At 47.0% G+C, this 57,671-nt stretch carries 51 protein-coding genes, 2 tRNA genes, 1 other RNA gene and 2 pseudogenes (2 of these 56 running past the window's edge); 18 read left to right on the forward strand and 38 right to left on the reverse strand.

The features are described from left to right. The 14 genes and pseudogenes from pnp to rlmE all read right to left on the reverse strand — a co-directional run. Positions 1-1,076, reverse strand: partial view of a polyribonucleotide nucleotidyltransferase gene (gene pnp / locus CBP12_RS05015; RefSeq protein ID WP_086963464.1) — the 5' end (the start) only. The gene continues 1,099 nt to the left of window position 1, outside the view; the window shows 1,076 of its 2,175 coding nt (coding positions 1-1,076); its start codon is at positions 1,074-1,076; its stop codon lies off the left edge, out of view. A 225-nt stretch (positions 1,077-1,301) separates the two neighbouring features. Further along, the gene (gene rpsO, locus CBP12_RS05020) at positions 1,302-1,571 is read right to left on the reverse strand and encodes a 30S ribosomal protein S15 (protein ID WP_086963465.1); all 270 of its coding nucleotides are present in this window, start codon (positions 1,569-1,571) and stop codon (positions 1,302-1,304) included. Positions 1,572-1,771: 200 nt separating this feature from the next. Next, entirely contained in the window at positions 1,772-2,707 is a 936-nt protein-coding gene (gene truB / locus CBP12_RS05025; protein WP_086963466.1) for a tRNA pseudouridine(55) synthase TruB, read from the reverse strand. Between the two features lie 2 nt (positions 2,708-2,709). Then, entirely contained in the window at positions 2,710-3,138 is a 429-nt protein-coding gene (rbfA, locus tag CBP12_RS05030) for a 30S ribosome-binding factor RbfA (protein ID WP_086965385.1), read from the reverse strand. Positions 3,139-3,264: 126 nt separating this feature from the next. Next, positions 3,265-5,954, reverse strand: a pseudogene (gene infB, locus CBP12_RS05035) (translation initiation factor IF-2). A 19-nt stretch (positions 5,955-5,973) separates the two neighbouring features. Beyond that, on the reverse strand, positions 5,974-7,476 hold the full coding sequence (nusA, locus tag CBP12_RS05040) for a transcription termination factor NusA (protein ID WP_086963467.1): 1,503 nt from the start codon (positions 7,474-7,476) through the stop codon (positions 5,974-5,976). Between the two features lie 14 nt (positions 7,477-7,490). After that, complete coding sequence (gene rimP / locus CBP12_RS05045; protein WP_086963468.1) at positions 7,491-7,949, reverse strand: ribosome maturation factor RimP; 459 nt, start codon at positions 7,947-7,949, stop codon at positions 7,491-7,493. 184 nt (positions 7,950-8,133) lie between these two features. Next, positions 8,134-8,210: transfer RNA gene (locus CBP12_RS05050), tRNA-Met, on the reverse strand. Positions 8,211-8,265: 55 nt separating this feature from the next. After that, positions 8,266-8,352, reverse strand: a tRNA-Leu gene (locus tag CBP12_RS05055). A gap of 10 nt (positions 8,353-8,362) precedes the next feature. Further along, entirely contained in the window at positions 8,363-8,722 is a 360-nt protein-coding gene (secG, locus tag CBP12_RS05060) for a preprotein translocase subunit SecG (protein ID WP_086963469.1), read from the reverse strand. 155 nt (positions 8,723-8,877) lie between these two features. After that, positions 8,878-10,203, reverse strand: a complete 1,326-nt coding sequence (glmM, locus tag CBP12_RS05065) for a phosphoglucosamine mutase (RefSeq protein WP_086963470.1) — start codon at positions 10,201-10,203, stop codon at positions 8,878-8,880. A gap of 3 nt (positions 10,204-10,206) precedes the next feature. Next, complete coding sequence (gene folP, locus CBP12_RS05070; protein WP_086963471.1) at positions 10,207-11,040, reverse strand: dihydropteroate synthase; 834 nt, start codon at positions 11,038-11,040, stop codon at positions 10,207-10,209. A 113-nt stretch (positions 11,041-11,153) separates the two neighbouring features. Further along, positions 11,154-13,106, reverse strand: coding sequence for an ATP-dependent zinc metalloprotease FtsH (ftsH, locus tag CBP12_RS05075; RefSeq protein WP_086963472.1), 1,953 nt, complete (start codon positions 13,104-13,106; stop codon positions 11,154-11,156). A gap of 41 nt (positions 13,107-13,147) precedes the next feature. Continuing rightward, positions 13,148-13,777: a 23S rRNA (uridine(2552)-2'-O)-methyltransferase RlmE gene (gene rlmE, locus CBP12_RS05080; RefSeq protein WP_086963473.1), complete on the reverse strand. Its 630-nt coding sequence runs from the start codon at positions 13,775-13,777 to the stop codon at positions 13,148-13,150. A gap of 84 nt (positions 13,778-13,861) precedes the next feature. On the opposite strand from rlmE, the gene yhbY reads away from it, so the two are divergent. Together yhbY and CBP12_RS05090 are read left to right on the forward strand one after the other, a co-directional pair. Further along, a complete protein-coding gene (gene yhbY, locus CBP12_RS05085) occupies positions 13,862-14,161 on the forward strand; it encodes a ribosome assembly RNA-binding protein YhbY (RefSeq protein WP_086963474.1) in 300 nt (99 codons plus the stop codon). Between the two features lie 139 nt (positions 14,162-14,300). Further along, complete coding sequence (locus CBP12_RS05090) at positions 14,301-14,927, forward strand: PilZ domain-containing protein (RefSeq protein ID WP_086963475.1); 627 nt, start codon at positions 14,301-14,303, stop codon at positions 14,925-14,927. A gap of 28 nt (positions 14,928-14,955) precedes the next feature. Here CBP12_RS05090 and greA read toward each other — a convergent pair whose 3' ends face one another. The 4 genes and pseudogenes from greA to grpE form a co-directional block, all read right to left on the reverse strand. Further along, positions 14,956-15,432, reverse strand: coding sequence for a transcription elongation factor GreA (greA, locus tag CBP12_RS05095; RefSeq protein WP_086963476.1), 477 nt, complete (start codon positions 15,430-15,432; stop codon positions 14,956-14,958). Between the two features lie 128 nt (positions 15,433-15,560). Then, positions 15,561-16,690: pseudogene (gene dnaJ, locus CBP12_RS05100) on the reverse strand (molecular chaperone DnaJ). A 90-nt stretch (positions 16,691-16,780) separates the two neighbouring features. Next, positions 16,781-18,703 carry a molecular chaperone DnaK gene (gene dnaK, locus CBP12_RS05105; RefSeq protein WP_086963477.1) on the reverse strand — a complete coding sequence of 641 codons (1,923 nt, stop codon included), beginning with the start codon at positions 18,701-18,703 and terminating at the stop codon, positions 16,781-16,783. A 118-nt stretch (positions 18,704-18,821) separates the two neighbouring features. Next, positions 18,822-19,430 (reverse strand): nucleotide exchange factor GrpE, encoded by a 609-nt coding sequence (grpE, locus tag CBP12_RS05110; RefSeq protein WP_086963478.1) that lies wholly within the window; start codon positions 19,428-19,430, stop codon positions 18,822-18,824. 191 nt (positions 19,431-19,621) lie between these two features. Here grpE and nadK point away from each other — a divergent pair, with 191 nt between their 5' ends. Both nadK and recN read left to right on the forward strand, forming a co-directional pair. After that, complete coding sequence (nadK, locus tag CBP12_RS05115; protein ID WP_086963479.1) at positions 19,622-20,506, forward strand: NAD(+) kinase; 885 nt, start codon at positions 19,622-19,624, stop codon at positions 20,504-20,506. A gap of 210 nt (positions 20,507-20,716) precedes the next feature. Further along, positions 20,717-22,381, forward strand: coding sequence for a DNA repair protein RecN (gene recN, locus CBP12_RS05120; RefSeq protein WP_086963480.1), 1,665 nt, complete (start codon positions 20,717-20,719; stop codon positions 22,379-22,381). 57 nt (positions 22,382-22,438) lie between these two features. Here the strand turns inward: recN and udp are convergent, their stop codons facing one another. Further along, positions 22,439-23,197 carry a uridine phosphorylase gene (udp, locus tag CBP12_RS05125; protein WP_086963481.1) on the reverse strand — a complete coding sequence of 253 codons (759 nt, stop codon included), beginning with the start codon at positions 23,195-23,197 and terminating at the stop codon, positions 22,439-22,441. Positions 23,198-23,502: 305 nt separating this feature from the next. On the opposite strand from udp, the gene CBP12_RS05130 reads away from it, so the two are divergent. Beyond that, entirely contained in the window at positions 23,503-23,841 is a 339-nt protein-coding gene (locus CBP12_RS05130) for an outer membrane protein assembly factor BamE (RefSeq protein WP_086963482.1), read from the forward strand. Positions 23,842-23,912: 71 nt separating this feature from the next. On the opposite strand, the gene CBP12_RS05135 is transcribed toward CBP12_RS05130, so the two are convergent. Together CBP12_RS05135 and CBP12_RS05140 are read right to left on the reverse strand one after the other, a co-directional pair. Continuing rightward, positions 23,913-24,269: an RnfH family protein gene (locus tag CBP12_RS05135; RefSeq protein WP_086963483.1), complete on the reverse strand. Its 357-nt coding sequence runs from the start codon at positions 24,267-24,269 to the stop codon at positions 23,913-23,915. After that, on the reverse strand, positions 24,250-24,699 hold the full coding sequence (locus tag CBP12_RS05140; protein ID WP_086963484.1) for an SRPBCC family protein: 450 nt from the start codon (positions 24,697-24,699) through the stop codon (positions 24,250-24,252). Before CBP12_RS05140 ends, CBP12_RS05135 begins: the two co-directional genes overlap by 20 nt. A 178-nt stretch (positions 24,700-24,877) precedes the next feature. Between CBP12_RS05140 and smpB the strand changes: the two genes are divergently transcribed. Both smpB and ssrA read left to right on the forward strand, forming a co-directional pair. Then, positions 24,878-25,363, forward strand: a complete 486-nt coding sequence (gene smpB / locus CBP12_RS05145; RefSeq protein WP_086963485.1) for an SsrA-binding protein SmpB — start codon at positions 24,878-24,880, stop codon at positions 25,361-25,363. Positions 25,364-25,405: 42 nt separating this feature from the next. After that, positions 25,406-25,765: a transfer-messenger RNA gene (gene ssrA / locus CBP12_RS05150) on the forward strand. A 110-nt stretch (positions 25,766-25,875) separates the two neighbouring features. On the opposite strand, the gene CBP12_RS05155 is transcribed toward ssrA, so the two are convergent. From CBP12_RS05155 to lrp, 9 genes are all read right to left on the reverse strand, one after another. Continuing rightward, positions 25,876-28,506, reverse strand: coding sequence for a putative bifunctional diguanylate cyclase/phosphodiesterase (locus CBP12_RS05155; protein ID WP_086963486.1), 2,631 nt, complete (start codon positions 28,504-28,506; stop codon positions 25,876-25,878). A gap of 400 nt (positions 28,507-28,906) precedes the next feature. Beyond that, positions 28,907-30,427, reverse strand: coding sequence for an amidophosphoribosyltransferase (gene purF, locus CBP12_RS05160; RefSeq protein ID WP_086963487.1), 1,521 nt, complete (start codon positions 30,425-30,427; stop codon positions 28,907-28,909). 20 nt (positions 30,428-30,447) lie between these two features. After that, positions 30,448-30,936 carry a CvpA family protein gene (locus CBP12_RS05165; RefSeq protein ID WP_086965387.1) on the reverse strand — a complete coding sequence of 163 codons (489 nt, stop codon included), beginning with the start codon at positions 30,934-30,936 and terminating at the stop codon, positions 30,448-30,450. A 239-nt stretch (positions 30,937-31,175) separates the two neighbouring features. Next, positions 31,176-32,474: a serine--tRNA ligase gene (serS, locus tag CBP12_RS05170; protein ID WP_086963488.1), complete on the reverse strand. Its 1,299-nt coding sequence runs from the start codon at positions 32,472-32,474 to the stop codon at positions 31,176-31,178. 135 nt (positions 32,475-32,609) lie between these two features. After that, entirely contained in the window at positions 32,610-33,938 is a 1,329-nt protein-coding gene (locus tag CBP12_RS05175) for a replication-associated recombination protein A (RefSeq protein WP_086963489.1), read from the reverse strand. 175 nt (positions 33,939-34,113) lie between these two features. Continuing rightward, positions 34,114-34,722 (reverse strand): outer membrane lipoprotein chaperone LolA, encoded by a 609-nt coding sequence (lolA, locus tag CBP12_RS05180; protein WP_086963490.1) that lies wholly within the window; start codon positions 34,720-34,722, stop codon positions 34,114-34,116. After that, positions 34,723-36,846 carry a DNA translocase FtsK gene (locus CBP12_RS13695; protein ID WP_269765822.1) on the reverse strand — a complete coding sequence of 708 codons (2,124 nt, stop codon included), beginning with the start codon at positions 36,844-36,846 and terminating at the stop codon, positions 34,723-34,725. It lies immediately after the preceding gene. Further along, entirely contained in the window at positions 36,807-37,373 is a 567-nt protein-coding gene (locus CBP12_RS13700; RefSeq protein ID WP_232455154.1) for a DNA translocase FtsK 4TM domain-containing protein, read from the reverse strand. The genes CBP12_RS13695 and CBP12_RS13700 overlap by 40 nt, the downstream gene beginning before the upstream one ends. A 171-nt stretch (positions 37,374-37,544) precedes the next feature. Continuing rightward, entirely contained in the window at positions 37,545-38,060 is a 516-nt protein-coding gene (gene lrp / locus CBP12_RS05190; RefSeq protein WP_456093783.1) for a leucine-responsive transcriptional regulator Lrp, read from the reverse strand. A 617-nt stretch (positions 38,061-38,677) separates the two neighbouring features. Here lrp and trxB point away from each other — a divergent pair. Beyond that, the gene (gene trxB / locus CBP12_RS05195; RefSeq protein WP_086963491.1) at positions 38,678-39,631 is read left to right on the forward strand and encodes a thioredoxin-disulfide reductase; all 954 of its coding nucleotides are present in this window, start codon (positions 38,678-38,680) and stop codon (positions 39,629-39,631) included. A 56-nt stretch (positions 39,632-39,687) separates the two neighbouring features. Here the strand turns inward: trxB and dauA are convergent, their stop codons facing one another. After that, positions 39,688-41,424: a C4-dicarboxylic acid transporter DauA gene (gene dauA / locus CBP12_RS05200; protein WP_086963492.1), complete on the reverse strand. Its 1,737-nt coding sequence runs from the start codon at positions 41,422-41,424 to the stop codon at positions 39,688-39,690. A 135-nt stretch (positions 41,425-41,559) separates the two neighbouring features. Between dauA and CBP12_RS05205 the strand changes: the two genes are divergently transcribed. The 4 genes from CBP12_RS05205 (at position 41,560) to infA (ending at position 43,436) form a co-directional block, all read left to right on the forward strand. Next, positions 41,560-41,733, forward strand: coding sequence for a ribbon-helix-helix domain-containing protein (locus CBP12_RS05205; RefSeq protein ID WP_086963493.1), 174 nt, complete (start codon positions 41,560-41,562; stop codon positions 41,731-41,733). Positions 41,734-41,741: 8 nt separating this feature from the next. Next, positions 41,742-42,440, forward strand: a complete 699-nt coding sequence (aat, locus tag CBP12_RS05210; RefSeq protein WP_086963494.1) for a leucyl/phenylalanyl-tRNA--protein transferase — start codon at positions 41,742-41,744, stop codon at positions 42,438-42,440. Beyond that, entirely contained in the window at positions 42,437-43,141 is a 705-nt protein-coding gene (locus tag CBP12_RS05215; protein ID WP_086963495.1) for an arginyltransferase, read from the forward strand. Before aat ends, CBP12_RS05215 begins: the two co-directional genes overlap by 4 nt. 76 nt (positions 43,142-43,217) lie before the next feature. Beyond that, positions 43,218-43,436, forward strand: coding sequence for a translation initiation factor IF-1 (gene infA, locus CBP12_RS05220; RefSeq protein ID WP_007419779.1), 219 nt, complete (start codon positions 43,218-43,220; stop codon positions 43,434-43,436). A gap of 169 nt (positions 43,437-43,605) precedes the next feature. Here infA and clpA read toward each other — a convergent pair whose 3' ends face one another. Both clpA and clpS read right to left on the reverse strand, forming a co-directional pair. Continuing rightward, complete coding sequence (gene clpA / locus CBP12_RS05225) at positions 43,606-45,861, reverse strand: ATP-dependent Clp protease ATP-binding subunit ClpA (RefSeq protein ID WP_086963496.1); 2,256 nt, start codon at positions 45,859-45,861, stop codon at positions 43,606-43,608. 48 nt (positions 45,862-45,909) lie between these two features. Next, the gene (gene clpS, locus CBP12_RS05230) at positions 45,910-46,233 is read right to left on the reverse strand and encodes an ATP-dependent Clp protease adapter ClpS (protein WP_086963497.1); all 324 of its coding nucleotides are present in this window, start codon (positions 46,231-46,233) and stop codon (positions 45,910-45,912) included. 374 nt (positions 46,234-46,607) lie between these two features. Here clpS and cspD point away from each other — a divergent pair, with 374 nt between their 5' ends. The 3 genes from cspD to dbpA all read left to right on the forward strand — a co-directional run bounded on the left by cspD (position 46,608) and on the right by dbpA (position 51,084). Then, positions 46,608-46,817 carry a cold shock domain-containing protein CspD gene (gene cspD / locus CBP12_RS05235; protein ID WP_086963498.1) on the forward strand — a complete coding sequence of 70 codons (210 nt, stop codon included), beginning with the start codon at positions 46,608-46,610 and terminating at the stop codon, positions 46,815-46,817. 114 nt (positions 46,818-46,931) lie between these two features. After that, on the forward strand, positions 46,932-49,565 hold the full coding sequence (gene glnD / locus CBP12_RS05240) for a bifunctional uridylyltransferase/uridylyl-removing protein GlnD (protein WP_086963499.1): 2,634 nt from the start codon (positions 46,932-46,934) through the stop codon (positions 49,563-49,565). A 142-nt stretch (positions 49,566-49,707) separates the two neighbouring features. Further along, positions 49,708-51,084 carry an ATP-dependent RNA helicase DbpA gene (gene dbpA / locus CBP12_RS05245; RefSeq protein WP_086963500.1) on the forward strand — a complete coding sequence of 459 codons (1,377 nt, stop codon included), beginning with the start codon at positions 49,708-49,710 and terminating at the stop codon, positions 51,082-51,084. Between the two features lie 101 nt (positions 51,085-51,185). On the opposite strand, the gene CBP12_RS05250 is transcribed toward dbpA, so the two are convergent. Beyond that, complete coding sequence (locus CBP12_RS05250) at positions 51,186-51,476, reverse strand: DUF3081 domain-containing protein (RefSeq protein ID WP_086963501.1); 291 nt, start codon at positions 51,474-51,476, stop codon at positions 51,186-51,188. Between the two features lie 24 nt (positions 51,477-51,500). Further along, positions 51,501-53,426 (reverse strand): SLC13 family permease, encoded by a 1,926-nt coding sequence (locus CBP12_RS05255; protein ID WP_086963502.1) that lies wholly within the window; start codon positions 53,424-53,426, stop codon positions 51,501-51,503. A 250-nt stretch (positions 53,427-53,676) separates the two neighbouring features. Here CBP12_RS05255 and CBP12_RS05260 point away from each other — a divergent pair, with 250 nt between their 5' ends. Next, entirely contained in the window at positions 53,677-54,510 is an 834-nt protein-coding gene (locus tag CBP12_RS05260; RefSeq protein ID WP_086963503.1) for a CvfB family protein, read from the forward strand. A 203-nt stretch (positions 54,511-54,713) separates the two neighbouring features. Further along, positions 54,714-55,703, forward strand: coding sequence for a diaminopimelate dehydrogenase (locus CBP12_RS05265; protein WP_086963504.1), 990 nt, complete (start codon positions 54,714-54,716; stop codon positions 55,701-55,703). Positions 55,704-55,775: 72 nt separating this feature from the next. Here the strand turns inward: CBP12_RS05265 and CBP12_RS05270 are convergent, their stop codons facing one another. The 3 genes from CBP12_RS05270 to CBP12_RS05280 all read right to left on the reverse strand — a co-directional run bounded on the left by CBP12_RS05270 (position 55,776) and on the right by CBP12_RS05280 (position 57,438). Beyond that, positions 55,776-56,216, reverse strand: a complete 441-nt coding sequence (locus CBP12_RS05270) for a flavodoxin (RefSeq protein WP_086963505.1) — start codon at positions 56,214-56,216, stop codon at positions 55,776-55,778. A gap of 128 nt (positions 56,217-56,344) precedes the next feature. Continuing rightward, positions 56,345-57,109 carry a tRNA pseudouridine(65) synthase TruC gene (gene truC / locus CBP12_RS05275; RefSeq protein ID WP_086963506.1) on the reverse strand — a complete coding sequence of 255 codons (765 nt, stop codon included), beginning with the start codon at positions 57,107-57,109 and terminating at the stop codon, positions 56,345-56,347. Further along, complete coding sequence (locus CBP12_RS05280; protein WP_086963507.1) at positions 57,103-57,438, reverse strand: YqcC family protein; 336 nt, start codon at positions 57,436-57,438, stop codon at positions 57,103-57,105. The genes truC and CBP12_RS05280 overlap by 7 nt, the downstream gene beginning before the upstream one ends. A 117-nt stretch (positions 57,439-57,555) precedes the next feature. Between CBP12_RS05280 and CBP12_RS05285 the strand changes: the two genes are divergently transcribed. Beyond that, positions 57,556-57,671, forward strand: the beginning of a protein-coding gene (locus tag CBP12_RS05285) for a DUF3549 family protein (RefSeq protein WP_086963508.1). Its footprint extends 919 nt past the window's final position; the window shows 116 of its 1,035 coding nt (coding positions 1-116); its start codon is at positions 57,556-57,558; its stop codon lies off the right edge, out of view.

Genomic DNA, 57,671 nt, shown 5'->3' on the forward strand with positions numbered 1-57,671 from the left:
CGCTGAGTACCGAGAGTGGCCACCACTAGGGCTTGAGTTTCACCACGGGTAAACAATGCCGAGCCGTGAGTGCGCGGTAATAAACCAGTCGCCACATCCAGTGCCCGTATCATATCGGGTTCACGACCATCGATACGGGGTTCGCCACGGACTACTCGCCCGCGTACAATGTGCTTCTCAAGTGCAGAGAATTGCTCTACCACTTCTTTGCTATCTTGCTCAGGATGACTGGTGGCAATCGCATTAAGTACCTTAGTTTTAATAGCACTCAGTGCATCACGACGCGCCGTTTTATCAGTGATGCGATACGCTTGCCCTACTTCATCGCTTGCCAACTCTGCAACTTGAGCTTTTAAGCTCAGGTTTTCAGCTTTTGGCTGCCAATTCCAAGAAGGAGTAGCTACTTGGGCGGCAAATTCTTTAATAGCCGTAATGGCGCTATTTAATTGCTCATGACCATATACAACGGCACCCAGCATGACTTCTTCTGGCAAAATATTGGCTTCAGACTCCACCATCAGCACGGCATTAGCCGTACCAGCGACCACTAGGTCAAGATCACTGTTACTTAGCTCAGTGGCGGTGGGGTTTAATACATATTCACCATTAATATAACCCACGCGCGCGGCACCAATCGGACCGGCAAAAGGCATGCCCGAAATAGCCAGCGCCGCAGAAGTACCCAAAAGTGCAATAATATCAGGAGAAATTTCCGGATTTACCGAGACCACGGTGGCAATAACTTGTACTTCGTTTTTAAAACCATCAGGAAATAAAGGACGAATAGGACGGTCAATTAAACGTGAAGTTAGCGTTTCACCTTCTGATGGACGGCCTTCGCGCTTAAAAAAGCTGCCTGGGATACGACCGGCCGCATAAGTACGTTCTTGATAGTTAACCGTTAATGGGAAAAAGTCTTTGCTTTCATCGGCTTCTCGTTTGCCCACTACCGTTACTAATACGGCTGTGTCATCAATGCTGGCCATTACAGCGCCACTGGCTTGACGGGCAATAACGCCGGTTTCTAGCGTGACGGTATGTTGACCATACTGAAAGGTTTTTACGATAGGATTCACGTTTTAGATTCCTTAATATATGTTTTTGGTCTTTTAATTATCGCCACAGTATACGTGATTATCGGCTAAAACACAGCGAATGCGGCTAAGCAGCTGAGGATGTCTTGATTTCGTAAAGCCTGCGCCAGAGCGGGGAAGAGAACCCACAGGAGTGGCGATAAATTTTATAAAAATCAGCCAACAAAAAAGGGGCCTAAGCCCCTTTTTCTTAAACTGAGTGTGCGATTAACGACGCAGACCCAATTTAGCGATCAGTGCACTGTAGCGCGCTACGTCTTTACGCTTGAGGTAGTCCAGCAAGTTACGACGCTGAGAAACCATACGCAACAGACCACGACGGCTGTGGTGATCGTGAATGTGCTGTTTAAAGTGACCTTGCAGATGGTTAATCTGAGCACTTAATAATGCGATCTGAACTTCAGGAGAACCGGTGTCGCCTTCGGCGCGAGCGTGTTCGGCAACGATTTGTGCTTTAGTTTCTGCATTTAGTGACATCTTGTATACTCCAAAGAGATGAATGTTTTTCCAGCCGATCACTAATTCAGCTGGAAAGTGAGTGGCGCATTCTACCAGTTAGACGCGTGTTAGCAACCTTAATCTAGGAGGCTTAGCAAAAAATATCTAACACTATAAAACAGAACGAGGGCTAAGTTTACGCTTTACACTTATCCCCTCATTCCTAACAGGGTGAGCAATTATCTCACTAAGCGTTTAGGAGCTACTTTGCCGTCATCATCTATTTCGCCGACGCCAATAAAGGTGCGCGCTTCACCCACTGTCATCCGCACCTGCCCCGAGTGCGGCGCACCTGAAACTTGTACCGCTTGACCTTGATTCACGTAGCCGGCGACCAGCTCCGACATATTCACTTCAGCCAAGGCCGCCACCGCCGTTTCCATGGGTAATAATAAGGGGTCTAATTCTAAGCGCGGCACTATATCTTGCTCACGACACTGGTCAAGTATCGCGTGCAACTGCTCAAGAGTGACCATGCGCTCGGTAGGGTAATCGGCCACGGCTAAACGACGCAACACAGCAACATGAGCGCCACAACCTAAGATTTCGCCTAAGTCATCCACAATAGTGCGAATGTAGGTGCCCTTACTACAGTGAATCTCTAATTCCAGCTCGTCCCCTTCAAAGCGAAGTAATTTAAGCTCGAATACGGTAATAGGACGAGACTCACGAGGGACTTCTATGCCTTCACGCGCATAATGATATAACGGCTTACCTTGGTACTTTAGCGCCGAATACATAGAAGGTATCTGCTGAGTCGTGCCGCGAAAGCGCTCTAATGCAACCAGCAATTGCTCAGAGGTTACAGACACAGGACGGGTGGCTACCACCTCACCATCGGCATCACTGGTATCAGTGCGCAGGCCCAACTTTGCTACCACACGATAACGTTTATCTGCTTCTAACAAAAATTGAGAAAACTTGGTGGCTTCGCCTAAACAAATCGGCAACATACCCGTGGCGAGCGGATCTAGCGCGCCGGTATGCCCCGCTTTTGCGGCGGCATAAATACGTTTAACCTGTTGTAATGCATCATTAGAACTGATGCCTGCGGGCTTATCTAACAGCAAGATACCGTCTACTGCACGGCCACGAAATTGACGCTGACGCCCCATGATTAATCCTTTTGCTCTGCTGCCTGATCGTCGTCTTGCGCCGCTTGATCAGAGCCAAACTCTTGACTACGACGCTCATCTTCAGCAATGGTATTCGATACTAAGCTCGAAATACGCATGCCTTCTACTAGGCTATGATCATAAGCAAATCGCAGCTCGGGTGTAATTCGCAAGCGCATCGCTTTGCCCACTAGACTGCGGATAAAGCCACTGGCATCTTTTAGCACTTTCATACCTTGAGCGACGTTTTCTGGCTCATTATCTAAAAACGTAACAAACACTTTGGCAGAGCTAAGATCTTTAGATAGCTCGACCCCCGATACCGTCACTAAGCGTAACCGCTCGTCTTTAATTTCTCGTTGTAAAATCAGGGCTATTTCTTTTTGTAATTCCTGACCCACTCGACGTGAACGACTAAATTCTCTCGCCATAATAATTCCATCCATTAAAAAAGGAGCCATAAGGCCCCTTTAAATTAGCTAAGTTACCTAAGAGTGAGCTTCATCATTAGGCTTAAAACTCACTCTTGCAACCTACATTAAGTAAGTTGGCAACCTTTACAGGGTGCGCTGTACTTCTACGATTTGGAAGACCTCAATTTGGTCACCGGCACGCACGTCGTTATAGTTCTTCACCGCGATACCACATTCCATGCCATTACGCACTTCTTGCACATCATCTTTAAAGCGGCGCAGAGATTCTAACTCGCCTTCGTAAATAACGACGTTATCACGTAATACCCGAATTGGGTTGCTACGCTTAACGGTGCCCTCAGTCACCATACAACCCGCTACGGCACCAAACTTAGGTGAGCGGAACACATCACGCACTTCAGCCAAACCAATAATTTCTTGTTTGAACTCTGGCGCTAACATGCCGGTCATCGCTTGTTTAACTTCATCAATCAGCTCATAGATAACACTGTAGTAGCGCAGATCTATGTCTTCAGCTTCAATCATCTTACGGGCCGAGGCATCGGCACGAACGTTAAAGCCTAGGATAATAGCGTTAGAAGCCGCAGCTAAGCTGGCATCAGTTTCGGTAATACCACCTACACCTGAACCAATAATCTTCACTTTCACTTCATCGGTAGACAGCTGCTGCAGTGAGTCGGCAATGGCTTGGATAGAACCTTGTACGTCTGCTTTTAGTACGATGTTGACTTCTGCAACTTCACCGTCTTCCATGTTAGCAAACATGTTTTCAAGCTTAGCAGATTGCTGGCGTGCTAATTTCACTTCGCGGAACTTGCCTTGACGATAGAGCGCCACTTCACGGGCTTTCTTTTCATCACGCACCACAGTCGCTTCATCACCCGCTGCGGGCACACCGGACAAGCCTAAGATTTCTACCGGCATTGAAGGACCAGCGCTCTTAATATCGCGGGCTAATTCATCACGCATCGCGCGCACACGGCCATACTCAAGACCACATAACACGATGTCGCCCTGATTAAGCGTGCCTTCTTGTACCAAGATAGTGGCCACAGGACCACGACCTTTATCAAGGCGCGACTCAATAACCACACCAGAGGCCATGCCATCAACTACCGCATTAAGCTCGAGTACTTCAGATTGCAGCAAAATGGCTTCGAGTAGCTCATCAATACCCTCACCGGTTTTAGCCGAGATATAGGCAAAGATGTTTTCCCCACCCCAATCTTCAGACATAACACCATGTTGAGAAAGCTCATTTTTAACACGATCGATATCCGCTTCCGGCTTATCCATCTTGTTCACCGCCACAATCAAGGGCACATTAGCCGCTTTAGCATGCTGGATTGCTTCCACCGTTTGTGGCATTACGCCATCATCGGCAGCCACCACTAACACCACAATATCGGTAGCGCTGGCACCACGAGCACGCATTGAAGTAAAGGCGGCGTGACCTGGGGTATCTAAAAAGGTAATAGAGCCGTTTTCAGTTTCAACATGATAAGCACCAATGTGCTGGGTAATACCCCCGCTTCACCGGAGGCAACTTTAGCGCGGCGAATATAGTCAAGGGTAGAGGTTTTACCATGGTCAACGTGACCCATGATAGTAACCACAGGTGCACGAGTCTGCGACTCAGCATCGGTATCACGATCTGACAGCACCAACTCTTCTAATTCATTTTCGCGACGTAAAATGACTTTGTGGCCCATTTCTTCTGCCACTAGCTGCGCCGTTTCTTGGTCAATCACTTGGTTGATGGTTGCCATCGCACCCATCTTCATCATGACCTTAATAACCGCGACCCCTTTCACCGCCATTTTATTCGCTAACTCAGAAACGGTGATGGTTTCACCGATTTCCACATCGCGATTCACTACTTGGGCCGGCTTTTGGAAGTCGTGCTTCATCGAGTTTGGCATCATCACCTTGGCGCGCTTGCCTTTACGCATACGCTCATTGCGATTTTCGCGCTCGATGCGATCTTCTTTAGACTTACCGCCACTGCGCTTTTTGCCACCCGTGCTACGACGCGCTTTATTTTCTTCAGACTTGTCTGCTTCATCTTCGGCGGCTTTCGCGTGTGCGTTAGTCATCACATGATAATCCGCTTCTTCCGGCTTTTTAGCGGCGGCCGCTTCTTCAGCCCAGCGTTTTTCATTTAGCTCGGCGAGCTTGCGCACTTCTTCCGCTTTTTCTTTTGCGTCTTGCTCAGCTTTGCGCAAGATTTCTTGCTCGCGTTGGGCGGTTAGTTTTTCTGCTTCGCTCTTGGCCATCTTGTCCACCTTTTTCGGCTCTTTGCTTTGGGGTTTTGCTTTCCCCTGCTCTTTGGTGTTCTGAGCTTGCAGCTGAGCCTGGCGGGCTTTATCTTGCGCGTCACGCTTGGCTTTCTCATTCGCTTCGCGCTTAGCCTGTTCTTCGGCTTCTCGCTTAGCTTGCTCTTGGGCTTGCTGTTGAGCTTCTGCGGTTAAGCGCGCTTGCTCTTCTTCTTGCTGGCGCTGTAACTCTTCAGCTGTATCGCGTCGCACATAGGTGCGTTTTTTACGCACCTCAACTTGTACTTCTTTACTCTTGCCACCCACCACCGGCACGTTAAGAGTGCTCATTGTTTTACGTTGCAAGGTCATGCGCTTGGGCTCTTCAGGTGCAGCGCCATGTTGTTTCTTTAAAAAATTAAGCAAGTCTGCTTTTTCGGTTTCCGTAACGGAATCACCGACTGATTTTTCTATGCCGGCTTCACGAAACTGCTGTACAAGACGGTCAACCGATGTGTCTATGTCGCTGGCGAGCTGCGATAATGTAACTTCTGCCATTAATATACCTCCGCTGATCTTATTCTTCGGTTTGGTCACCAAACCAACAGATATTACGGGCCGCCATAATCAGCTCCCCAGCTAGGGTTTCATTAAGATCTTCAATTCCCTCAAGATCATCAATGCCCTGCTCTGCTAGTTGTTCCAAATCCGCAACACCACGGGCCGCAAGCGCGTACGCCAGCTCCCGGGTCATGGAGGGCAATGCGAGCAAATCTTCTGCTGGCTCTACCCCTTCGAATGATTCTTCTTGCGCAAGTGCCCGCGTCGTTAAGGCAGCCTTAGCACGATTACGCAGCTCCTCCACCGTATCTTCATCTAGGCCTTCAACGCTTAATAACTCGCTAACCGGCACGTAGGCAATTTCTTCCAATGAGGAAAAGCCTTCTTCCATCAATAATCCGGCAAAATCATCATCAATATCCAAGTGTTGGATAAATAAGTTAATGATTTTATCGCTTTCTACTTGATGCTTGCTTTGCAAATCTTCAACTGTCATGACGTTTAGCTCCCAGCCTGTCAGCTGAGCGGCTAAGCGTACGTTTTGACCATTGCGACCGATGGCTTGCGCCAAATTACCGGACTCTACGGCGATATCCATGGAATGGGCATCTTCATCGACGATAATGGAGGAGACATCCGCCGGTGCCATGGCATTAATGACAAACTGCGCGGGATTATCGTCCCACAACACAATATCCACGCGCTCACCATTGAGCTCACCGGATACCGCTTGCACGCGAGCACCCCGCATGCCCACACAAGCACCGATTGGGTCTATGCGGCGATCGTTAGTTTTGACGGCTATTTTAGCGCGACTACCTGGATCACGCGCAGCCCCCATTATATCGATCACTTCTTCACCAATCTCTGGCACTTCAATGCGAAATAATTCTTTTAAGAAGTCGGGATTACTGCGGCTAACAAATAGCTGAGCACCGCGAGCTTCTGGACGCACGGCGTATAATAAGCCGCGCACTCGGTCACCACTGCGAAAGGTTTCGCGCGGTAACATGTCTTCACGAAAAATCACCGCTTCCGCGTTATTGCCCAGATCCAAGATCACGTTTTCACGAGTGGCCTTTTTCACCACACCGCTAATAATTTCACCTTCTTGGTCTTTAAATTGCTCAACCACTTGCATGCGCTCGGCTTCACGTACTTTTTGTACGATAACTTGCTTTGCCGTTTGGGTGGTGATGCGGTCAAAGGTGACTGAGTCAATTTCATCTTCGATAAAATCGCCAACCTGTAACTCTGGATCATCTATTTGTGCAGCTTCTAGCGTAATTTCGCCATAAGGGTTAGTTAAAGATTCTTGATCTTCTACCACTTGCCAACGACGAAAGGTTTCAAAGTTACCGCTTTTACGATCAATTTCTACGCGTACTAGAATATCACCGTCATATTTCTTTTTTGTTGCCGTGGCTAACGCCGTTTCTAGGGCTTCAAAAATTTTTTCTCGAGGCAATGCTTTTTCATTAGAAACCGCATCTACCACTAATAGTATTTCTTTATTCATGTCCGACTGCCTCGTTAGTCAAAGTTCGGAACCAGATGTGCTTTTTGGATATTAGCGAAAGCAATCGGGAACTCAGTTCCGTCTACCTCCAGTCTGATCAAGGTATCTTCTACCGCTATAAGTTGTCCGCTCAATTTACGACGATTATTTACCGCCATACGCAACAACAACTCAATCTGCTCGCCAATCAGGGCCTGATAATGTGCAGGTTTGAATAAGGGGCGAGCCATACCCGGAGAAGACACTTCCAGATCATATTCGGTAGTAATAGGGTCTTCCACATCTAACACAGCACTCACTTGACGACTGACTTCTGCACAGTCTGCCACTTGAATGCCGTTTTCATGGTCAATATACAAACGCAAGGTCGAATGCCGCCCGGCGCGGACAAATTCGAGCCCTAGCAATTCAAAGCCCAAAGCCTCTACCGGCTCTGTCAGCATTTCGGTCAATCGTTGTTCCAATGTAGCCAAAGCTACCCCTCCGAAAACAAAAAAAGGGCTCGCAGCCCAGTGAATGTGCGCCTTTAATGGCGCTAAAGTGCAGATAACAAAAAGCCCCGATCTTCAAATCGGGGCTATTCACCTGGACCCTGACTGTTACCTTACGGTAACCATTTATCGCAAAGACTATCTATCTGCAATAAATGTGAGGAATTGGTTGCGGGAGCCGGATTTGAACCGACGACCTTCGGGTTATGAGCCCGACGAGCTACCAAGCTGCTCCATCCCGCGTCCGAAAACATAAAAATTATAGTTAATCTGAGTACTAAACTCAAGCTAACCTAATTGGTGCCGTGAGCGGGAATTGAACCCGCACGCCCATACAGGCACTACCCCCTCAAGATAGCGTGTCTACCAATTCCACCACCACGGCAAAACTTGTATTACTCAGGGACATCGCTGCTATTAACGTTTGCTTCTTCTACGTTAGTCACACCCGGCACGTCACCTGTAGGAGCACTTTCTTGAACTTGGATTTCAGAAAGGTCATCCCATTCACTCCCTTTTTGTGTGTTATTGCTGGATAAATTACCCAAAGCTAAACTCACAATAAAGAAGCCTGCTGCCAGCAATGTCGTCGCTTTAGTTAAAAAGTTACCTGAACCACTGGAGCCAAAAACTGTATTTGAAGCACCTGCGCCGAAAGAAGCACCCATATCGGCACCTTTCCCTTGCTGAATCAGCACTAAGCCAATCAGGGCTAATGCGATTACCAGATACACCACTAAAAGAATTTCGTACATCAGCTATTTACCTTTGCTTGACGTCTGAGCCCCGCATCAGACTGCTGTCGGGAGCGGGGCTAATACTAGCCATAGCTGTTGCGGGATACAAGTGCAATTTTACAAATTAAGTCCGACTGAGCGAAAAGTCAGCAAAAAGAGCAACCCCGCAACGTTTACACTACCGCTTCACCAATATATTGCGCTAAGCGACTTACTTGTTCTAAATCTGCGCCCTCGACCATGACCCGAATTAATGGCTCAGTACCAGATTTTCGTAATAACACCCGCCCTGCCCCCGCTAATTCTTGCTCTGCTTGGCTAACGCGAGCTTGTACCTCAGTATTATTTAGCGGATTAGTACCGGCACTAAAGCGTACATTATGTAAAACCTGCGGAAATAACGGTAATTTTTTCCCAAGCGTATGTAAGTCTTGCTCCGTTTCTACCATGGCACGCAGTATTTGCAAAGAAGCCACGATGCCATCACCGGTGCTGTTATGATCCAAACTGATAATGTGCCCTGAGTTTTCGCCGCCTAACTTCCAGCCACGCTGCTTTAGTTGTTCTAGCACATAGCGGTCACCCACATTCGCGCGCACAAATGGAATAGCTTGCTCAGCCAACGCCAACTCTAATGCCATATTGGTCATCAGCGTCCCCACTACGCCACCACCGAGACTGCCCTTACCATGGGCATAGAGCGCCATGATATAGAGTAACTGATCGCCATCAAGTAAAGCACCGGTGTGATCCACCATGGCTAAGCGATCTCCATCACCATCATAAGCGATACCTAAGTCAGCACCCTGCTCTTTAACTGCTGCCATTAAGGCGTGAGGGGCGGTAGAGCCCACTTGGTCATTAATATTAAGACCGTTAGGCTCACAGCCTATGCGAATTACTTTTGCGCCCAGCTCTTCAAACACTGCCGGCGCAATATGATAGGTAGCGCCATGGGCACAATCGAGCACTATGGTTAAGCCATCAAGATGCATTTCTGAGGGAAAAGTACTTTTACAAAATTCGATATAACGCCCCGCCGCATCGGTAATACGACTGGCTTTACCTAATAACTCAGACGTCACACAGTCCATGGGCTGATCGAGCATAGCTTCAATGGCAAGCTCAACGTCATCGGGCAACTTGGTACCATCATGGGAGAAAAATTTAATGCCATTATCAAAATACGGATTATGGGACGCACTAATCACAATCCCCGCTTCTGCCCTAAAAGTACGCGTTAAATAGGCAATAGCCGGCGTAGGCATAGGCCCTAATAGTGCGGCTTGGATACCCGCCGCTGATAAGCCAGCTTCAAGAGCAGATTCAAGCATATAACCTGAGATACGAGTATCTTTACCAATCAATACTTTGCGTGTCCCTGTTTGCGATAACACCTTACCGGCCGCCCACCCCAACTTCATTACAAATTCGGGAGTAATAGGATATTCCCCTACGTGGCCGCGAATACCATCGGTGCCAAAATATTTTCTGCTCATATTTTAATCCTGATAAGAGGCGGCCAACTGCCATACACGCAGTGCATCGGCCATTGCTTTTACATCGTGTACGCGAAATATGCGCGCACCTTGAGAAAGGGCAAATAAGTGAGCCGCTATTCCGCCTGCCAGACGCTGATCTACCTCACACTCTAGTAATTGACCAAGCATCGACTTTCGAGACATGCCCACTAATAATGGCAAGCCCAACTTATGTAACTCCGCAAGCTTACCCAATAATTCATAATTATGATGCAAGCCTTTACCAAAACCGTAACCGGGATCAAGACAAAGACGTTCAGTGTTGATCCCCGCCGCTACACATGCCTCAATTCGGCCTTGTAAAAAGGCGCTGACTTCTTTAACGACATGGTCATAATCTGGGGCCTGTTGCATAGTGCGCGGTAAGCCTTGCATATGCATTAAGCAAATAGCAGCGCCGCTGTCTGCGGCTACTTGTAAGGCATTGGGCTCTTGCAGTGCGCGAATATCATTAATTAAATCAGCACCTGCCTTTACTGCCTCCTGCATGACAACGGCTTTGCTGGTATCAATCGAGATCCAACAATCTAATTCTTTACGTATTAGCTCAATCACTGGAATAACCCGGTCTAGCTCTTGTTGCTCATCCACCGCTTGAGCACCAGGGCGAGTCGACTCTCCACCAATATCAATGAGGGTTGCGCCCTCGTTAAGCATTTGTTTAGCGTGCGCTAGGGCAACACTGGGTAGCGTAAAGCGCCCCCCATCGGAAAAAGAGTCGGGGGTGAGATTTAAAATCCCCATAATATGGGGGCGCGAAACATCTAGGCATCGAGAAGTGCTGGATAGCAGCATGCTAATTCTCTCTATTTCAATTCTAAGAAGTATCTATAAGGGATAATTACTGAGCAACGGCCAAAAAAAAGCCCCAAACAGTGATTGTTTGGGGCTTAATTTAACACATTTTATTACTGACTAGTGATGTCGTTTGGTTTATTTAAATCTGGCGCACTGGGCTTAGGCTCACTTGCAGGCGCTAGCGGTTTATCGTCAGCAGTTGCAGTGGGGCCTTGTGGCTTATCATCAGACTCTTCAACCCAGTCAGCGGGCGGGCGTACGTCACGGCGAGCCATTAAATCATCGATTTGTTTGGCATCTATCGTTTCATACTTCATTAAGCAATCTTTCATGGCATGCAATATATCAATATTATCAACCAAGATTTGCTTAGCGCGCTCATAGTTACGATTGATCACATCTTTTACTTCAGCGTCAATCGCTTGCGCCGTTTCATCAGACATGTGCTTAACCTTGGCAGAAGAGCGGCCCATAAAGATCTCACCTTCTTCTTCTGCATATAACAAGGGGCCCATTTTTTCTGATAAACCCCACTGGGTTACCATTTTTTGTGCCAATTCTGTCGCCCGCTCAATATCGTTAGAGGCGCCAGTGGTCACTTTTTCAAAGCCATAAATCAGCTCTTCGGCTAAACGACCACCATAGAGACTAGAAATCATCGACTCGAGATGTTGCTTGCTGTAACTGTATCTGTCTTGTTCTGGCAAATACATAGTCACACCCAAGGCACGACCACGAGGAATGATAGACACTTTATAGACAGGATCATGCTCTGGCACGATACGACCTACGATGGCGTGACCCGCTTCATGATAAGCGGTCATGGCTTTTTCCTCTTCGGTCATCACCATAGAGCGGCGCTCAGCACCCATCATAATTTTGTCTTTGGCTTTTTCAAATTCATCCATCGACACCACACGACGCGAAGAGCGAGCGGCAAACAGGGCAGCTTCGTTAACTAAGTTAGCTAAGTCAGCACCACTAAAGCCTGGTGTACCCCGCGCAATCACACTGGCTTGTACGTCATCCCCTAATGGCACTCGGCGCATGTGAACTTTAAGTATTTGTTCACGTCCTCGAACATCAGGTAATCCCACCACGACTTGACGGTCAAAACGACCCGGGCGCAATAAAGCGGGGTCTAATACGTCAGGGCGGTTAGTCGCGGCCACGACGATAACGCCTTCGTTACCTTCAAAACCGTCCATTTCAACCAGCATTTGGTTAAGGGTTTGTTCACGCTCATCGTGTCCCCCACCCATACCAGCACCTCGTTGGCGACCTACTGCGTCAATTTCATCAATAAAGATAATGCAAGGTGCTGATTTTTTAGCTTGTTCAAACATATCGCGTACGCGAGATGCACCCACGCCGACAAACATTTCCACAAAGTCTGAACCAGAAATGGTAAAGAAAGGCACTTTCGCTTCACCGGCAATGGCTTTTGCCAATAAGGTTTTACCGGTACCCGGTGGCCCTACTAATAAAATACCTGTAGGAATACGCCCACCCAATTTTTGGAAGTGACTCGGGTCGCGCAGATAATCCACCAGCTCTGCCACGTCTTCTTTTGCTTCATCACACCCGGCGACATCGGCAAAGGTGGTCTTGATTTGGTCTTCACCCATCAAGCGCGCTTTGCTCTTACCAAAGCTCATGGCGCCTTTACCGCCACCACCACCTTGCATTTGGCGCATAAAGAACACCCACACGCCAATTAACAACAGCATGGGGAACCAAGAGATGAAAATAGAGGCGAGCAAGCTTGGCTCTTCCGGCTTTTCACCTACTACCCGTACATTATTATTTAACAAATCGTTTAGCAGCTGGGGATCTTGCGCCGGCAGTATAGTTGTGAATCTATCACCACTACGCTTAACGCCATTGACGGTTCTGCCGTCCATGCGTACTTCACGGATTTGCCCTTGTGATACTTCTTGCACAAAAGTGGTGTAATCTAGTTGACGTCCCGTTGGCTCGCTTGGGCTAAAGCTCTGGAACACCGACATTAACACCACGGCTATGACCAACCACAGGATCAAATTTTTCGCCATGTCACTCAAATTACTAACCTCACCGGCTGACAGTTTATAACCTCAGAGTACTACAGTTTAAAACCTGTAGCCACAATGTATACCTCTCGCGAGCGGGGTCGCGATGAATCAGGCTTTCTCACTCTTACGGTACTAAAAGACCGTCTTACTTCTAATAAAAATTCATCAAACCCTGCCCCTTGGAATACTTTCACCACAAAACTCCCATTAGGAGCCAATACTTGGCGACACATATCCAAAGCCAGCTCGACTAAATACATGGACTTAGGCTGATCGACTTCCCGAGTACCACTCATATTAGGCGCCATATCGGAAAGCAACACATCCACCTTATCTTGCCCTACTCGCTCGAGCAAGGCATTGAGGACCGCTTCTTCTCTAAAGTCCCCTTGTAAAAAGCTGACCCCAGCAATCGCATCCATTGGCAATAAATCACACGCAATTACTTGTCCTTTCGCGCCCACTTGCTCGGCAGAAAACTGACTCCAGCCACCCGGAGCGGCGCCTAAGTCCACCACCGTCATGCCAGGTTTAAATAACCGATCACGTCCTTGTAGTTCCTCCAATTTAAAAACTGCTCGCGAGCGTAAGCCTCGTTTATGGGCTGCTTGCACGTACTTATCGTTGAAATGCTCTTGCAGCCAGCGCGTTGAGCTGCCCGAGCGTTTTTTGTTCGCCATTAAATTATCGCTCTGCTATTACCATTGAAGCTAAGATGGGGGTACAATAGCCCCCTTTCAACCTATTAACTGAAGCATTTTGCAATGACCCTGACTAATAAGCAAAAACAATACTTAAAAGGCTTGGCTCATAGCCTAAAGCCAGTGGTATTGCTCGGCCAGCATGGCCTAACTGAAGGTGTACTCGCTGAAATTGATCTGGCGCTTAACTTTCATGAGCTCATCAAAGTAAAAGTTGCTAGCGAAGACCGTGACACTAAAGCCCTCATCATTGAGGCCATCATACGTGAGACTAAGGCGGTGAAAGTACAAAGTGTCGGTCATGTATTGACGCTCTATCGCGCCAGCGAAGCCAAAAAAATCACGCTTCCCCGCACTAAATAAGCCACAGGATTACTCAGTTCGACTGGTAACCAAGGCCGTCAGGCTCAGTTTTAATTGAGAGGACGGCCCGGCCTGACTTTACATTTCTTAGCTGCGCACCGTATGCTCATACTAGTTATTTTTCTTGAGAGTAGAAGCAGTGCCCGGCCATCCTTATTTATCTGATGATGAACTCACTTTACTTAGCGAGCTTTTTCAAGAAGCTTCTGCTCAGTCTTATCTGACGCTACCCTTACAATTAGATAAAGAGGCCGCGCCTTTAATAAAGCAAGCCTCAGGCATTGAGCTACGACTAACACTTGGCGAGGCGGTGCTTACTTTTCCGGTACTACGCTCAGCCGTAAGTTGTGAACAAAGTCCGGCTCAACTTTCTACGCCGCATATTATTAGTCATGGTGGGCAACCCCGCTCTTGGCGATTACCAGCCCCTCAGCATATCCATGTTAAGCATGCTAATGGTAAACCGCTGGCTGCTGAGATCCGTGATCTCTCCATCAATGGCATGCGTTTATTATCGCGCCGCGCTTTATTTAGTAGCACTACTCACAGTAAGTCACCCCGTCAACACACTTTATTACTCACGGTAGGAGAAGAGACGCTGCGCTGTGTCGTGACGTTGGTACGTGAGCATAAAGGCCCAGCATTTTGGATGTCAGCTGTAAAATTTGAACTCAATGAAGAGGATCAGCAAACTTTGCTGGCCTTTGTATTTGAAGGATTTTTAGCGCAAATAAAAAAACAGGCGCCTGCGGCACCTGTAGTTTAAAGCAATCATTAGCGTATGAATGCTCGTTCTATAAGTATTGTACCTTAATAATCTCGTACTCTACTTCCCCGCCCGGCGTTTTAACTACTGCCACATCGTCCACTTCTTTGCCAATGAGGGCGCGAGCAATAGGGGAATTAACGGAGATGAGATTCGCTTTAATATCCGACTCATCATCCCCTACAATTCGATAGGTGATCTCTTTTTCGTCATCTACTTTAAATAGCTCAACAGTAGTGCCAAATATAATCTTACCGGTGTTAGGCAGTTTAGTAACATCGATAATTTGGGCGTTAGACAGCTTACCTTCAATTTCTTGGATCCGCCCTTCACAAAAACCTTGCTCTTCACGGGCAGCGTGATATTCGGCATTTTCTTTTAAATCGCCGTGCTCACGTGCATCCGCGATATCGGCAATAATCCGAGGGCGTAGCTCTGTTTTGAGGTAATCCAGCTCTTCACGCAGTTTTTGTGCTCCACGCACTGTCATTGGAGTTTGTCTCATAATGAAAAACCAGTCCCTTTCAGACAATAAAAACAAGAGCCCCCTGTCGATATAGCCAGGGGACTCAGGTTAAGATTAATAAATAGAGTTAAGACAATTAAAACTTAACTCAGACTAATACAGCCAGCTTAGCGGGTCAAATCATCAAAAAATCGTTTCACGCCTTTTATAAAGCCTTCTGCCTTAGGTTGATGCTTATTCGCAGACACAGCACCAAAAGAGGCTTCTAATTGACGTAATAAGCCTTTTTGTTCTTCCGTTAAGCTCACCGGTGTTTCTATATAAACCTTACAAACCAAATCACCTAATTGACCATTTCTGGCAGAGCGCACGCCTTTACCTTTTAATCTAAAGCTGCGCCCTGTTTGGGTTTCTGCTGGGATCTTAAGTTTCACTCTTCCATCTAGGGTAGGCACTTCTACTTCCCCCCTAGAGCAGCCGCACTAAAGCTTATGGGCACTTCGCAAAACAGGTTATTGCCATCGCGCATAAAGATTTCATGGTCACGTACATGCATTTGTACGTACAGATCCCCTGGTGGTGCGCCCGCTTCACCCGCTTCACCCTCACCTGATAAGCGAATGCGATCGCCGGTATCCACCCCTGCTGGGATTTTAACGGACAAGGTCTTGGTTTTTTGATAACGCCCCTCGCCATGACACTTTTGGCACGGATCGGTAATAATCTTGCCCTTACCACGACAATGTGGACAAGGTTGCTGCACCGTAAAAAAGCCTTGGCGCATTTGTACTTGGCCATGGCCATTACAAGTAGTACAAGTTTTAGCTTGAGATCCTGCTTTGGCACCGCTGCCATCACATACCTCACAGCCTACTAAGGTGGGGACTTTGATCTCTTTGGTCACACCCCGTACTGCTTCTTCTAACGTCAGCTCCATATTGTAGCGTAAATCTGAGCCACGGGCTGCCCGTTGTTGGCGACGTTGACCGCCACCGAAGATATCGCCGAAGACATCACCAAAGATATCGCTGAAGTCGCCGCCACCGCCATAGCCTTGTCCACCATGCTGGCCATTAACAGCATCATGACCAAATTGATCATACGCCGCCCGCTTTTGGGCATCAGTTAGTACTTCATAGGCCTCTGATGCTTCTTTAAATTTTTCACTGGCATCAGCATCGGTTTTATTGCGATCGGGATGATATTTCATCGCCATTCGCTTATAGGCTTTTTTTATCTCGCGCTCGTCTGCGTCTTTGCTGACGCCGAGCACTTCATAGTAATCTCGTTTTGACATAGGCTGAAACTTACCTGAGTCCTGTTAACACAAAGGCGGGCGTTGGTGAACCAACGCCCGCACTAAGCGCGTGAATACGCTGGGTTTAACTTACTTTTTATCGTCTTTTACTTCTTCAAACTCAGCATCCACCACATCGTCATCCGCATTAGCGGTATTGTCTTGTGGCTCTGCAGTTTGAGAAGCATCCGCTTGAGCTTTGGCTTGTGCCGCTTCCATCAGCTTTTGCGACGCTTCAATTAAAGCTTGTTGTTTGGCTTCAATCTCGGCTTTATCTTCACCGCGCAGCGCCGTTTCAAGCTCGCTTAACGCCGCTTCAATGGCAGCTTTGTCGTCCGCAGCTAAGTCATCACCGGCCTCTTCAAGCTGCTTGCGGGTAGCATGCACTAAACCATCGGCTTGGTTGCGCGTACTCACCAGCTCTTCAAACTTCTTATCTTCTTCGGCGTTAGCTTCAGCAGAGCGTACCATGGCATCGATCTCTTCCTCAGTTAAACCAGAAGAAGCTTGGATGGTGATCTTTTGCTCTTTATTAGTGTCTTTATCTTTCGCTGACACGTGCAAAATACCATCGGCATCAATATCAAATACCACTTCAATTTGTGGTAAGCCACGAGGGGCTGGGCGAATACCTTCAAGGTTAAACTGACCCAAAGATTTATTATCACTGGAGCGCTTACGCTCACCTTGCAACACGTGAATGGTCACGGCCGCTTGGTTATCATCCGCCGTTGAGAACACTTGCGACTTCTTAGTCGGAATAGTGGTGTTCTTTTCGATAACCGCAGTCATTACGCCGCCCATGGTCTCGATACCTAAAGACAGCGGCGTCACATCAAGTAGCAATACGTCTGTCTTATCACCCGACAATACCGCACCTTGAATAGCGGCACCTACTGCGACTGCCTCATCTGGGTTAACATCTTTACGTGGCTCTTTACCAAAGAAGTCAGTCACCGTTTTTTGCACTAATGGCATACGGGTTTGACCACCCACCAAAATCACATCATCAATATCAGAAACAGATAAGCCGGCATCTTGTAGCGCCGTTTTCACAGGCTCCAAAGACTTGCTAACCATGTCTTCAACCAACGACTCTAGCTTGGCGCGAGTCAGCTTGATGTTTAAGTGTTTTGGACCTGAGGCATCTGCCGTAATATAGGGCAAGTTAACGTCAGTTTGTTGGGCTGAAGATAATTCACACTTGGCTTTTTCTGCCGCTTCTTTTAAGCGCTGCAAGGCCAGCATGTCGTTAAGCAAGTCAAAGCCTTGCTCACGTTTAAACTCTTCAACCAAGTAATTAATTAAGCGGTTGTCAAAGTCTTCACCACCTAAGTGGGTGTCACCATTAGTGGCCAACACCTCAAAGGTTTTTTCGCCGTCCATTTCATCGATTTCGATGATGGAAATATCGAAAGTACCGCCACCTAAGTCATAAACGGCAACTTTGCGATCCCCTTTGGTTTTATTAACGCCATAGGCAAATGCCGCAGCCGTGGGCTCGTTAATAATACGCTTAACGTCTAAGCCCGCGATACGACCCGCATCTTTAGTTGCTTGGCGCTGAGCATCATTAAAATAAGCAGGAACGGTAATAACCGCTTCCGTTACGGCTTCGCCAAGATAGTCTTCAGCGGTTTTTTTCATCTTTTTCAAGACTTCTGCAGACACCTGAGGCGGTGCCATGCTTTTACCTTTTGCTTCTACCCACGCATCGCCATTATCGGCTTTCGTAATCGCAAACGGCATTAGCTTAATATCGCGCTGTACTTCTTCATCTTCAAAGCGACGGCCGATTAAACGCTTAATCGCAAACAAGGTGTTTTTCGGGTTAGTGACCGCTTGACGCTTTGCCGGCTGACCCACTAATGTCTCGCCATCTTCGGCATACGCGATGATAGAAGGAGTGGTACGTCCCCCTTCTGCGTTCTCAATGACGCGTGGATTGTCACCATCTAAAATAGCAACGCAAGAGTTAGTGGTACCCAAATCTATGCCTATGATTCTACCCATAAAATCCTCTCTAAATATCTTAAATTAAACGTAAGCGCTGTTTTGTCGCATTACAGTCTATATGTGGTTAGCCATTGTTACTTTCAAGGCATCACCCACATTTTTTTAATAAATTGGCTTAAGCTTTAGTGTCAATAGCAGGCCCTTTCGCTACCATCACCATGGCGGGGCGCAATACGCGGCCATTTAATTCGTAGCCTTTCATCATCACGCCCACCACTGAATTAGGCGCTACTTCAGCACTTTCTACCATGCTCATGGCTTCATGCTTATTAGGATCAAAAGGCGAGCCTTGGGGGTCGATGACTAACACCCCGTATTTTTCAACGGTGCTAAGTAGAGATTTTAAAGTAAGCTCTACCCCTTCATAAATAGCTTTAAAGTCAGGGTTTTCTTGGTCGGTATGCTCAAGTGCGCGCTCTAAGCTATCGATAACTGGTAATAAATCCCCAGCAAATTTCTCTAGGGCAAATTTTTGCGCTTTCTCTACTTCTTGAGCAGCACGGCGACGTAAGTTTTCCATTTCCGCTAAAGCGCGCAGCGCATTATCTTTTTCGCTTTGGGCGCGCTCATTGGCAGCGGCGATTTTTTCTTCTAATTCTGCTACATAGGTGTCACTGGCTTGCAAGTTCTCCACTTCTACCGTGGGCTCGTCATTAATATCTACCAATTCTGGCTCTAACGCTGCACCCTGTACGTCCTCAGGCTGATATTCTTTATCGCTCATGGTCTCTCCACTGATATTATTCTGGCTTGCTGTTGATATGGGGGAGGCTTAAGCATAATTCAAGAGAATTTTTTATGATTATTGCCGTTTGCTAGCACTCAAGCAGGGGGTTATTTAGAATAAGCGGCTCAAGACTGCTATTTTTAGTAAGTCCTGCGGTTCTTTCACTCTTTTATGCCAGGTTGATATCCATGGAAACTGAATTTAATACCATAGCGCTCATTGGCAAACCCGATCATGAAGGCGCTAACCAAACCTTAGTGGCACTGTATAAACACCTTGCCGACTTAGGCCTAAATGTAGTGATTGAACGTCGAGTGGGCGAGCAACTGGGATTAGATCAAGTCGAGCTTTTAGAAATGGTAGAGCTCGGTGAGCGCGCCGACTTGGCTATTGTGGTGGGCGGAGATGGCAACATGCTAGGTGCAGCACGCGTACTAGCGCGCTTTGATGTAGCCGTAGTAGGCGTAAACCGTGGCAACCTCGGCTTTTTAACCGACTTATCTCCCGATAGTTTTGAATATCCGCTAGAGCGATTATTAGCAGGAGATTATCAAGCGGAACAGCGCTTTTTATTAGAGACTCAAGTACATCGCCATGGCCAATTAAAAGCCAGTAATACTGCAATGAATGAAGCGGTATTACACCCTGGAAAAATTGCGCACATGATTGAGTTTGAGGTTTATATTAATGGCGTCTTTATGTATAGCCAGCGCGCCGATGGCATGATAGTCGCCACCCCCACCGGCTCTACGGCCTACTCTTTATCTGCCGGTGGCCCTATTGTAACGCCTAACCTTAACGCTATTACCTTAGCACCCATGTTTCCGCATACGCTAAGTTGCAGACCGATTGTGATTGATGCGGACTCACAAATAAAACTGGTGATCTCACCAAATAATAAAACCAGCCAAATGCTAGTGAGCTGCGATGGACATGTATCATTAGCAGTACAGCCTGGGGATGAAATTTACATTAGTAAAAGCCCTCATAAACTTAAGCTACTTCATCCTAGAGGCCATAACTACTTTGAAGTGCTGCGCAGTAAACTGGGCTGGGGTAGCAAGTTATTTTAAGGCAATACCAGCACTGTTGCTTTGCACCAAGAGCTCACGATAAAAAAGCTACTAACAAGTCAGCGTTTAGCTGAAATTACTCAGGCTTTGAGGGTGATTTTATCGCTTAAGTAGGAGGTTGCGCACTTACAGTTGTATTAATTGTTGCCACTGTACAAAATCACAGTATACTGTTTTTATAAACAGTATACTTTGTGCAGGGGACTTACCATGTTACTTCAGCTCACTATCAGTAATTTTGCCATCGTGTCCTTTCTTGAGCTGGACTTGCGCGCCGGCATGACCAGCATTACCGGCGAAACGGGCGCAGGTAAGTCCATTGCCATCGATGCCTTAGCCCTAGCATTAGGCGAACGAGGTGACTCGGATGCCGTGCGCCCCGGTGCAGAAAAGGCCGATATTAGTGCTCGTTTTAGAATTGATAAGCTCCCCCGCGTTAAAGCATGGTTGAATGAACAAGAGCTAGATGAACAAGACGAATGCATTTTGCGCCGCACCTTAACGCGTGAGGGGCGCTCGCGCGGTTATATCAACGGTTTACCCGTCCCTTTAAGCCAATTAAAAGCGCTAGGCGCTTTATTAATTAATATTCATGGTCAACATGCGCATCACGCTTTACAAAAATCAGACTATCAACGCGCTTTATTGGATGCTTATGCAGGCCATGCCCAATTAATAGAAAAATCCAGTCGGTTTTACCAACTTTGGCGCCAACTTAGTAATGAGCGCAAGCATCTTAAAAGCGAGCAAGCACAGTGGCAGGCTCAGCGCCAATTACTGGAGTACCAAGTAGCCGAGCTCGATGAATTGGCGCTAGCTAGCGATGAATTTCCTGAGCTAGAAGCAGAGCATGCGCGCCTGGCAAATGGCGCAGAGCTCCTTAGTGACTGTCAATTAGCGCTTAATGTATTAGCGGACGGGGAAGAGACTAATGCTCTTGAGCATTTGCGCCAAGGTCTAAAAGTCGTTACCGAGTTAAGTGCCATGGATGCCCTCCTTGCGCCCATTCAAGAGCTATTAGCCAGCAGCCTTATTCAATTAGAAGAAGGCTATAGCGAGCTTAGCCGTTATTTAGACCGCTTAGAGTTAGATCCCCAGCGTTTATCAGAAGTGGAAGCGCGCATGAGCAAAGTAATGGAGCTGGCGCGCAAGCACCAAGTAGGCGCAAATGAGTTAGCCAAGTTTCACCAACATCTTAAGCAGCAATTAGCAGCTATGGATAATAATAATGAGCGTTTAGAAGCACTGGATGAAGAAGTGACACACGCTAAAGAGCAGTTTTTACAAGCTGCAGAGCGACTAAGTCACAGTCGCCAGCGCTATGCTCAGTCTTTAAATAGCCAAATTACTAAAAGCTTACATCAGCTGAGTATGGAGCACGGGCGCTTTGAAATAACCGTCACTGCAGATACCACAGTCGGCTTTTCACCTTTGGGTATCGATAAAGTTGAGTTTTTAGTGAGTACCAACCCAGGTCAGCCTTTAAGCCCGTTAGCAAAAGCGGCCTCAGGGGGTGAGCTATCGCGCATTAGTTTAGCGATTCAAGTGATCACCGCGCAGAAAGTAGAAACCCCTACTTTGATCTTCGATGAGGTAGATGTCGGCGTCAGTGGCCCTACCGCCGCAGTGGTCGGTAAATTACTTCGCCAACTCGGCCAGTCCACTCAAGTGTTGGTGATCACTCATCTTCCTCAAGTGGCGGGAAATGGCCATCAACATTACTTTGTTAGTAAAAATAGTGATCAGCACGAAACTCAAACCCGTATGCAAGAGCTGGATACAGACACGCGTTTACAAGAGCTGGCGCGCTTATTAGGGGGCGATAAAATTACCGCTAACACCTTAGCGAATGCGAAAGAGCTATTGATTAGCTAAACCTAAACTAAATAATAAAAAGTCGAGCTTGTGCTCGACTTTTTATAATGCTCTTAACTACACCAGCCGCCGTGCAGCACCGATAACAATATTAATCGCCTGCTGCTCTGCGTACTGAACGTCATGCTGACGGGGGATCTCTTGTTGGGTACGATTAACAATTACTCCTGCCACACAGCCCGCTTTTAAGCCCTGACTGGCACAAAAAGTAAATAAAGTACCCGACTCCATTTCGTAATTAAGCACTCCCATGGCTTGCCATTCTTTTAAGCTGCCTTGCAAAGTGGGCGTAACGCGTCCGGAAAAAGTATCGTAGCGCTCTTGGCCAGGGTAAAAGGTATCTGATGATGCGGTAATGCCAACATAGGGCGTAATTGCTAACTCACGAGCCGCATCTACTAAAGCACAACTACACTCAAAGTCTGCCACTGCTGGAAAAGCTAATGGCGCAAAGTGTTGACTACTCCCTTCTAAGCGCACCGCCGCATTAGTAATAATAATATCGCCTACTGCAATATGAGGTTGAATGGCGCCAGTGGTACCAATGCGTAAAAAGGTATTAATCCCTAGTTGCGCTAACTCTTCTAAGGCAATAGAAGTAGAGGGGCCACCAATACCCGTAGAGCACACTAATAAAGGCTTGCCTGCCAACTCAGCACGCCAGATACAAAATTCTCGACAATGAGCTAAAAATTGTGGGTTGGTTAACTGGCTTGCAATACGAGCTACACGCTGCGGATCCCCAGGTAGAATAGCTAAGGTAGCGCCTTGTAAGTCAGTATCGGTAATACCTAGATGAAATACCTGCTTTGTCATAATGTGTCGCTTATTCATTAAATTAAAACATCTCAGTGAATGTCAGGGGCGTGCTAGAAATCATGGATAATCACGCCCACTCGCTGACACAGCATGGCCTGCGTCACTCAGCGTTGTGATAAACTGAACCTTCTTATTAGAATGCACTCCACTTGGGGTGTGGCGAGAGCCGTAACAAAAAGGGTAACTTAACCCACATCGCCTTAATCAGCTATATCATTAATTTGTTAAGTCATGCTTGGGCTTTTACATAGGCCATTACAGCCGCTATCATGGCCGCAAGTCACACAGGAAATAGTGCTCGTATGCAACTCAAAACCTTGATTTTACCCATAGTATTAAGCTTACCGCTGTTAGGATGCGGCTTAGTCTATAAAATAGATATTCCTCAAGGAAACTATTTAGAAGCAAAACAAGTCGATCAGCTACGCCGTGGCATGACCCAAGAGCAAGTGCGGTTTCTATTGGGCAATCCCATGAGCTTGGATAGCTTTAATCACGACCGCTGGGTTTATCTCTATTATTTCAAACCCGGACGTGGTGAAGTTGAACAAAAGCAATTAGTACTTGAATTTAATAATGATGCCTTGCTGTCTGTGAGCGGTGACTTTGCTGCTCCTGCAGAATTTAACCAAGGGCTGTAAAGCTAGCTCATCATTAAAATATTAGCCATTAAGCTCACTATTAACGCTTAAGCTCGATAGGCCTATCGAGCTTAAGCCTCGTTGGCATTTGATTTAGCCCGACCAGGATTTGGCCGCCCGCCCGTCACTTTATCGGCTCGCCCTTCTTCTTTTGCCTGCTCGGCGCGCTTGCGCCTAATGTCTTTAGGATCCGCTAATAAAGGACGATAAATCTCTACGCGATCGCCGTCTCGTAACTGGCTGTTAAGCTTAACTTGGCGTCCAAAAACGCCCACCATATTGTGCGATAAATCAATCTGTGGAAACTGCTGTAATATGCCCGATTGAATAATCACCTGCTCTACTTGGCTCTCTTTTGCCACTTTTAGCGGCACTACAACTTGCTTATGAGGCAGCGCATACACCACTTCAACTTGAATAAGACTCATCGCCATACACCTCTCTGGCTCGCTCGCTAAAAGAATGCACCATGGCATTGGCTAGCTCTTTAAAAATTCCCCCAAAGGCAAACTCGACTAAGCGCGAGGTAAATTCAAAATAAAGCTCGAGCTCAACTTTGCAGGCGTGTTCGTCTAAGGCAGTAAAAGTCCAGCCGCCATTGAGCGCCTTAAAAGGACCATCGACTAACTCCACCCGAATATGCTCATAAGGCGTTAACACATTTTTAGTGGTAAATGTCTTGCGGATCCCCGCCTTAGATACATCCAAGGCAGCAGTAATGGTATTATCTGATTGCGCAACCACCCGACTTGCCACACATCCTGGCAAAAATTGCGGATACGCATCAATATCATTGACCAATTCATACATTTGTTGTGCACTAAACATCACCAGTGCGCTGCGAGTAATACTCGGCATAATTTCTCCTAACAGCAATTGTGGGCGATTTTAGCACTTATTTTGCAAGGACTCACGGCCTGCAAAGCACCTGCGTTATGAACTTATGTCCAAAGCGCGGCAATAAATGTATGAAAAATACGCAGTTGCTATAACAGCAATTCCAAAGCCTTCATCGACCTCGTATAATGGCGCTACTATGACAAAAAACAAAGCGAAGAAAAAAGTCGGTTCCAGCACCATTGCCCTCAATAGAAAGGCAAGGCACGAATTTTATGTAGAAGAAAAAATCGAAGCTGGGCTTGAACTACAAGGATGGGAAGTAAAAGCGATGCGAGCTGGCAAAGCCAATATCGCAGACTCGTATGTTTTTATTCGCAATGGCGAAGCCTTCTTATTTGCCGCCACTATTACTCCTTTAAATGTGGCTTCTAGCCATGTCGTTTGTGATCCTATGCGCTCACGAAAATTACTGTTGAAACGGCGTGAGCTTGACCGTTTAGCGGGTCAATTAGATAGAGAGGGCTACACCTTAGTACCCTTAGCGCTCTATTGGTCAAAGTCTTGGGTAAAAATAGAAATTGGCTTAGTGAAGGGTAAAAAAGATCGCGATAAGCGCCAAGATCTAAAAGAGCGCGATTGGAAGCGTGAAAAAGATCGCATGATGAAACATAAAAACCGCTAACACTTGTGATTACACCATTTTTGCCATACCATAAACGAACTTGGGGCTGATTCTGGATTCGACGAGATTCACGAACTCCTAGGTGCATGCCGAGGTGCGATAGGCCTCGTAAAAAAATCGCAAAAAAATAGTCGCAAACGACGAAAACTACGCACTAGCAGCTTAATAACCTGTTAGAGCCCTTCTACCCTAGCTTGTCTGTGACTTAGGGAATTGGAAGGTCATATATCACAGAATCGCGTGGAAATCGTGCCTGACGGTGGAAGCGTTAAATCTAATTTAGGCTAGTTATTCTGTGGCGTGTCTGTCCGCAGCAGATGGCGAATGTAATGACTGACTAAGCATGTAGTACCGACGACGTAGGTTTTTCGGACGCGGGTTCAAATCCCGCCAGCTCCACCAATCGATTGGAAAAGGCCCCTCTGGGGCCTTTTTTATTGGCTAGCTATGTTATTAAAGCACGGCTAGCCTATTCTTTTAGATAAAATAGGCCCACCGCACTTTTTTAAGCCTCAATCATTATTTATGGCTACCAGCTCAGCGATTTTGGCCGCTGGCAGCGGTTTAGCATATAAATAGCCTTGGTAAAGCTGACACCCATTAGCCAGCAAGATATCGCGCTGGGTCTGGGTCTCCACACCTTCTGCTATCACTTCTAGTCCTAAACTATGGGCCATGGCAATCACAGCTCTAATAATGGCTAAACTGCTGGCATCTTCTGGTAAGCCGCGCACAAAAGACTGATCTATTTTTAATTGATCCAGTGGCAGTTGCTGTAAATATTGTAGTGAAGAATAGCCGGTACCAAAGTCATCAATGGAAAAACGAATACCCGCCGCTTTCAGCTCTCGCATACGAGAGATGGCTTGGTTCATATCGGTGACCAACATCGACTCAGTAATTTCAAGCTTTAAGCGCCTAAGATCAGCGCCTGTCTGTTTTACTACGGCGAGCACTTCTTCTACAAAGCCGGTTTGATAAAGCTGAGCCGGGCTTACATTAATCGACACCGTAATGTCACTTAAGCCCGCCACTGTTGACCAAGCGGCCATTTGCTCGCAAGCGCGAAGCATGACGACTTCATCAATTTTTTTCATAATACCTGCCGCTTCTGCTACCTCAATAAAAGCAAACGGAGAAAGCAGACCGCGCTCAAAATGATGCCAGCGCACTAGCGACTCAACACCAATTAACTGATGTTCATCGTTAAATTGAGGTTGAAAATACACGCCAAATTCTTTTGCGGCTAATCCTCTAACTATATCTTCTTCTAAAAGTAAGCGCTGAGAGATGGCTTCTTGCATAGCGGGATCAAAGAAACAATGCTCGCCCCGCCCAATATCTTTAGCTGCATACATCGCCAGCTCAGCTTGGCGTAATAGCTCCTCGGCGGGCTCTTTTACGCCATCCACACTGACTGTCCCTAAACAAGCACTGGTACGCAGAGTTTGCTCACCATGCACATAGGCAAAATCTAACAAGTCTCGAAGCTCACTTATTTTTTGGGCTAAGCTGTTTTTCAGTTCCACATCGTCCGAGGCTTGAAGATTAAGTAACAATACAAATTGATCACTGCCTAGGCGCGCTAAGCAGTCTTGAGCACTAAGCATCTTACTGAGCTGATGGGCAACGTGGCGCAATAACTTATCGCCGGTCGCATGACCCCATAAATCGTTAATATTTTTAAAATGATCTAAGTCGAGAAAAATGAGTGCGCCTAATCGCTGCTGACTCGCACTTAATTTTTGCATTTCTTTAATGGTATTGATTAAAAAGCGCCGATTAGGTAAACCCGTTAAACTGTCATAATAAGCTAAGTGATGGATCTTTTTAGCATTGTCTTTCTCTGCACTCAAGTCGGTAATACTGGCCACATAATGACTAATATCTTGGTTATTATCTTTAACGGCCGTAATAGAAAGCCACTGCGGGTATACTTGGCCTGATTTGCGTTTATCGTAGATCTCGCCTTGCCAGTGACCTTGATGCTGAATGCTTTGCCACATTTCTTTATAAAAGCTTTTGTCATGCTGACCTGAGCTAAAAATGCTGGGCGTTTTGCCTAATACCTCTGCTTGGCTATAGCCAGTGACCTTAGTAAAAGCATGATTAACACGCAATATTCGATTATGCCTATCAGTGACTAGCATGCCCTGAAAGCTCTCAAAGGCCACCGCGGCAATGCGCAGATCAGTATCATCTTGTACGCGCTCACTAATATCGCGCGTTAGCACCACTACCGCTCTGGGCTCATTAGCAGGAGTGGGCAACACTTGAGCGACACTCTCAAAGTGATGGAGGCCATCGTCAAAGCGCAAATCAAACAACAAGTGCAGTACTTTTTTCTCGTGTAAGGTGCGTTGAATAAAATCCAGTACTCGCTCAGCATGTTCAAGGGGATAAACATCATGCAAGCTTTTACCTATGCGGCGCACATCTTTATTATCAGAAAAGATAATATTATCAGCCATAATTTCCAGATAACGACCATGCTCATCAATCACACTCATCATATCGGGTATGGCGCTGGTAATAGCGAGTAAACGCGCTTGGCTGTTTTTAAGCGCTTGCTGTTCATACTGGCGATGCTCTGTGTCTTTAATGATATAGATAAGCATCAAAGTCAGCGGGATGGCGACTACTAAAAAAGGCAGTGCCATAGATAAAACATGGGCTTTTAATTGTGGCTCAACATGATAATAAATCAGTGAAATACTCACCACATTCAATACTAAACTCACGGGAATTAAATAGCGCAGCGATAAGGTGAAACGGGTGCGTATCAGCGCCAATTTAATAAGTAAGCCAAAAATCAGCGCAAAAGACATGCTGATAATAGACACTAGGGTATCTGAGTCATTAAACCAGACTTTAAATACACTGGCTAACAGCAGCGCTAAGCCACCCGTTAACACACCGCCAAATAAGCCGGCTACAAAAATAACAGAGTCACCGACATCTAATAAAACGCCAGGCCCAATGCTAAACGGCAGTGACATACAGCCAATAGTAATAAGACCAAACCAGACTCCGGAGCTAATGGGCATCAGGCGCGGATAGGCTTGTAATTGGCGCATATTGGTGGTGATAAGCCAGCCAAAAGCTAAGATTAATACCGCTTGTTCAATAATAGATATCAGCATAATAAGTCCAGGTATCACTTAGGGTAATGGAAACTAACCCATCCAAATATCGGTGCCAGATAAAATTTTACATTACATTAACATGCTAAGCTTGGATATGTTTAGGTCTCATGTTCAAGACCGAGGTCACCGTTTAGGCATGATGAGGGTCTTAATAACAGCCGTATCAACATCAGCATTCGAAATGAAGCCTAACGCTGGTGACGATTGGGGCTGATATTGTATTACTAGTCACTCGCTTAAACAGCTCTTATTTTGCTGACTTAGGCGCGGAAGCAAATTATTAACAAGCTTAAAGGATGGAGTTATTACGGGCTTTACAGCAGACGAGGCGCGAGGATTCAGGTTGACTGGATTAAAAAGGGGCCGAGCGGCCCCTTAACTAGGTCAAAAATGGGCGTTAAGACTCGCCTTCATTATAAATTGCTAAATGCGCATCATCTTGGCAGTCAGCAAGTTCACTATTAAGGCTGCGCAGCGTATATTGTTCATCTAAATAGCGTTGATCCACATCCTTAGTGACATACTCTCCCGTAAATACCGAGGTTTCAAAGCGTCTTAACTCAGGATTAAAATGACGTACTGCATCTTCTAAGTCTTCTAATTCCTGAAAAATAAGGCCATCCGCCCCAATTAATTGGCAAATTTCATCCACTTCTCGGCCGTACGCGATCAGCTCATTTACCGAGGGCATATCAATGCCATACACATTGGGGAAGCGAATTTCGGGAGCCGCAGAGGCGAAGTAAACTTTTTTAGCGCCCGCTTCTCGCGCCATTTTTATAATTTGCTCAGAGGTGGTGCCGCGCACAATAGAGTCATCCACTAATAACACATTTTTACCAAAAAACTCTGAGTGGATAGCATTAAGCTTACGGCGCACCGATTGTTGGCGTTGTTCTTGGCCCGGCATAATAAACGTCCGGCCAATATAGCGATTTTTCACAAAACCTTGGCGATAAGGCAAGTCCAAGTTATGCGCTATTTCTAGCGCAATATCACACGAGGTTTCAGGGATAGGGATCACCACATCTATATCGAAGTCTTCCCATTCGCGAGCAATTTTTTCACCTAATTTAAGACCCATGCGCGCTCTCACGGCATACACAGATACTTTATCGATAAAGGAGTCAGGGCGCGCAAAATAGACATACTCAAAAATACAAGATTGATATTGCGGCTCTTGTGCACATTGTTGGGTGAACAATTCCCCTTGTTGCGTCACATAAATGGCCTCGCCGGGAGCCACATCTCGTAGCAACTCAAAGCCTACGGCATTGAGCGCCACGCTTTCAGAGGCCACCATATATTCGGTCCCCCCTTGTGCACACTCACGCTTGCCTAGTACTAAGGGGCGAATACCGTTTGGATCGCGAAACGCCAACATGCCATGACCAATAATGACTGCCACTGCAGCATAAGCGCCGCGTATTTTTTTATGCACTCCCGCCACGGCCGCAAACACATGCTCAGGTTCGAGGTGCAGATTTTGTGTGAGCTGATCTATCTCGTGGGCGAGGACGTTAAGTAAAATTTCCGAGTCTGAGGTGGTATTAATATGGCGGCGAGCGACTCGAAATTGCTCTTCTTTTAGCTCTCGAGCATTTGTTAAATTGCCGTTATGTGCCAAGGTGATGCCAAAGGGGGAGTTGACATAAAAAGGCTGTGCTTGAGCGACACTGCTACTGCCTGCGGTAGGGTAACGAACATGGCCAATGCCCACATTACCGATTAAGCGCTGCATGTGGCGCTCTTCAAACACCTCTCGCACCAAGCCATTAGCTTTACGTTGGCGAAGTCTATCTTCACAGATAGTCACAATGCCAGCGGCATCTTGACCGCGGTGTTGTAACACTGTTAATGCATCATATAACGCCTGGTTTACTGGAGTTGTACCTTGAATACCGACAATCCCACACATGTATTCACTTCCTCAATTCATTATGGCTTGGGGGGTAAAAAGCTGGATGAATTTTGCACCAGGCTGAAGAACCACTGGATAACAATACCGAACTCGGGAATTAACACAGACTGTTTCCACCACAGACTTTGAGAAAACCCGGTCATGGTATCGATAAAAAACAATAACGCGGCCACGATCAACACGCCTCTTACAGCGCCAAAACAGACACCTAGCACTCTATCGGTACCCGATAAGCCTGTTTTATCGACCAGTTGACTAACAATATAATTAATAAGCGCACCCAGAATGAGGGTTAACACAAACAAGATGGCAATGGCGCTACCATTACGGATCAGCGGATCTGAGATATCCAGAAGGGCACTGAGGTCGGCATAGAAATGACTGGCTACAAAAAATGCCGCTAGCCAAGTTGCCAAAGACATGGCTTCTCGGACGAATCCTCTGACTAAGCTCACCACAGCTGATAAGGCAATAATGCCTAAAATTACAAAGTCTATCCAAACCATCATCTGTTGCCGAGGACCTCGTTAAGGGAGTGCATTCTACCAAAGGAGAATGACAAAAAGCGAAATAAAACGCATAAACTTCATTCAATGTAAAACTAGTTTTCGATGAAGTAATCTATAAATAAGCGCCCCTAGCGCTGTTATTGAGTGAGCTAATAACTTAAATCCAGTGGCCATTAAAAAGCCGCCAGTGAGATTGTCATCCCTAACTGGCGGCTTTATGCTCATACTTTAAAAAATTAGCCAATAAACTGTAAGCCGCCCATATAAGGCTGCAAAATGGCCGGTACTGCAATGCGACCATCCGCTTGTTGGTAGTTTTCTAACACGGCAACTAAGGTACGTCCTACCGCCAGCCCTGAGCCATTTAAAGTATGCAGCAACTGAGGTTTACCCTCAGTGCCACGCACGCGAGCCTGCATACGTCGCGCTTGAAAATCACCGCAATTAGACACAGATGAAATTTCACGATAAGTATTTTGCGCAGGCAACCACACTTCTAGATCATAGGTTTTCGCAGCACTAAAACCCATATCGCCAGTACACAAGGCCACCACTCGATAAGGGAGCGCTAACCCTTGTAAGACTTTTTCTGCATGCCCTACCATTTCTTCTAAGGTGTCCCAAGACGTATCAGGATGCACTAACTGCACCATTTCCACTTTATCGAACTGATGCATGCGCACCAAGCCTCGGGTATCGCGGCCATAAGAGCCTGCTTCGGAGCGAAAACAGGGAGAATGTGCCGTAAGTTTTAACGGTAAGTCGCTGGCTTCAAAAATTTCATCGCGCCCAATATTGGTTAAGGGCACTTCTGAGGTGGGGATTAATGAGAAGCGGCGTACTTTGCCCTCTTCTTCGCCCTCGCCCTCAATGGCGGTATGAAATAAGTCAGCAGAGAATTTAGGTAACTGACCCGTGCCAAATAAACTGTCGCTATTAACCAGATAAGGCACATAGCATTCGGTATATCCGTGCTCAAGGGTATGTAAGTCCAGCATATACTGTGCTAAGGCACGGTGCATGCGAGCAATTTGGCCCTGCATAATCACAAACCGTGAGCCAGACACCTTTACCGCCCCTTTAAAGTCTAAACCGGCCAGTGCTTCGCCTAATGCCACATGATCTTTGGCTTCAAAATCAAAAACCGGTAACTCACCCCATTTGCGTACTTCTACATTATCATCTTCATTTTTACCTACCGGCACTGAGTCATGAGGTAAGTTAGGAATAGCCGCGCTAAATGCTTCAATCTCATTAAGTAAACGGTCTAGCTCCACTTTACAGCCGTCTAATTCCTCATTAATGCTCGCGACTGCCGCTTTAAGCGGGGCTATGTCTTCTCCATTACGGGCGGCTAAACCAATGGCTTTAGAGCGGGCATTACGCTCAGCTTGTAACTCTTGGGTACGGGATTGCAAAGACTTACGCTGTTCTTCAAGCGCATTAAACACAGAGATATCGAGCGTAAAGCCGCGACTTGCGAGCCGCTGTGCGGTGTGAGCTATGTCGTTGCGCAGGTATTTGGAGTCCAGCATGAGTTACCTTATTAAATGCGAGAATAGAGCAGCTCTTTTACTATTAAAGAAGCACTGTTCTATTAAATTAAGAATATGAAAACAACGCGTAAGTTTACCAGCCCACAGAGGGCGCGCCAACTCTCAGCGCGCCCTTTAATTATTAGAGGCGGCTTTATCGAGTTGGTGTAAATAATCCAGTTTGGCTTTAATTTTTTGCTCAAAGCCCCGATCGTTTGGCTGATAATAGTCGCGTTCGACTAAGGCATCCGGTAAATATGTCGCACCTGGGGCGTAGGCACCGGGCTCATGATGAGCGTAGCGATAGGCTTGGCCATGGCCTAACTCTTTTAATAACTTAGTCGGTGCATTACGCAAATGCAGAGGGACTTCATAATCGGGGAGCTCTTTAGCATCTTTTAATGCTTGATTCCAAGCACTATAAACCGCATTGCTTTTAGGCGCACAGGCTAAATAAATAATAGCTTGAGCAATGGCGCGCTCGCCCTCTGCTGGCCCCACGCGGCTATAACAATCCCATGCGGTAAGTGCGACTTCCATCGCTTTGGGATCCGCTAAGCCGATATCTTCTGAGGCGATGGCCAGTAAGCGGCGCGCAATATAAAGCGCATCGCAGCCCGCACTAATCATACGAGCATACCAATATAAACCGGCATTAGGATCCGAGCCGCGAATCGACTTATGAATCGCCGAAATTAAGTCATAATACAGATCACCTTGATTATCAAAGCGCGCTAAACGCTCACCGGTGATCTCGGCCAATAAGCTTAAGTCAATCTGATAGTGCCCTTCTACCTTCACCGCCATATCGGATAATAGCTCAAGGTAATTAAGCGCTTTGCGGCCATCGCCATCTACTAATTTCGCCAATGCACTTTGCACACCGTCAGCCAAGTGTAAATGACGCTCAACGAGTATATTATCGGTGGTGAGCGCATGGCTAAGCATCTGTTCAATGGCGGTACTTTCTAAGCGTTTTAATACATAGACCCGCGCTCGAGAAAGTAAGGCATTATTAAGCTCAAAAGAGGGGTTTTCGGTGGTCGCACCAATAAAAGTGACAGTGCCATCTTCGATATGCGGCAAAAAAGCATCTTGCTGGGATTTATTAAAGCGATGAACTTCATCCACAAATAAAATAGTGCGCCGCCCCGCCTGTTTGTGCTCTTTAGCACGCTCAATAGCAGCACGAATTTCTTTTACGCCTGAGGTCACGGCCGACACGCGCTCTACTTCTGCCTGACAATAAAGCCCAATAAGCTCGGCTAAGGTGGTTTTTCCAGTTCCCGGTGGCCCCCATAAAATCATGGAATGACACTGTCCCGCTTCCAATGCCCGGCGCAGCGGTTTATCCGGTGCAAGGATATGCTCTTGACCCAGATAGTGCTCTAAGCGCTGCGGGCGCATGCGCGCCGCTAAAGGTCGAAAGTCATCTTGCTCAAAGTCCAGACTCAAGGTGCTCATATCAGTTACTCACTTATTAACTAAAATACCGTGCGCGTCCATTATAGCTTATTCAAGGCTTAGCTTAATTTCCCTTAAGACTTGGCGTATTTTCTTCCCAGACCCACGCCCGTGGTGCAGTCATAAAAAAACCGAGCGAATGGGCTCGGTTTAGACTCAGGGTTAATGGGACCGATTAGCGCTGATCATCCACCATCACGCCTTTGGGCGGGGTAAAGGTAAAAGTGGTATTGCTCACCTTAGGCTGAGTATTCACTTTATGTAGAGTGAAGTCACTGCGCTGACCACCCGACTCCAGCACGCTAAAGCGCTCAATACGATTTTTACTATCAAAGCGCAGGCTAAATTGACTAATTAATTCACTGGTATCTTTACTGGTAACAATATAATCAGCGCCTTCGCGTGTCACTTCATAATCTTGCCAGCGCTTGCCATCGCGTCCGGCGATAAGTAAAAACGGCGTATTCTGGATAGCTTCTTCGAGGGGCGCGATACTAACTTGCTCTACAAAAGGGTCATACATCCAGACACTTTTACCATTAGAAACAATTAAGCTCTCATCGGGAGATACCGTATGCCAACGGAATTTATCGGGGCGCGCAAGTTGCATGGTACCTTTCGCCGTTTGCATGGCTTGCCCTTGTTCATCAAACACTTGCTGACTAAATTCGGCAGAAAACTGATCAAAACGGGCTAATTTTTGTTGTAACTCGGTGCGAGCATCGGCCAAGGCGACGCTACTTACCGACCACAATAAAATACCTAATGTCGCTAATTTTTTCATTTAATTGCGCTCCCTAACTGGCGGAGGTGCCAATACTTCTCGTTGACCGCTGCCCATGGCTGCACTCACAATGCCATGTTGCTCCATTCGCTCAATTAAGCGAGCGGCGCGATTATAACCTATCTTAAACTTACGTTGCACCCCAGAGATAGAGCCACGACGCGTCTCTACGACATAAGCTACCGCAGCATCAAATAATGGGTCGGCGGCATCTTCATCTTCTTCAGCCACTTCACCAGGAAGCAAGCCCTCAGGCCCCACTTCGCCACTTAGAATATCTTCAATATAATCGGGCTCCCCTCGCTCTTTCCAAGCAGCCACCACCTTATGGACTTCATGGTCATCAACAAAAGCGCCATGCACACGCGTTGGCGTGCTATCGCCTGCTGGCAAATACAGCATGTCACCCATGCCCAGTAACGACTCGGCACCTTGTTGGTCTAATATGGTACGCGAGTCTATTTTACTGGACACTTGAAATGACATTCGCGTCGGAATATTGGCTTTAATTAAGCCCGTAATCACATCGACCGAGGGGCGCTGAGTGGCCAATATTAGGTGAATACCGGCTGCTCGTGCTTTTTGTGCAATGCGCGCGATCAGCTCCTCTACTTTTTTGCCCACTATCATCATCATGTCGGCAAATTCATCGATGACCACCACGATATGAGGGAGCTTTTCTAATGCCGGAGGGTAAGTATCCATAGATTGAGTGGCATCCCATAAGGGGTCGCGTATAGGCTCACCCGCATCTATCGCTTCTTGTACCTTAGTGTTATAACCTTGTAGATTTCTAACTCCCACCGACGACAACAGCTTATAACGCCGCTCCATTTCACCCACACACCAGCGCAGCGCATTTGCCGCATCTTTCATGTCAGTGACCACCTCGGTTAAGAGATGGGGGATGCCCTCATACACAGAGAGCTCCAACATCTTGGGGTCAATCATAATAAAGCGCACTTCTTCAGGCGTAGCCTTAAAGAGCATCGACAATATCATGACGTTCACTCCCACCGACTTACCTGAGCCCGTGGTGCCCGCTACTAACACATGGGGCATTCTGGCTAAATTCACCACTACCGGCTCACCGGCAATGTCTTGGCCTAGCACCATAGTCAACGGATGGCGACTATCTTCAAACGCTTCACTGTCAATCACTTCCCGTAAATAAACGGTCTCGCGGCGCGTATTAGGCAGCTCTAAACCGATATAGGGCTTACCCGGAATGACTTCCACGACTCGCACACTGATCGCCGATAATGAGCGAGCTAAGTCTCTATCTAGGCTGGCAATTTTACTCACTTTAATACCAGGCGCTAAGTCTAATTCAAAACGCGTGATCACCGGGCCCGGATACACACCCACGACGTTGGCCTGCACATTATAATCGGCAAGCTTAGCTTCGACTAAGCGCGCAATGCGCTCCAACTCAGCCTCACTCACCGTATGCTGGTGGGGTTTTGGCACGTCCAATAACTCATAAGAAGGGAGCGGCAGAGCTTGGCGTTGTAATTTTGAAACTGGCGCAGCAGCCGCCGCCACCTGCGGCTGGGTATCTTCTTTTAGCCAAGGTAAGTCAAATTCATCTTCTGCTGGCCACTCGGTATTCGAGACTGGCACTTGTGCTACATGCGGACTCACTGTGGCTGAAGCAGGCGTGTTAACAGGCGCACTGGTCAAAGGACTGCTTTGTAAGAGCTCCTCAGCGGCTGAGTCGTCAAATATCAATGCATCTTCCGCCTCAGCGCTCGCCGCCTCTGGCTCTTGATGACCATTAAACACCGGCTCTTTGCGCACCGGTGGCGCTTTCTTTTGTAATAAAGTGCGCTTTGGCGCAGCCGGCAGCGGCGCCATCAGAGGGTCATCGGCGGCATCAACAGTCGCTGCTGGTTGCGGTGCTAAACGCTCTTTAAAACGCCGCCAGCTAACAAAGCTATTCTCAGCGCTCTGCGGCTCTGCTTGGTCTGGCGTTTTATCCGTCTTAGTTTTGGGCGCCAGTGGCAGTGCAGTTTGAGCGTGGCGCTTATTTTCTTGCCACTGCACAATGCGTGCCGGTAAATGACTAAGCAGTGCGGGGGCATTTAATACCGCCCCCCTAAACGCTCTACAATTAATAACCAAGACCAGCCCGTAAAAAAGGTCACTCCCGTGGCAAAGCCGCATAATAACAACAAGGTGGTGCCTAAGGTGCCAAACACCGGCACCATCGCCGCCGTTAGCATATCGCCAATTAACCCGCCTGATGAAAAATAATAAATATTGCCTAAGTTCATGCTGGCTAGCGTGAGCATACTGAGTAGCAACATTAAAAAACCAATGATACGCAGCCCTAAGGTGAGGTAACAAATATCGCTGAGTGCACGAGGACGCCATAAGGTAAGCCAACCCACTAACACCATAAAAATCGGAATTAAATAAGCTGAAAAGCCAAAAGAAAATAGCAGTATATCTGCCAGCCAGGCCCCAGCAGGCCCCGCAGCATTACGGATTTCTCCTCCCCATGCGGTTTGTGACCAACCAGGATCCGACGAGTGGTAGGACATTAATGACAACATCATAAAGATCGCCACTAAAATAATGGTGATCAATCCGGCCTCAAACAGACGCTGTAAACCAGACATAGGAGTAAATAACTTTTTCTCCGCCAACCGCCTGCTCCTCACTTTTAGGTTATGACACATATTCAATGGTTGGTCTGCGACAACCTGGGTCGTCAGGTACTCAAACGACAAGCGAGCGGCCTAGGCCGCTCGCAAGTTCTGAGTTTATGACACGCTTGCACTGGGTAAAAATACCAGAGCCAAGGCCATTAGCACAGCTTAACGGGTATTTATTACCAAGCGATTGCTTTGCTTAACCTCTTCCATCACCACATAGGTGCGGGTGTCATTCACGCCAGGTAAGCGCAATAGGGTTTCGCCTAACAACTTACGATAGGCCGACATATCGGCAACGCGGGTTTTTAATAAGTAATCAAAATCACCAGATACTAAATGGCATTCTTGAATCTCTTCTAGTTTTTGCACCGCGTCATTAAATTCATCAAACACATCGGGCGTGCCCCGATTCAGAGTAATTTCTACAAATACCAGTAATGAAGCATCGAGATACTGAGGGTTAAGAATCGCAGTATAACCTTCAATGTAACCTTGGCGCTCTAAGCGACGAACCCGCTCTAAACAAGGAGTAGGACTTAAGCCTACTCGTTTAGATAATTCTACGTTAGAGATACGCCCGTCTTGTTGTAGCTCGTTTAAGATATTGCGATCGATACGATCGAGGTCTTTAGCCGGTCTACTGTTTAAATCTAACACTTCATCCATCCTTTGACTCATTTTCGATATATTCCACTGTGAATAGTCAGACTGACACAAAACGGCAGGTTAACATCAGCAGGCTCAAGCGCTGCACTTGCAATATTCACCCTGAGGATGTGCTCACCATCTCGCAATGTAGAAAACAGATAAGTACATAAAAACGCGATTATCTATTACAGCATATCTTTTAGTATCTTAACATGGCAAATGGTCTGCAGGTAGCAGATACGTTTGTTTTCATCTTAAAATAGCAACCTAAGCACTATTAGTATTTTTAATACTTCAGCTAAAGCAACAGTGTTAAGCGCTACCAAAGCAACCTAGCACAGCATAGGCGACTAAAATAATTAAGATAATAGTCATTTAGATTTTTAGATGCTCGTTATTTAATGACTGTAGGCTCGTGTTTTTATAAATCCCGTAGTTAAAAGCACTGCTAGCACCAAACGCTATATTGCATAACTATTCGTTATAAACGAAGTTTGCAATATACTAGTCATCGACTAGCGATGTAACGATTGAACACTTTAATTACCGACTTCCACTAAGTCGCTGCCCCTCGTAGTCCTTTATTCCCGCCCCGCTATCCCCTACAATCGTGCCACCTTTATCTGCCTTCTTGGGTTGGAGACACAATGAGCCAAACAAAACATGCCAAACTGCTGATCTTAGGATCCGGTCCTGCAGGATATACCGCCGCCGTGTATGCAGCACGCGCCAACCTTAGTCCGGTGTTAGTGACGGGGATCCAGCAAGGTGGCCAATTAACTACCACCACCGATGTAGAAAATTGGCCAGGTGATGCCGAAGGATTAACTGGACCTGCGTTAATGGAGCGCATGAAGGCTCACGCCGAGCGCTTTGAAACCGAAATTCTTATCGACCATATTAATAGTGTGGACTTAAGCCAGCGCCCTTTTACCTTATCTGGCGATAGCACTACCTATACCTGCGATGCGCTTATTATTGCCACTGGCGCTTCTGCCAAATATTTAGGCTTACCCTCAGAAGAAGCTTTTCAAGGCCGAGGCGTCTCTGCTTGTGCGACTTGCGATGGCTTTTTCTATCGTAATCAAAAAGTGGCTGTGGTGGGCGGAGGCAATACTGCCGTAGAAGAAGCCTTGTATTTATCTAACATTGCAGCAGAAGTGCATTTGATCCACAGACGTGATGAATTTCGCTCAGAGAAAATATTAATTGACCGTCTAATGGAAAAGGTCGATAGCGGTAATATTATTTTGCACACTCATCGTACGCTAGAAGAAGTGCTCGGTGATGATATGGGCGTAACTGGAGTGCGCTTAAAAAACACCCAAAACGACGAGCAAGAGCAGCTCGAGTTAACTGGGGTATTTATTGCTATCGGTCATCAACCGAATACCCAAATGTTTGTTGACCAGCTAGAGATGGAAAACGGCTATCTCAAAGTGCAATCAGGTTTACAAGGTAACGCCACTCAAACGAGCATAGAAGGCGTTTTTGCTGCGGGGGATGTGATGGATCATACCTACCGCCAAGCTATTACTTCTGCCGGCACCGGTTGTATGGCTGCCCTAGATGCTGAGCGCTTCTTAGATGGCATTAACTAACGCGATAAAAGTGTCGCTGGTTTAAGTATAAACGGCGCCCTTTGGCGCCGTTTTCATTATTCGAGGGCGCGCCCTTCACTCACTCTGCTTAGTGCCTCTTGTAATGTGGCATAAAAGGCAAGCTCACCGACAATGGGCTGCATACCCGCTCGGGCTAAGGTTTTTAGCGGTTGAAATTGTAAATCAGCCACTATCACTTTTATGCCTTGGCGCTGGCAATGCTGGATAAAACCCGTTAATGCACCCTGCCCTCCGGCATCTAAAATAGAAACCGCATCTAAATACAAGATGACACCCTGTTGCTGGTGACATAACCCCGCTAATTCACTGAACACCCGATCTGCGGCGGCAAAAAACAAAGGGCCATTAATTTTAAACACCGACCAATCATTGGGCAAAGCACAGGCTTTAACGCGCTCACTATGAGTAATATCACTGACGCGGGTCATTTCGGCAATATCGCGCATAAATAGTACGGCCGCCACTAAAATACCGGTCGTGATAGCGATGACCATATCGAATAAAATAGTTAACGAAAAACACGTTAAAAACACCCAAATATCGCCACGAGGGGCGGTCTTTAATAGCCGAATAGACTTAGGTGCTTCGCTCATATTCCATGCCACCACCATCAATAACGCGGCCATCGCCGGCATGGGCACATAGGCCAGCATGGGCGCTAATAACACCAAAGCGCCTAACACCACCAGCGCATGGACCATGCCCGATACTGGCGTTTGGCCACCCGCTTTGAAATTTGCCGCTGAGCGCGCAATGGCGGCCGTGGCCGTGATGCCACCAAAAAAAGGCGCCACTATATTGCCAATTCCTTGGCCTAATAATTCACTATTTGCGCTATGGCGTTTACCTGTCATGCCATCCAATACAACGGCACACAATAACGACTCAATGGCGCCCAACATGGCAATCGCGAAGGCGGCGGGTAATAAGGCTTGGAGCAGGCTCCAATCGAGAGTGAGCTCGGCGCCTGTGGTGCCGGGTTGTAGCCAAGGCAAGGTAAATTGGGGCAACACGGGGGGAATACCTTGTCCAACACTGCCATCACTTAAAACATAGCTAAACTGGCTGCTAATAGTCGCAACCTCTAACCCCTGGCCATTAAGCAGCCAAGTAGCTAGGCTGGCAATAATCACCGCAGGTAAATGTGCAGGTACCGCCAACTTAAGGCGCGGCCAAGTGATCATAATAATTAAAGTTAAGAGCGCAATGGCGACACTGGGCCAATATAGTTGCGGAAAGGCATGGGCTAATACAGAGACTTTATCTAAGTAATGAGCAGGCATCACTAATTCAGTTAAGCCTAAGAAATCTTTTAACTGTAAAGTGGCAATCACCACCCCAATGCCGCCGGTAAAGCCGAGAGTCACGGCAACCGGAATGTATTCAATTAATCGTCCCAAGCGGATTAAAGCCAAGCCGATTAATATTAAGCCCGACATCACAGTGGCGAGTAATAAGCCGCCTAAACCATATTGTTGAGCAATGGGGTATAAGATGACCACGAAGGCGGCGGTGGGGCCAGAAATACTTAAGCGCGAGCCGCCAGTCAACGCAATAAGAAAGCCGCCGATAATCGCGGTGTAAAGACCGTATTGCGGAGCGACCCCACTGGCGATAGCTAATGCCATGGCTAATGGAATAGCGATAATGCCCACCGTGATGCCCGCTAATATATCTTTGATTAACCGCGCGCGGTTATAGGGTTCGTTAAAACAGCTTTCACGCAGCGCATGACCAAGGCGTAAAGAAAATAAATGGGCACGATGAGCCATGGCGTTCTCCTAATCATCCCCTAATATCAGGGGGAAGCATCAAGTATATGCTCATTAACCGTTCATACAATGATAATATGATTAACATAACTGGCCCCCGATAGGCCAATTCAATCCTCAATAATGGGAGCTGAAATGGAACGAAGAACCGCACGTCTCACCTTATTAATTGATCCTGATAAAAAAGCGTTATTTGAGAAATTATGTGCCCAAGAAGATGTCACTCCTTCACAAAAAGTACGCCAATTTATTCGCGATTATATTGAGCAACAAGTCGGTAATAACTGGCAAACTCCCCCTGCCCCATAACGGGAGAGATGATGTTAACATTATTGGATCACAGCTTATGGTTCCCCTACCCCGAGCAAGCTTTAACGGATCCCAGTGGCTTGTTAGCCATTGGCGGCGATCTCAGTACAGAGCGACTGCTATTAGCTTATAGCATGGGAATTTTCCCCTGGTTTGAACAAGACCAGCCTTATTTGTGGTGGTCTCCGGATCCAAGAGCGCTGCTTATTCCCACAGAGTTGCATGTGAGTCGCAGCCTCGCCAAGCTTGCCAAGAAAAACCCCTATCGCTTTACCATAAATTGCGCTTTTTCACAGGTTATTCACCATTGTAGTGCCCTTAGAAAACAACAAGAAGGCACTTGGATCACCCATGAAATAGAAGCCGCTTATAGCCAGCTGCATCAAGCTGGTCATGCGCACTCAATAGAGGTGTGGCAAGAAGAGAGATTAGTCGCTGGCTTATATGGCATTAGCTTAGGACAGCTATTTTGTGGAGAGTCGATGTTTCACTTGGTGCCAAATGCTTCTAAATTAGCGTTGCTGGCGTTATGTCGCCATTTTAGCCGCCATCATGGGCAACTCATTGATTGCCAGTTAGCTAACCCTCATTTAATGAGCTTAGGGGTAAAGAGCGCGCCGCGCAGTCACTTTTTAAAGCAATTAAAACACTTACAAAATAAACCCTTATTAGAGGGCTGTTGGCAAGCAGGAGCGCTCACCTTATGAAAGCCCTCAATCTTAAAGTAGGCGTGACACCGGCGCACAACTGCAGCTATCTGCCCCACCAGCAAGAACAATTACTGGTGGTGTTAGATAAAGAGCAACTCACTTGTGTTGGCTATGAACAACTGCTCAGTGCGGGTTTTCGCCGCAGTGGCAACGACTTGTATCGCCCTCACTGTCAACATTGCCAAGCTTGTGAGTCACTGCGCATCCCAGTCGCTAATTTTAAACCTAGTCGCAGCCAAAAACGTATTCAGCGTTTAAATCGCGATGTAGAAATAAAAATTAGCCAAAGCGATAAGCCAGGCTATTTTTCGCTTTATCAAACCTATATTGGCGAGCGCCACAGGGACGGCACTATGTTCCCGCCCAGTCGGCGCCAGTATGAATGTTTTTTATTAAGTGAATGGCACGCCGCCTCTTTTATTGAATTTTGGTTAGCAGAGCAACTCATTGGAGTGGCAGTCACCGATCGCTTAAGTCATGCCATGAGTGCGTTATACACCTTTTTTGAGCCTAGCCTTGCCCATCGTTCTTTGGGCACCTTTGCTATTTTAAGTCAGCTAGCCCTAGCCAAACAGGCGCAACTTTCTTGGTTGTATCTGGGATATCAAGTGGATGAATGCGCCAAAATGAATTATAAACAACACTTCAAACCCCATCAGCGACTCAGAGCCGGAACTTGGCTCGACATCAAAGACTGAGCGGAAACTTTACAGTGCGCCCGAAATCTGCCATGATTTCGGCCGCTTTTATTGCCTGCGTTAACAAGAGGACTCAATGGCTAAAGAAGACAGTATTGAAATGCAAGGGACCATTTTGGATACCCTGCCGAACACTATGTTTCGCGTTGAGCTAGAAAATGGCCACGTGGTAACTGCTCACATCTCTGGCAAGATGCGTAAAAACTACATTCGTATTCTCACCGGCGATAAAGTTACCGTGCAGCTGACGCCTTACGACTTATCAAAAGGCCGTATCGTCTTTCGCGCTCGTTAATTCGTTCGCCTAGACATTCGAACGTTAACGGCTCAGCCACTTCTGACTGTTAACTTTTGGCTGTCTTGCTCACTTTCTTCCTGTTCTGTTAGGCCTGTGCCTCTTGAATAAAAAGGCCCACCACTAGCAAAAGTGGCGGGCCTGTTGGCATTATGCGCTAACGGTGAAGTTAATGAGCCAAAGAGGCTTCAGACTGATAATCAAAATGCAGTTTGTTATCCTTTAAGGTGACCTTAACCGAGCCGCCACCGACCAGTTCGCCAAACAGCAACTCGTTGGCCAGCGGCTTTTTCAGTTGTTCTTGAATCACCCGCCCCATGGGTCTAGCGCCCATTGACTTATCATAACCAAGCTCAGCTAACCAAGTGCGCGCCGGCTCACTCACTTCCATTGACACGCCTTTAGCATCTAACTGTGCTTGCAGCTCAACAATAAACTTATCTACTACCTGATAAATTACCGCCATATCTAAATGGTTAAACCAGATAATATGGTCAAGTCGGTTACGAAACTCAGGAGCAAAAGTGCGATTAATTTCAATCATGGCATCGGGTGCATGATCTTGTTGTTGGAAACCAATGGATTGGCGTACCGTTTCTTGAACGCCCGCGTTGGTGGTCATCACTAAAATCACATTACGAAAATCAGCTTTACGACCATTATTATCGGTGAGCGTACCATTATCCATCACCTGTAATAACAGATTAAACACATCCGAATGCGCCTTTTCAATTTCATCCAGTAACACCACGGCATGAGGATGCTTAATCACGGCATCGGTTAATAACCCGCCTTGATCAAAGCCTACATAACCGGGCGGTGCGCCTATTAAGCGCGACACAGTATGCGCTTCCATGTACTCAGACATATCAAAACGTACCAACTCTATCCCGAGCACCCGTGCTAGCTGTTGAGTGACTTCTGTTTTACCTACGCCTGTGGGGCCGGCAAAAAGGAAAGAGCCGATGGGGCGCTTTTCATTGCCAAGGCCTGAGCGACTTAAGCGAATAGAATCACTCAACACTTCAATGGCTTTATCTTGGCCAAAGACCACCATTTTTAGCTTGGTCTCAAGGGTTTTCAATGCCTCTTTATCTGAGTTAGACACTGACTTCTCAGGAATGCGCGCAATCTTAGCCACTATGGCTTCAATATCGCCCACACTGATGGTTTTTTTACGCTTAGAAGGCGGCAACATACGAATTCGTGCGCCCGCTTCATCGATAACATCAATCGCTTTATCCGGTAAGTGGCGGTCGTTAATGTATTTAGCAGATAACTCAGCCGCCGCTTTAATGGCCGGATGGGTATAGCGCACATCATGATGCGCCTCATAACGACTCTTTAACCCCATTAAGATTTTTGTGGTTTCTTCCACAGAAGGCTCAGGGATATCTATTTTTTGAAAACGTCTGGCCAGCGCTCGGTCTTTCTCAAAAATTTGGCTGTATTCTTGATATGTAGTGGAGCCCATGCAACGAATTTGCCCGCTGGAGAGCATAGGTTTTAATAAGTTAGCCGCGTCTAATTGACCGCCCGAGGCAGCACCGGCTCCAATAATGGTGTGTATCTCATCAATAAATAAAATAGCGCCTTTTTGCTTTTCAAATTGTCTTAACAAGGCTTTAAAGCGTTTTTCAAAATCACCGCGATACTTAGTGCCCGCTAATAAGGCGCCCATATCGAGCGAGTAGATAATATTATCGGCCATCACTTCTGGCACATCGCCCTTTACAATACGATATGCCAAGCCCTCGGCAATGGCCGTTTTACCCACCCCCGCTTCGCCGACTAGCAGCGGGTTATTTTTGCGCCGTCGACATAATACTTGAATCGCGCGATCCACTTCATGCTCACGGCCAATTAAGGGATCAATGCGCCCCTCTTTCACCCAATGATTTAGATTATTAACAAAGCCTTCAGCTTGATTGCTGCCCGCCTCCTCAGCACTTTCATCTTGGGAGGCGGCACTATTTTCATCAGCTTGTTGGTCTTTACGCACCCCATGAGACAAGAAGTTAACGACATCCAAGCGACTAATTTGAATTTTTTTCAGCAAATAAGCGGCTTGGGATTCTTGCTCACTAAAAATGGCCACTAATACATTCGCACCCGTGACTTCGGCATTCCCCGAAGACTGTACGTGAAATACGGCGCGCTGTAAGACTCGTTGAAACCCTAATGTAGGCTGGGTTTCAATCTCAGTGTCACCACTGGGTAGTAGTGGTGTCGTTTGCTCAATAAAAAGCTGAATTTCACGGCGCAACGCATCTAATTCGGCGCCACAGGCAATTAGCGCTTCTTTAGCTGCGGGATTATTCAACAACGCGAGTAGCAGGTGCTCCACCGTCATGAACTCGTGGCGAGCACGGCGCGCTTCATTAAAGGCATCGTTTAACGTGCTCTCAAGATCTTTGTTCAACATAGGCACCTCCCCTTAAAACATCGGTGTCCCGTTGCGGCGGGTATTCACTTATTCTTGCTCCATGCTGCATAACAGCGGGTGTTCATGTAGCCGAGCATATTGATTAACTTGTGCAACTTTGGTTTCTGCTATTTCAGCGGTAAAGATTCCGCATATCCCTTTTCCTTGGTAATGCACCGCCATCATTACTTGCGTGGCTTTATCTTCATCCATGTTGAAAAAATGCTGTAACACCTCCACCACAAAATCCATGGGCGTATAATCGTCATTATTTAATAAGACTTTATACATAGGAGGGGGTTGTAGCGCTAATTCTTCCCTCTGTCGTTCTTTTAATTGTTCACCGTCGGTGTGTGGGTTACTCCTGCTCATAACGTTACTCTGACTCACAGTTTCTGATAACAACCGCCCTGATAACAGGCAAGCTGTCGAAAAATATTAATGACGCTTTGTATTATGTTATCAGAATATCAGGAACTGATTAGCCTGTCTTTCCTTCACCCTAGCGGGTATGTGGGCACTGTCAACTGTCTTAGCTCAGCACTGTGAAGCGCTAAACAAAGGCTTGACTCAGTTAAAGGTTTGATTAAAGTGGACTAAGGTCATGACTGTTTAAGCGTGATTTGGCTTAACAGATTGACCGCATCCGGCGTAGAAGCGCCTGTAGTAATAGCGAGCAAACACAGTGGTGTTAATGTGGCTTGCGAAAGTTGTTTAGGATGTTTAAGCATAAGGGATGCAAGAGTATGACAACCGGTACGGTGAAGTGGTTTAATAACGCAAAGGGATTTGGTTTTATCTGCCCAGATGATGGTGGCGAAGATATTTTCGCTCACTTTTCTACGATTGAAATGGACGGGTATAGAACCCTAAAAGCAGGCCAGTTGGTACAATATAAAATTGAACAAGGCCCCAAAGGTAATCATGCCACTAGCATTAGAGCCGCGGGCGAATAATAACAAGCACGGATACCCAGTATCTAAGAACAAGGCGCTGCGGCGCCTTGTTGCATTTAGCGCCTCTTAACTTCCTCACCACATTAAGCCCTCTGCACTAAAAAGGAGCGGGTTATGAAGAGAAATACCTTGTTAGCTCCCGCCTGTCTTAAACCAAGCGATCTGACCTTGTCTAAGTGCAAAGATATTCTCAGCGAGTTGCAACTTTGGTTAGAAAAGCGTTTTAAAGCCGGCGATAACATTATGGAGTTGGTGGTCACTCGCTCTCAGCATATGGATCAGCTACTGGCAGGGCTTTGGCAACGTGTGAAGTTAGACCACTATCCTGAGCTCTCGCTTGTGGCGGTGGGCGGGTATGGTCGGGGTGAGCTACACCCTTATTCTGATATCGACTTGCTGATTTTGTGTGAAAACCCCGCTAATCCCGATATTAATGAGCGCATTGGCAGCTTTATTACCTTGCTCTGGGATTTGCATCTTGAAGTAGGACACAGCGTACGTTCCGTAGCAGAGTGTATTCGCCAAGGTGAGCAGGATCTCACCATCGCCACTAATCTCATTGAAGCGCGCTTAATTACTGGCTCTTATCAGTTGTTTTCTACCCTCACTGACGCCACCCAGCCTGATAAGTTTTGGTCGAGCCAAGCGTTTTTTGAAGCCAAACGCCAAGAGCAAATTGCCCGTCATCAGCAATATCAAGATACCAGCTATAAATTAGAGCCCGATATTAAAAGTAGTCCGGGCGGCCTTCGCGATATTCAAACTATTAGTTGGGTGGTACGCCGCCATTTTGGTGCGGCTACCTTACATGAAATGGTTAGCCATGACTTTTTAAGTCAAGACGAATATGAAGAATTACTCGATTGCCAAAACTTCCTCTGGCAACTGCGCTTTGCGCTGCATATGTGCACACAAAAAGCCGATAACCGCTTGTTATTTGATCGCCAGCGCGCGGTAGCCACAGCGCTAGGCTATGTTGGCCACGGCAATCAAGCCATAGAACACATGATGAAGCGTTTTTATCAAACGGTGCGCCGCGTCCAAGAGCTTAATGAAATGCTCTTACAGTTGTTTGATGAAGCCATCTTGGGTCATATCGCCATGGATGTAAAAAACTTAACTCATGAGTTTCGCTTACGTGGCACCTTGATCGATGTTATAGATCCTACTCTTTTTATTAGGGATCCCGCCGCAATTTTGCGCTTATTTTATCATATTGCGCTGCACTCACAGATCACCGGCATTTACTCCACTAGCTTGCGTTTACTACGCGAAGCAAGACGTGAATTACATGGCTTTTTATGTGAACAGGAGTCTTGTCGGCATTTTTTTATGAAACTCATGCGCCACCACCAAGGAGGTGGCTTAGCGCTCACTCTGATGCATCGCTATGGCATTTTAGCCGCCTACTTGCCACAATGGCCACCGATTGTCGGGCAAATGCAATTTGATATGTTTCATGCTTATCCGGTGGATGAGCATACCCACCGCCTATTAAAAAATATTTATCGCTTTCGCCACAGCACTACAAAACGCCAGCACCCGCTGTGTTTTGATATTTGTAGCCGGATGCGAAAACCTGAACTGCTCAATATCGCCGCCTTATTTCATGATATAGCTAAAGGTCGGGGTGGGGATCATTCTGAGCTTGGCGCCGAGGATGTCCAAGGATTTTGTGAATTACATCAATTAAATAAAGCTGATACTCGACTGGTAGTCTGGTTAGTGCGCCAGCATCTATTAATGTCGGTCACCGCCCAACGCCGAGATATCTATGATCCTGACGTGATCAGTGAGTTTGCTAGTCAAGTGAAAGATGAAATTCGTCTCGATTATTTATATGTACTCACGGTGGCCGACATTTGCGCCACTAATGATAATTTATGGAATGATTGGAAAGGCAGTTTATTGCGTGAGCTGTATTTTTCTACCCAAAAAGCGCTGCGCCAAGGCTTAGAAAACCCACCCGACTTACGACTGACGATTCGTGAAAATCAGCGCCAAGCACGCCAAATTCTCTTACAACTCGATACGCCAGAAGCACTGATTAAACCGTTATGGGCTCGCTTTACCGCAGACTATTTTTTACGCCACACGCCAGAGCAAATTGCCTGGCATAGCCGCCATATTTTAGCTCACTCTGATGCGAATATGCCCCTAGTACAAATTAGCCAGCAACCGAGTCGAGGAGGCAGTGAATTATTTATTTATTGTCCAGACTCGCCTAACTTATTTGGTCGCGTGGCGGCGGCCCTTGATCAAAAAAATCTTAATATTCATGATGCTCAGATCATGACTTCTAAAGATGGCTATGCTCTGGATACCTTTATCGTCCTAGAGCCAGACGGCCAGCCAGTGAGTGGCGATCGCTTAGCTGAGCTTTGTCAGCGTTTAACCGATACTTTAGTCAGTAAACATGCGCCGTTAATCCGTATTCGTCCCCCTTCTCGACGCCACCGTGAGTTTAGTGTGCTCACTCAGGTTAATTTTTTACATACTAAGCGCTCTCATAAACGCAGTGTCATGGAACTCATTGCGCTCGATACTCCAGGCTTATTAGCACGCCTTGGAAATATATTTAGCCAGCTTAATCTTAATTTGCATGCGGCTAAGATCACTACCATAGGCGAGCGAGTAGAAGACTTTTTTAGTTTAACTAATGCCCAACAACAACCCTTAACTGCCTGTCAACAACAACAGCTAAGAGAAAAAATTGTCGCTGAATTTCAGCAAGCCGAGGCGGACTAAAACAAAAAAGAGGCGCTCGCGTCTCCCGCTGCATGCAGTTATGACCTAAAGCGACTGGCAAAAAAACACACAGCTGGCGCATTTCTGCTATGATGAGCACCCGCCATAGCGCGTCTTTATTTTTCTATTTTAAGAGCTTCTTGTGAACCAAACCGAATTTTCTACCCTAGCGCTAGATAACGCCTTAATTGAGAATCTAACTAGCCTCGAATACACCCGTATGACGCCCATTCAAGCGACAAGCTTGCCGTTAATGCTAAATGGCAAAGACGTAATCGCTCAAGCCAGTACCGGTAGCGGTAAAACCGTGGCCTTTGGCTTAGCGTTATTAGCCCGATTAAATGTATCGCATTTAGCCGTGCAAACTATGGTAATTTGCCCCACTCGTGAGTTAGCAGACCAAGTAGCCCAAGAGTTGCGCCGATTAGCGCGTGCTATGGCCAATGTAAAATTGGTGGTGTTATGCGGCGGCTCGCCTACCGCAGCGCAAACCGCTACTTTAGGGTATGGCGCGCATATTGTGGTGGGGACACCTGGGCGCCTGCTTAAGCATCTTGAGCAAGGTAGCCTTGATTTAGCGCACCTTAATACCTTGGTATTAGATGAAGCGGATCGCATGCTGGATATGGGATTTGCTTATGATATAGAGCAAGTGGTGTCTTATGCTCCCACCGCGCGCCAAACTTTATTATTTTCTGCCACCTATCCCAGTGCCATTGTTGAGCTTAGTCAGGGCTTACAGCAACAGCCCGAGCGGGTGTCGGTAGCCGATGAACATCGTGGCGATACCATAGTGCAATTATTATTTGAGGTGTCGCCAAACTTGCGAAAGCAAGCACTAGCCACCTTACTTGCCCACTATGCTCCGCGCTCTGCTGTGGTATTTTGTAATACAAAACGGGCTTGCCAAGAAGTCGCCGATCACCTTAATGAATTGGGCTTTTCCGCCTTGGCTTTAAATGGCGACTTAGAACAAAGAGAGCGCGATCAAGTCTTGATCCGCTTTACCAATGGCAGCGCGAATATCTTGGTAGCCACCGATGTGGCGGCGCGAGGATTAGATATTAAAGAGTTAGCCGCCGTCATTAACTTTGATATTACCCAAGATCCCGAAGTGCATGTGCATCGCGTTGGCCGCACCGGGCGTGCTGGTATGCAAGGCTTAGCCTTAAGCCTTTATAGTCCGCAAGAGGCTTATCGGGTGCACTTAATTGAAGAATACCAAGGGGCCACTATTGTGCAGGGCTCATTGGCGGATCTTAATAGTAATACCCCTCCCCTGCAGCCAGAGATGGTCACCTTAAACATTGCAGGTGGGCGCAAAAGCAAAATACGCGCCGGCGATATCTTAGGTGCACTCACTACCGACAGCGGTATAAGCGGTGCTGAAGTAGGAAAAATTAATATCGGTGAAATGCAGTCTTATGTGGCCGTACATAGAGAGGTAGCTAATAAAGCGCTTAAGCATTTACAACAGGGAAAAATTAAAGGTCGCATCGTTAGAGTTCGAAAAATCTAGTAACAATTAATGCCTCTATTAATCAGCACCGCTCTAATAAAATAGGACGGTGCTTTTTAATGAAAAAATAAAATACTGTCGAAAATTTAGCTTACTAACGATTAAGAAGAGGCGTCCTCGTCATGGCGACGATGATTGTAATGGCGATGAATGTAGTCAATCTTATCCATAAACTGGGATTTTAGCCGTTCACTTTCATATTCAAATTTATAACTTTGGTGGAAATTTAGCTGCAAAGTGACGCCATTGCCCGAGAGTAATATGCTATAGCCATCAAAATCGCTGCTAGCCACTATGCCCTCAAGCATATGCCCATGTTCATGGACTTGGCCGAAGTTGCGTATTTTATCAAACACTTCCAGCACTACTTTATTGTTCAACTCGTTTTCCATGTCTGCTCCTTATTTAATGCTCGCTTACAAAGGCCATACCCAAAGTAACATAGGGATAGTCACTAGTATAACCAACAGATCCAGCGGCAGACCTAATCGCCAATAATCACCAAACTTAAAGCCGCCAGGGCCTAAGATTAAGGTGTTATTTTGATGACCAATGGGCGTTAAAAAGGCACAAGAAGCCCCCACTGCCACCGCCATTAAAAACGGGTCTACACTCACCCCTAATTGGTTAGCGGTGCCGATGGCAATGGGGCACATCACAGCCGCAGTCGCGGCGTTATTCATTAAATCAGACAAATTCATGGTGACAATTAATACTAATACCAGCGCAATAATCGCATTGCCTTGTGCTAACTGATGCAGTAAAAAATTAGCAATTAAGCCGGCGGTACCGGTGGTTTCCATCGCCTGTGCGACTGGGATCAAAGCGCCGAGTAAAATAATCACTGGCCAATCGACGGCATTATATACGGCACGCGGTGGGACAGTTCGCACTATCATAGACACTAACACCCCAGCCGCGAACGCCACTGCCGTAGGCAAAATACCTAACGCAGCCACCGCCACCGACAGCGCCATAATAACGGTGGCCATAATGGCCATGCGCTTATTAGGGATACGCAACTCTCGCTCAGCCAGCGGCACGCAGCCGGTACTGGAGGCAAATTCCGAAATCGCCTCAGGTCCGCCTTGGATCATTAATAAATCGCCGGCCCGAAACGGCTGAGCCCGCAAACGTTTGACTGAGCGATTCCCTTGACGAGAAATAGCCAATAAATTAACGCCAAAACTGGTTCTAATTTGAATACCCGCAGCGGTACGCCCCAAGAGGCCTGAGTTGGGTAATACCACTAACTCACTTAAAATAACCTCATCATGCTCATGGCTCACTTCTTCTTTTTCAGGCGACTCCTCACTCGTCTTCGCGACCTCAGCATCACTGTGCTCTTTAGCCTTTGCCGGTTGCGACTCAGTGGCTTTTTCTTTGGCTTGCTTGGCCTTTTCTTTTTCTTTCTCCTTTTCTTTTTCTTCTTTCTCACGCTCTTCACGCGTACTTTTCGCTTCTTCTAACTTTAAACCCAAACTTGAAATAGCACTGGCAAGCGTTTCCGCCTCGGCCTCTAACATTAAAATATCGCCGGCTCGGGTTCGCCGCCTTGGGCTGGGCGGCGTGACACGTATTTCGTTGCGCACTAACCCCAGCACTTGGGCATCTGCCTCACTGAGCGCTTGTTCTATATCATGTAACGTCATGCCCTCGGCTTTACAACCTGGCGGCACTCGCGCTTCGGTAATGTAAGCACCTGAGTCAAAGCTATCGCCGCTAGCTTGCTTGCGCCCCGGCACTATGCGCCACCCTATCAATGCCACAAAAGCCACGCCCACCACGGCCACCGTCAAGCCCACCGGTGTAAAATCAAACATATTAAAGTTGCCATCGCCATTGGCTTTGCGAAAGCCAGACACAATCAAGTTAGGCGGAGTACCAATAAGGGTAGTCATGCCGCCTAAAATGGTGCCAAAGGATAAGGGCATTAATACTTTACCAGTGGCAATATTTTGTCGCTTGGCCATTTGCATCGCGACCGGCATTAACAGCGCCAGCGCGCCTACGTTATTCATAAATGCCGATAAAAAAGCACCCAGTGCCGTGAGTGCAGCAATAGAGAGAGTGGGCCCTGCATTAGCCGGCAATAACCAGCGAGTCAGCACATCTACCGCACCTGAGCTTTGTAAACCTTTACTCAAAATCAAGACACAGGCCACACTGATCACGGCCGGATGACTAATGCCCTCAAACGCCGACTCTGCAGGTACTAATCCTGCAAAAACACACGCTAATAATGCGGCGGCAGCGACCATATCGTGGCGCCAGCGCCCCCATAAAAAAAGCAATACGGTGCATAATAAAATAATACTAATGGTGATTTGAGCTGAGTCCACGAGGTGCGCTCCTAACAAGAGGCAGGGTCTTACATGACTAATAGCTCACAATCACATATTTTAATTATATTTAATACTCAAACGTGACCTTTAACCTGCGCCTGTCACACTTATTAACAATAATGATCCGCTGGCAGCGCGTGCCCGCTATAAGCATGCAGCCAGCTCTCGTGGCGTACGCCATTAGGCGATAGTGGTCTTTGTCGACCTAGCAGGATAAAATCATTTTTTTATAAAAACGGGTGAACGCATGATCAAGCTTGGCGATAACAATAATCTTCCAGTGTTACGACTCGAAGAAAAAGGAGCCTGGTTAGATGCCAGTCCTTACGGTGAAGTGTTTATTACTCAGCGCCAGCTTCCCGCTCACTGCCAGCCTGGCGATCACCTGTCCGTGTTTATATATTTAGATGCCGACTTAGCGCCGGTGGCCACTACCGAGCAACCTAAGGCAAAAGTAGAACAATTTGCCAGCCTAAAAGTGGTCACCAGCAATCGTTTAGGGGCCTTTCTTGATTGGGGCATGAAAAAAGATATTTTTGTCCCCGAGCGCAATCAAGCCAGCCCCATGGAAGTGGGGCGCAATTATGTGGTTTATATTTATTTAGACCATGAAGGGCGCATGGTGGCGAGCTCTAAGCTGGATCGCTTTTTAAGCCGTGAATTTCCTGACTATCAAGTTGGCGCCGAAGTGGACTTAGTGATCACCGAGCGCACGCAGCTTGGTTTTAAAGCGCTAGTAGATAATGCATACGGTGGGCTTATCTTTGCCTCAGACACGCCCGGCCACCTGCCGGTGGGTTTGCACACCAAAGGCTACATTAAACAGGTGCGCGACGATGGCAAGCTGGACTTAAGCTTAATAAAACCCCAAGTTGGTAAACAAGATATTGATGCGACCGCGTTAATGATCCTCGATAAGCTGTCCCGGGCCGGTGGTCACATGGCGGTGAATGATAAAACGGATCCTGATACTATTTTTCGCTTATTTGGCACCAGTAAAGGCACCTTTAAAAAAGCCATCGGTGGCTTATATAAACAAGGTAAAATTAGCATCGAAAAAGACGGTATTAAGCTGCGCTAACCTGGCACTGGCACCTGTTTATGCCACCATTTGCATCTCTTGGCTTGATTGCGTGTCAGTTTGGCATTTAAATCGCGAGTCGGTATTCTTAGGTGGGTATTTTTAATGCTTGCCTATTTATGTCACGCTTAGCAATACCATTCGCTTTATTCAGCTTTTAATCAAGCTTGTCTTCTCGTATCACCAACCTAAGGCTAATCACAATGACAGCACCTATTAGAGTCGCCATCGCTGGCTACGGCAACCTCGGACGCGGCGCCCAAGCCGCCATTAAACAAAGCCCCGACATGCAATTAGTCGGTGTTTTTAGCCGTCGCGACCCAAGCTCCGTCACTCTTATTGACGCCAGCGTGCCCGTCTATTCCATGGACGATATTGAACACTATAAAAATGACATAGATGTGTTAATTCTGTGCGGTGGCTCTAAATCAGACTTACCCGAGCAAGGGCCGTATCTTGCTAGCTTGTTTAATATCGTTGACAGTTTTGATACTCACGCAAATATCCCAGACTATTACGCCGCACTCGATACTCCCGCCACTCAAGCAGGCAAAGTAGCCTTATTATCGGTTGGTTGGGATCCGGGTCTGTTTTCTATTAACCGCTTATATGGCGAAGCTATTCTACCCGCTGGCGAGACCTACACCTTTTGGGGAAAAGGCTTAAGCCAAGGCCATTCCGATGCGGTGCGCCGTGTCGCGGGCGTAAAATCAGGCGTGCAATATACGCTCCCCTCAGAGTCTGCTATGGCCAGAGTGCGCAGTGGTGAACAACCACAATTAACCACGCGAGAAAAACACACCCGCGAGTGCTTTATTGTGCTAGAAGAAAGTGCCGACGCCGATACCGTGCGCGAGGCGATTGTAACTATGCCCAATTATTTCGCCGACTTTGACACTAGCGTCAATTTCATTGACCAAGCGACCTTTGATGCCGAGCATCAAAGCATGCCCCACGGTGGCTTTGTGATCCGCAGCGGCGTCAGTGGTGCCGAGCAAGCGAATCAAGTGTTAGAGTTTTCGCTAAAGCTTGGCAGCAATCCTGGATTTACTTCTAGTGTATTAGTGGCATACGCCCGCGCCGCCTTTAAAATGAACCAAAACGGTGAACAAGGCGCAAGAACGGTATTAGATGTGGCCCCCGGCCTCTTGTCTCCTAAAAGCCCCGCTCAGTTACGTAAAGAGCTGCTATAACACTACTTAGTTATCACCAATAAAAAAGCGGCGCACTGAATAATAAGCGCCGCTTTTTTTATAGTGATAGGATTAAAGCTTGGCAATAAAGCGACTGAGCCACATTAAAGCCGGCTCTTCAGGGTCGAGGGTCTCACTGGCATTTATCGTTAGCATCTCAATTACAGGCTGCGCGCTGAGCGCTTGTAATTGACTATTGAGTTGCTTTCCTGCGCCACAAAAATGCTCATAGCTACTATCGCCTAGGGCGGCCAGCGCATAGCGCACCTGTGGCAAGGGGCCACTGTCTTGTTGTAGCTCCAAAAACAGCGGTAATATATCTGCTGGCAGCTCGCCATCACCGGTAGTTGAGGTCACTAACAACCAAAAATGCTCAGGATTTAAGTCCGCTAAAGTGGCCTCTTCATGAAGCGCTACCCTATGACCGGCGCCAATTAATGCTTCTTCTAACCTCTCTGCCACCGACATGGCCGAGCCATAGACGCTACCTACAATAATCTCTACTGCGCTCATTCTGACTCCTTACTGTGCCACTCGTTGTCTTAGTTAAGCGCACTTTTTTCGCTCATTATTCACAACAAACTAATAAACGAGTGTGATTTTTTAACCGTCGTTAGCACTAGTGTGTAATGTAAACAATTCTAATTCAAATAACACTGCCAATTAAAAGCTTGCGCTAACTGATGCCACTGGCTATCTAAAGGAGCCGTTAACTGCAGGGGCGTGTTATTAAGCGGATGGCGAAAATTTAAGTGCTGAGCATGTAACAACAAGCGTCCACAGCCATAATGCTGTCGAAAAAAGCGATTATGACGACCCTCCCCATGACTGGTGTCGCCCACGATAGGATGAAATAAATGCGCCATATGGCGGCGCAGTTGATGCTTACGACCGGTTTCTGGCAGTAAGCGCACCAGACTATAGCGACTGGTGGCGTGTTTTTTTGATACGGCGAAGGGTAACTCAATTTGCGCTAAGCTCTGCCAATAAGTAATGGCTTCTTGGGCGGGTTTATCTAAGTCGGCAAATTTATCGGCAATGGCATCCGCTTGAAAACTCAGCGCATAATCAAGGCGGCCTTGTGCTGGCATAAAGCCGCGTACTATCGCTAAGTAACTTTTCTCTATTTGATGGGCGCTAAAAGCTTCACTTAATTGGCGCGCAATGACTGCATTTTTAGCAAATAACAATACGCCAGAGGTCGGTCTATCGAGACGATGTACCGGAAATACATGACAACCCACCGCATCTCGAGTGAGCTGCACAGCAAAGCGGGTTTCCCCTTTATCTAACCAGCTGCGATGGACTAATAAACCCGCCTCTTTATTAATGGCCACTAAGCTGTCGTCTTCATAGATAATATGAATTCCGTTGGTCGCTATGCGCGACTGAGCCTGGCTCAGCACTGTCTTGCCACGGCTTGCCCAGATAAAGCGGCATCTAATTGCGCAATGGCCGCTAATAAGGGCTGCATATCTTCCTCGTATCCCGCATAGGTATACTCAGCCATAGGATAAACGCTGATCTCGGTGGGCAGCGCCCGATTAAGCTTTAACAATTGGCGCAAGCGTGCCAGCAATACAAATTGTAACCACTGCGCCAAGCTTAAGGTGTCGACACAAAAGGGTAATTCACTGGCCAGTGCTTCATGACTAGGAGGCGTGTCACTCCACCAGCCGAGGATTTTTAACTCTTGTTCAATGGCACTTAAATATTTTTCTACTTTATCAGGCATGGTCTCTATCGCAGTTAATGGCTTTACTGTGCGCGCTCAGCGCCTTAAAACACCCCGCCACTATACCATCTTGGCGCCATACTCCCTATAATCAGCGCCATGCAAGAGGAGACATCGATGCAAATAAATACCTTGAGTGAATTTTTAACCCAGGCCGGCACCGAGTTTCGCCTTTATGATCTGGGGCGTCGTTTACAGCCGCTTGCGAGCGCCGATTTCTTAGCCATTGAAGC

It is taken from the genome of Oceanisphaera avium, assembly GCF_002157875.1.
Taxonomy (GTDB): domain Bacteria; phylum Pseudomonadota; class Gammaproteobacteria; order Enterobacterales; family Aeromonadaceae; genus Oceanimonas; species Oceanimonas avium.

Excerpts from the sequence above, each read along its gene's own strand:
- CBP12_RS05130 (WP_086963482.1), top strand. The coding sequence starts at position 23,503 with ATGCAACTCAAAACCTTGATTTTACCCATAGTATTAAGCTTACCGCTG.
- rbfA (WP_086965385.1), bottom strand. The coding sequence starts at position 3,138 with ATGGCGAGAGAATTTAGTCGTTCACGTCGAGTGGGTCAGGAATTACAA.
- smpB (WP_086963485.1), top strand. The coding sequence starts at position 24,878 with ATGACAAAAAACAAAGCGAAGAAAAAAGTCGGTTCCAGCACCATTGCC.
- purF (WP_086963487.1), bottom strand. The coding sequence starts at position 30,427 with ATGTGTGGGATTGTCGGTATTCAAGGTACAACTCCAGTAAACCAGGCG.
- rpsO (WP_086963465.1), bottom strand. The coding sequence starts at position 1,571 with ATGTCACTAAATGCAGAAACTAAAGCACAAATCGTTGCCGAACACGCT.
- CBP12_RS05175 (WP_086963489.1), bottom strand. The coding sequence starts at position 33,938 with ATGAGCACCTTGAGTCTGGACTTTGAGCAAGATGACTTTCGACCTTTA.
- cspD (WP_086963498.1), top strand. The coding sequence starts at position 46,608 with ATGACAACCGGTACGGTGAAGTGGTTTAATAACGCAAAGGGATTTGGT.
- CBP12_RS05215 (WP_086963495.1), top strand. The coding sequence starts at position 42,437 with ATGAAAGCCCTCAATCTTAAAGTAGGCGTGACACCGGCGCACAACTGC.
- CBP12_RS05270 (WP_086963505.1), bottom strand. The coding sequence starts at position 56,216 with ATGAGCGCAGTAGAGATTATTGTAGGTAGCGTCTATGGCTCGGCCATG.
- grpE (WP_086963478.1), bottom strand. The coding sequence starts at position 19,430 with ATGAGCGATAAAGAATATCAGCCTGAGGACGTACAGGGTGCAGCGTTA.
- nadK (WP_086963479.1), top strand. The coding sequence starts at position 19,622 with ATGGAAACTGAATTTAATACCATAGCGCTCATTGGCAAACCCGATCAT.
- CBP12_RS05140 (WP_086963484.1), bottom strand. The coding sequence starts at position 24,699 with ATGCCGAGTATTACTCGCAGCGCACTGGTGATGTTTAGTGCACAACAA.
- infA (WP_007419779.1), top strand. The coding sequence starts at position 43,218 with ATGGCTAAAGAAGACAGTATTGAAATGCAAGGGACCATTTTGGATACC.
- recN (WP_086963480.1), top strand. The coding sequence starts at position 20,717 with ATGTTACTTCAGCTCACTATCAGTAATTTTGCCATCGTGTCCTTTCTT.
- CBP12_RS05260 (WP_086963503.1), top strand. The coding sequence starts at position 53,677 with ATGATCAAGCTTGGCGATAACAATAATCTTCCAGTGTTACGACTCGAA.
- folP (WP_086963471.1), bottom strand. The coding sequence starts at position 11,040 with ATGCTGCTATCCAGCACTTCTCGATGCCTAGATGTTTCGCGCCCCCAT.
- secG (WP_086963469.1), bottom strand. The coding sequence starts at position 8,722 with ATGTACGAAATTCTTTTAGTGGTGTATCTGGTAATCGCATTAGCCCTG.
- yhbY (WP_086963474.1), top strand. The coding sequence starts at position 13,862 with ATGACCCTGACTAATAAGCAAAAACAATACTTAAAAGGCTTGGCTCAT.
- CBP12_RS05205 (WP_086963493.1), top strand. The coding sequence starts at position 41,560 with ATGGAACGAAGAACCGCACGTCTCACCTTATTAATTGATCCTGATAAA.
- serS (WP_086963488.1), bottom strand. The coding sequence starts at position 32,474 with ATGCTGGACTCCAAATACCTGCGCAACGACATAGCTCACACCGCACAG.
- CBP12_RS05265 (WP_086963504.1), top strand. The coding sequence starts at position 54,714 with ATGACAGCACCTATTAGAGTCGCCATCGCTGGCTACGGCAACCTCGGA.
- rlmE (WP_086963473.1), bottom strand. The coding sequence starts at position 13,777 with ATGGCGAACAAAAAACGCTCGGGCAGCTCAACGCGCTGGCTGCAAGAG.
- CBP12_RS05280 (WP_086963507.1), bottom strand. The coding sequence starts at position 57,438 with ATGCCTGATAAAGTAGAAAAATATTTAAGTGCCATTGAACAAGAGTTA.
- truB (WP_086963466.1), bottom strand. The coding sequence starts at position 2,707 with ATGGGGCGTCAGCGTCAATTTCGTGGCCGTGCAGTAGACGGTATCTTG.
- dauA (WP_086963492.1), bottom strand. The coding sequence starts at position 41,424 with ATGGCTCATCGTGCCCATTTATTTTCTTTACGCCTTGGTCATGCGCTG.
- lrp (WP_456093783.1), bottom strand. The coding sequence starts at position 38,060 with ATGAGTCAAAGGATGGATGAAGTGTTAGATTTAAACAGTAGACCGGCT.
- glnD (WP_086963499.1), top strand. The coding sequence starts at position 46,932 with ATGAAGAGAAATACCTTGTTAGCTCCCGCCTGTCTTAAACCAAGCGAT.
- CBP12_RS05165 (WP_086965387.1), bottom strand. The coding sequence starts at position 30,936 with ATGGTTTGGATAGACTTTGTAATTTTAGGCATTATTGCCTTATCAGCT.
- CBP12_RS05250 (WP_086963501.1), bottom strand. The coding sequence starts at position 51,476 with ATGGAAAACGAGTTGAACAATAAAGTAGTGCTGGAAGTGTTTGATAAA.
- glmM (WP_086963470.1), bottom strand. The coding sequence starts at position 10,203 with ATGAGCAGAAAATATTTTGGCACCGATGGTATTCGCGGCCACGTAGGG.
- greA (WP_086963476.1), bottom strand. The coding sequence starts at position 15,432 with ATGAGACAAACTCCAATGACAGTGCGTGGAGCACAAAAACTGCGTGAA.
- clpS (WP_086963497.1), bottom strand. The coding sequence starts at position 46,233 with ATGAGCAGGAGTAACCCACACACCGACGGTGAACAATTAAAAGAACGA.
- udp (WP_086963481.1), bottom strand. The coding sequence starts at position 23,197 with ATGACAAAGCAGGTATTTCATCTAGGTATTACCGATACTGACTTACAA.
- dnaK (WP_086963477.1), bottom strand. The coding sequence starts at position 18,703 with ATGGGTAGAATCATAGGCATAGATTTGGGTACCACTAACTCTTGCGTT.
- nusA (WP_086963467.1), bottom strand. The coding sequence starts at position 7,476 with ATGAATAAAGAAATACTATTAGTGGTAGATGCGGTTTCTAATGAAAAA.
- clpA (WP_086963496.1), bottom strand. The coding sequence starts at position 45,861 with ATGTTGAACAAAGATCTTGAGAGCACGTTAAACGATGCCTTTAATGAA.
- aat (WP_086963494.1), top strand. The coding sequence starts at position 41,742 with ATGATGTTAACATTATTGGATCACAGCTTATGGTTCCCCTACCCCGAG.
- trxB (WP_086963491.1), top strand. The coding sequence starts at position 38,678 with ATGAGCCAAACAAAACATGCCAAACTGCTGATCTTAGGATCCGGTCCT.
- lolA (WP_086963490.1), bottom strand. The coding sequence starts at position 34,722 with ATGAAAAAATTAGCGACATTAGGTATTTTATTGTGGTCGGTAAGTAGC.
- CBP12_RS05135 (WP_086963483.1), bottom strand. The coding sequence starts at position 24,269 with ATGAGTCTTATTCAAGTTGAAGTGGTGTATGCGCTGCCTCATAAGCAA.
- CBP12_RS05155 (WP_086963486.1), bottom strand. The coding sequence starts at position 28,506 with ATGCTGATATCTATTATTGAACAAGCGGTATTAATCTTAGCTTTTGGC.